Source organism: Psychrobacter sp. UBA6766 (genome assembly GCF_002453355.1).
GTDB lineage: Bacteria > Pseudomonadota > Gammaproteobacteria > Pseudomonadales > Moraxellaceae > Psychrobacter.
On record NZ_DKGQ01000047.1, the window covers coordinates 1 to 45,861 of the forward strand.

Annotated in this window: 37 protein-coding genes and 1 pseudogene; 21 read left to right on the top strand and 17 right to left on the bottom strand. The window is 42.8% G+C overall.

The window, feature by feature from the left end:
* Positions 1–109 precede the first annotated feature (109 nt).
* The 7 genes from dinB (at position 110) to infA (ending at position 8,841) form a co-directional block, all read left to right on the top strand.
* Positions 110–1,195, top strand: coding sequence for a DNA polymerase IV (gene dinB / locus B4K26_RS10580; protein WP_296245422.1), 1,086 nt, complete (start codon positions 110–112; stop codon positions 1,193–1,195).
* Between the two features lie 162 nt (positions 1,196–1,357).
* Positions 1,358–2,647, top strand: coding sequence for a tRNA preQ1(34) S-adenosylmethionine ribosyltransferase-isomerase QueA (gene queA, locus B4K26_RS10585; RefSeq protein ID WP_296245423.1), 1,290 nt, complete (start codon positions 1,358–1,360; stop codon positions 2,645–2,647).
* A gap of 100 nt (positions 2,648–2,747) precedes the next feature.
* The gene (locus tag B4K26_RS10590; protein ID WP_296245424.1) at positions 2,748–4,565 is read left to right on the top strand and encodes a type IV pilus assembly protein FimV; all 1,818 of its coding nucleotides are present in this window, start codon (positions 2,748–2,750) and stop codon (positions 4,563–4,565) included.
* A gap of 57 nt (positions 4,566–4,622) precedes the next feature.
* Positions 4,623–6,302 (top strand): FimV/HubP family polar landmark protein, encoded by a 1,680-nt coding sequence (locus tag B4K26_RS10595; protein WP_296245427.1) that lies wholly within the window; start codon positions 4,623–4,625, stop codon positions 6,300–6,302.
* Between the two features lie 164 nt (positions 6,303–6,466).
* Positions 6,467–7,552, top strand: coding sequence for an asparaginase (locus B4K26_RS10600; RefSeq protein ID WP_313631445.1), 1,086 nt, complete (start codon positions 6,467–6,469; stop codon positions 7,550–7,552).
* Positions 7,553–7,602: 50 nt separating this feature from the next.
* Positions 7,603–8,475 (top strand): tRNA pseudouridine(38-40) synthase TruA, encoded by an 873-nt coding sequence (gene truA / locus B4K26_RS10605; RefSeq protein ID WP_296245429.1) that lies wholly within the window; start codon positions 7,603–7,605, stop codon positions 8,473–8,475.
* A gap of 144 nt (positions 8,476–8,619) precedes the next feature.
* Positions 8,620–8,841 carry a translation initiation factor IF-1 gene (gene infA, locus B4K26_RS10610; RefSeq protein WP_021814850.1) on the top strand — a complete coding sequence of 74 codons (222 nt, stop codon included), beginning with the start codon at positions 8,620–8,622 and terminating at the stop codon, positions 8,839–8,841.
* Positions 8,842–9,083: 242 nt separating this feature from the next.
* On the opposite strand, the gene B4K26_RS10615 is transcribed toward infA, so the two are convergent.
* The 5 genes from B4K26_RS10615 to leuC form a co-directional block, all read right to left on the bottom strand.
* Complete coding sequence (locus B4K26_RS10615) at positions 9,084–10,277, bottom strand: L,D-transpeptidase family protein (protein WP_296245430.1); 1,194 nt, start codon at positions 10,275–10,277, stop codon at positions 9,084–9,086.
* Positions 10,278–10,718: 441 nt separating this feature from the next.
* Positions 10,719–11,822, bottom strand: a complete 1,104-nt coding sequence (gene leuB / locus B4K26_RS10620; RefSeq protein ID WP_296245432.1) for a 3-isopropylmalate dehydrogenase — start codon at positions 11,820–11,822, stop codon at positions 10,719–10,721.
* Between the two features lie 171 nt (positions 11,823–11,993).
* Positions 11,994–12,758, bottom strand: coding sequence for a hypothetical protein (locus B4K26_RS10625; protein WP_296245433.1), 765 nt, complete (start codon positions 12,756–12,758; stop codon positions 11,994–11,996).
* 199 nt (positions 12,759–12,957) lie between these two features.
* The gene (leuD, locus tag B4K26_RS10630; RefSeq protein WP_296245435.1) at positions 12,958–13,608 is read right to left on the bottom strand and encodes a 3-isopropylmalate dehydratase small subunit; all 651 of its coding nucleotides are present in this window, start codon (positions 13,606–13,608) and stop codon (positions 12,958–12,960) included.
* Between the two features lie 54 nt (positions 13,609–13,662).
* Positions 13,663–15,081, bottom strand: a complete 1,419-nt coding sequence (gene leuC, locus B4K26_RS10635) for a 3-isopropylmalate dehydratase large subunit (RefSeq protein ID WP_296245436.1) — start codon at positions 15,079–15,081, stop codon at positions 13,663–13,665.
* 450 nt (positions 15,082–15,531) lie between these two features.
* On the opposite strand from leuC, the gene B4K26_RS10640 reads away from it, so the two are divergent.
* Both B4K26_RS10640 and putP read left to right on the top strand, forming a co-directional pair.
* On the top strand, positions 15,532–16,404 hold the full coding sequence (locus B4K26_RS10640) for a LysR family transcriptional regulator (protein ID WP_296245438.1): 873 nt from the start codon (positions 15,532–15,534) through the stop codon (positions 16,402–16,404).
* 519 nt (positions 16,405–16,923) lie between these two features.
* The gene (gene putP, locus B4K26_RS10645; protein ID WP_296245439.1) at positions 16,924–18,423 is read left to right on the top strand and encodes a sodium/proline symporter PutP; all 1,500 of its coding nucleotides are present in this window, start codon (positions 16,924–16,926) and stop codon (positions 18,421–18,423) included.
* A gap of 82 nt (positions 18,424–18,505) precedes the next feature.
* Here the strand turns inward: putP and B4K26_RS10650 are convergent.
* The 4 genes and pseudogenes from B4K26_RS10650 to B4K26_RS10665 all read right to left on the bottom strand — a co-directional run.
* Positions 18,506–18,673, bottom strand: a pseudogene (locus B4K26_RS10650) (surface lipoprotein assembly modifier); the annotation flags it as partial.
* A 121-nt stretch (positions 18,674–18,794) separates the two neighbouring features.
* A complete protein-coding gene (locus B4K26_RS10655; RefSeq protein WP_296245440.1) occupies positions 18,795–20,198 on the bottom strand; it encodes an OmpP1/FadL family transporter in 1,404 nt (467 codons plus the stop codon).
* 409 nt (positions 20,199–20,607) lie between these two features.
* Positions 20,608–22,008 carry an outer membrane protein transport protein gene (locus B4K26_RS10660; RefSeq protein WP_296245441.1) on the bottom strand — a complete coding sequence of 467 codons (1,401 nt, stop codon included), beginning with the start codon at positions 22,006–22,008 and terminating at the stop codon, positions 20,608–20,610.
* A gap of 233 nt (positions 22,009–22,241) precedes the next feature.
* The gene (locus B4K26_RS10665) at positions 22,242–22,523 is read right to left on the bottom strand and encodes a SlyX family protein (protein ID WP_296245442.1); all 282 of its coding nucleotides are present in this window, start codon (positions 22,521–22,523) and stop codon (positions 22,242–22,244) included.
* 202 nt (positions 22,524–22,725) lie between these two features.
* On the opposite strand from B4K26_RS10665, the gene B4K26_RS10670 reads away from it, so the two are divergent.
* The 6 genes from B4K26_RS10670 to B4K26_RS10695 all read left to right on the top strand — a co-directional run bounded on the left by B4K26_RS10670 (position 22,726) and on the right by B4K26_RS10695 (position 29,046).
* Complete coding sequence (locus B4K26_RS10670) at positions 22,726–24,669, top strand: ATP-binding cassette domain-containing protein (protein ID WP_296245443.1); 1,944 nt, start codon at positions 22,726–22,728, stop codon at positions 24,667–24,669.
* A 430-nt stretch (positions 24,670–25,099) separates the two neighbouring features.
* Positions 25,100–25,684 carry a ubiquinol-cytochrome c reductase iron-sulfur subunit gene (petA, locus tag B4K26_RS10675; protein ID WP_296245444.1) on the top strand — a complete coding sequence of 195 codons (585 nt, stop codon included), beginning with the start codon at positions 25,100–25,102 and terminating at the stop codon, positions 25,682–25,684.
* A gap of 7 nt (positions 25,685–25,691) precedes the next feature.
* Positions 25,692–26,912, top strand: a complete 1,221-nt coding sequence (locus B4K26_RS10680) for a cytochrome b (protein ID WP_409521395.1) — start codon at positions 25,692–25,694, stop codon at positions 26,910–26,912.
* Entirely contained in the window at positions 26,912–27,622 is a 711-nt protein-coding gene (locus tag B4K26_RS10685) for a cytochrome c1 (RefSeq protein WP_296245445.1), read from the top strand. The genes B4K26_RS10680 and B4K26_RS10685 overlap by 1 nt, the downstream gene beginning before the upstream one ends.
* A gap of 213 nt (positions 27,623–27,835) precedes the next feature.
* A complete protein-coding gene (locus tag B4K26_RS10690; RefSeq protein ID WP_296245447.1) occupies positions 27,836–28,450 on the top strand; it encodes a glutathione S-transferase N-terminal domain-containing protein in 615 nt (204 codons plus the stop codon).
* A 158-nt stretch (positions 28,451–28,608) separates the two neighbouring features.
* Complete coding sequence (locus B4K26_RS10695) at positions 28,609–29,046, top strand: ClpXP protease specificity-enhancing factor (RefSeq protein ID WP_296245448.1); 438 nt, start codon at positions 28,609–28,611, stop codon at positions 29,044–29,046.
* A gap of 110 nt (positions 29,047–29,156) precedes the next feature.
* Here B4K26_RS10695 and dcd read toward each other — a convergent pair whose 3' ends face one another.
* The 8 genes from dcd to B4K26_RS10735 all read right to left on the bottom strand — a co-directional run bounded on the left by dcd (position 29,157) and on the right by B4K26_RS10735 (position 36,826).
* Complete coding sequence (gene dcd, locus B4K26_RS10700) at positions 29,157–29,732, bottom strand: dCTP deaminase (RefSeq protein WP_296245449.1); 576 nt, start codon at positions 29,730–29,732, stop codon at positions 29,157–29,159.
* 149 nt (positions 29,733–29,881) lie between these two features.
* Positions 29,882–30,985 (bottom strand): DUF2804 domain-containing protein, encoded by a 1,104-nt coding sequence (locus tag B4K26_RS10705; protein WP_296245451.1) that lies wholly within the window; start codon positions 30,983–30,985, stop codon positions 29,882–29,884.
* A gap of 34 nt (positions 30,986–31,019) precedes the next feature.
* Positions 31,020–31,451 carry a hypothetical protein gene (locus B4K26_RS10710; protein ID WP_296245452.1) on the bottom strand — a complete coding sequence of 144 codons (432 nt, stop codon included), beginning with the start codon at positions 31,449–31,451 and terminating at the stop codon, positions 31,020–31,022.
* A 91-nt stretch (positions 31,452–31,542) separates the two neighbouring features.
* Positions 31,543–32,766, bottom strand: coding sequence for an iron-sulfur cluster carrier protein ApbC (gene apbC / locus B4K26_RS10715; protein ID WP_296245453.1), 1,224 nt, complete (start codon positions 32,764–32,766; stop codon positions 31,543–31,545).
* Positions 32,767–33,044: 278 nt separating this feature from the next.
* Entirely contained in the window at positions 33,045–34,397 is a 1,353-nt protein-coding gene (gene mgtE / locus B4K26_RS10720; protein WP_296245454.1) for a magnesium transporter, read from the bottom strand.
* 174 nt (positions 34,398–34,571) lie between these two features.
* The gene (locus B4K26_RS10725) at positions 34,572–35,372 is read right to left on the bottom strand and encodes a 3-hydroxybutyrate dehydrogenase (protein ID WP_296245456.1); all 801 of its coding nucleotides are present in this window, start codon (positions 35,370–35,372) and stop codon (positions 34,572–34,574) included.
* Positions 35,373–35,430: 58 nt separating this feature from the next.
* Entirely contained in the window at positions 35,431–36,060 is a 630-nt protein-coding gene (locus tag B4K26_RS10730) for a CoA transferase subunit B (RefSeq protein ID WP_296245457.1), read from the bottom strand.
* Between the two features lie 52 nt (positions 36,061–36,112).
* On the bottom strand, positions 36,113–36,826 hold the full coding sequence (locus B4K26_RS10735) for a CoA transferase subunit A (protein WP_296245458.1): 714 nt from the start codon (positions 36,824–36,826) through the stop codon (positions 36,113–36,115).
* 370 nt (positions 36,827–37,196) lie between these two features.
* Between B4K26_RS10735 and B4K26_RS10740 the strand changes: the two genes are divergently transcribed.
* The 6 genes from B4K26_RS10740 to B4K26_RS10765 all read left to right on the top strand — a co-directional run bounded on the left by B4K26_RS10740 (position 37,197) and on the right by B4K26_RS10765 (position 45,818).
* On the top strand, positions 37,197–38,612 hold the full coding sequence (locus tag B4K26_RS10740; RefSeq protein ID WP_296245459.1) for a GntP family permease: 1,416 nt from the start codon (positions 37,197–37,199) through the stop codon (positions 38,610–38,612).
* Between the two features lie 450 nt (positions 38,613–39,062).
* A complete protein-coding gene (gene metG / locus B4K26_RS10745) occupies positions 39,063–41,171 on the top strand; it encodes a methionine--tRNA ligase (protein ID WP_296245461.1) in 2,109 nt (702 codons plus the stop codon).
* 307 nt (positions 41,172–41,478) lie between these two features.
* Complete coding sequence (locus B4K26_RS10750) at positions 41,479–42,525, top strand: ABC transporter substrate-binding protein (RefSeq protein ID WP_296245466.1); 1,047 nt, start codon at positions 41,479–41,481, stop codon at positions 42,523–42,525.
* Positions 42,526–42,691: 166 nt separating this feature from the next.
* Positions 42,692–43,720 carry an ABC transporter substrate-binding protein gene (locus B4K26_RS10755; protein WP_296245462.1) on the top strand — a complete coding sequence of 343 codons (1,029 nt, stop codon included), beginning with the start codon at positions 42,692–42,694 and terminating at the stop codon, positions 43,718–43,720.
* Between the two features lie 372 nt (positions 43,721–44,092).
* Positions 44,093–44,992: an ABC transporter permease gene (locus tag B4K26_RS10760; RefSeq protein ID WP_296245463.1), complete on the top strand. Its 900-nt coding sequence runs from the start codon at positions 44,093–44,095 to the stop codon at positions 44,990–44,992.
* 31 nt (positions 44,993–45,023) lie between these two features.
* Positions 45,024–45,818, top strand: coding sequence for an ABC transporter ATP-binding protein (locus tag B4K26_RS10765; protein ID WP_296245464.1), 795 nt, complete (start codon positions 45,024–45,026; stop codon positions 45,816–45,818).
* The last annotated feature ends 43 nt before the right edge of the window (positions 45,819–45,861 follow it).

Below are 45,861 nucleotides of genomic sequence, written 5' to 3' on the forward strand. Positions count from 1 at the left end.
TTTTTAGGTGGGCTTGACTATAGTGAGCCTAAAATAAAGCTAAGTTTTTCATAATTTCTATTAGCAATAGATACTAAAACTCATAATAAAATCAGGTAAAATAGTGGTTATGATCGCTCCTATTCAAATTCCCCCTCGTAAGATTATTCACATCGACATGGACGCTTTTTATGCCAGTGTGGAACAGCGCGACTTCCCTGAGCTACGCGGTAAACCCTTAGTGGTGGGCGGAGATCCAAATGGTCGCGGAGTGGTTGCGGCGGCAAGTTATGAAGTGCGTAAATTTGGCGTGCGCTCTGCCATGTCTTGTTATGAAGCTCGCAAACGTTGTCCAGAAGTCATATTTGTACAGCCGCGCTTTGATGTCTACCGCGCTATCAGTAGTGATATTCGCCGCATTATGCACAATTTGACACCGCTCGTTGAACCATTATCGTTAGATGAAGCTTACCTTGATGTGACAGGATTGAAGGTGCATCAAGGCTCAGCCACGCTAATGGCGAATTGGTTACGAGCGCAAATTTTGACACAAACTGGACTGAATGCCTCGGCGGGCGTTTCCTTTAACAAAATGCTGGCTAAAATCGCTTCTGACATTAACAAACCTAACGGCACTGCTGTTATCACGCCAGCGGACGCCGACGCGTTTATTAGCACGCTGCCTATTGAGCGTTTTCATGGGATTGGTAAGGCGACCGCCAGGCGAATGCATGCAATGGGCATTAGTAACGGTGCTGACCTACGACGCATGCCCGCTGCCGTACTGATTAATGAGTTTGGCAAGCGCGGTCAGTTTTATCATGATATTGCTCATGGTCGAGACGAACGCCCTGTTAAGTCTCAGCGCATACATAAGTCTGTTGGCTCTGAGACCACTTTTAAAGACAATTTGAGTGATGATAGTGAGCTGCGAATTCAAATCTATGAGCAAAATAGCGATGCTTTTAATCAGTTACTTAAAAAACAGCTCATCGCCTATACCATTACCCTTAAAATCAAATACGCTGACTTTACCCAAGTCACACGCTCACACACCCTATCTACGGCGTTTGATAGCGCCGAATCTGCCCACTATTGGCTTAATAAGCTATTTTTAGATATCCCACGCTTACTTCCTATTCGTCTTGTGGGTGTGACTTTTTCTTCGTTGATGCCTGCTACTCAAGTACTGCCGCAGTTAGACTTGTTCGAATAGTGGAAGGGTTGAGAAAGGTGACTTTAAACTTTGGGAGTTTATAATTTATTGCTTAGGCTATTTTATAATTCTTATGAACGGTAACTGCTAAGGAAAGCGTTCTTTCATATTGGCATTTCTGCTACAATTACCTCAAAACTTCTATCCATTGAAAGATTGACTATGACTGACTCTCAACCTATAAACTTAAATACTACTCGCACTAATACGGCCGATAAGATCCTCGATAAAAATGGCATTAAAAACATTCATAAGACCACTAATAAAGACGACGGTTTAGAATATCTAAGTGTTGATGATTATGATTATGAGCTGCCAGACAGCTTGATTGCCCGTTACCCGCTGGCGCAGCGCTCGGCGTCTAGATTGCTATACTTAGCTACCAACCAGCATTTAGCCGCAAACCAGAAAAAAAGTGATGGCAGTCAAATTATAGACAAACAGTTTTCTGAATTGCCTGACCTGCTAAATACAGGCGATTTAATAGTCTTTAATGACACCAAAGTCATGAAAGCACGCTTGTTTGGGCAAAAAGACACAGGCGGTAAAATTGAAGTGCTTATTGAGCGTTTGGTTGATGTCTCAGATTTAGATGGCGCAACCTTACAGTTAGAGACGACAGACGGAGAAACCGTTAACCAAGAGCATATCGCCCTCTGTCATGTCAAAGCCAGTAAAGCGCCCAAACTTGGACAGCGGTTAGAGATTGCCGACGATCATATGCATGCTGTGATGATTGGTCGTCAGGACAATTTATTTATCTTAGCTTTTGAAGCGCCTATTTTGCCGGATTTAGAGCGTTATGGTGAGCTTCCTATTCCGCCCTACTTTGAGCGTCATGCTGATGCGACGGACAATTCCCGTTATCAGACGGTTTTTCACGACCCAGCCAAGCTTGCGAGCGTCGCAGCACCGACAGCCAGCTTACACTTTGATGAGCTCGTATTAGATAAGCTTGCCGCTAAAGGCATTAACACCGCTTTTGTGACGCTGCATGTAGGTGCAGGCACTTTCGCGCCCGTAAAAACAGACAATTTACTCAATCACACCATGCATAGCGAATATGCTCATCTGCCTCAAACTACTGCCGACCTCATTAACCAAACGCACGCCAATGGTAAGCAGGTAATTGCTATTGGGACAACAGTAACGCGAGTCCTTGAAACCGCTTATCAAAAAACAGCCGTTAATGGAAAAGCACTTTCTAGTTGGGCGGGAGATACGGATATTTTCATCTATCCAGGATTTACGTTTGGTGTGATAGATAAATTGCTCACTAACTTCCATTTACCAAAGTCGACTTTATTGATGTTAGTGTCGGCCTTTGCAGGGAACGCAGCCATTGAACAAGCGTATCAACACGCCATTGACACAAAGTATCGCTTTTTTAGCTATGGCGATGCAATGCTAATTGATAAAAAAAATAAACTTGTGAGCGTGAACATTAAGTAAACAATTAATATATTGTTTTTAACAGCCATGAAATAAACTGGTAAACTATAGACTATTTTGTTATAACAGCATAGATAACTTTTAATTTAAAGGGCTGCACATGTCTTGTCAATTATCCCATCGCTTGACGACGGTACATCGCTCAGTATCGAAGGCATTGCTTTATTCAGTAGGCTATGCAGCCCTTGTGTCTAACGCTCAAGCGGCTACTATTGGTAGGACAGTCATTACCTCGGCTCAGCACGAACCTCTAACCGCTAGCATTGTGGTTACTGATATCAAAACCGCTGATTTTTCGGCACGTTTGGCGGACTCTACTCTTTATCAGCAGATGGGTTTGACCCCGACTGACTCAATGACTGTGCGTTTTCAACCTACTTCAGCGACCAGTGGACAGGTCTTTATCACAACGACAAAACCTATCTCCCAGCCCTTTACAGATGTAGTTTTAGCCATTAGTGATGGGGCTCAGCGTAGCGTCATTCCTAAAACATTACTCATGCCTCTTGAAGACAGCTTGCCGATTAACACTCATAGGAATAATATTTCAGCAGCGAATAAACTCAATTTACCTACGGTTTCTACCACCAACGCGCAACCGTTAACATTAAGAAAAGGTGCGCCGCCGCCCTTATTATCGACACCTAAATCATCAGCTTCTAATTTAGTCGCTTCCAAACTCACCGCGACAAGGCTACCTGTTGCTGGTGTTCAAGCAACTAATGTTCAGACAGCTAATACTCAAACCATTAAGATACCATCAAGCTTATCAGCAGCAAACACAAAATTAGCGCCGAGCAATGCGACGGTCTATACTGCTTCTGATCATTTGAATGCTGCTAATTATTTAGATAATGGTCGTTCGAATACTGACGCTGATACGAATAAAAATGTTCCTATAGCGAGCGCAAACCATGCTATTGTGAGTCCAGTTATTGCTTTTGACAGTACTAAAGATGTTGCCCCAATTAATGATCCACAGTTTGACATTTTAAACATAAAAATCACTCGCCAGATACAGCTTAACAATAATAAAAATAATGCAATTCATAACAACGGCGGCATTATAGTAACGGCGCCTATCGCAGCACCGTCTTATGGGAATATCTCAACAGCTAACAGTAATTCTGATAATGTAACTATCCCTAGCGCTCCTTCGAGTGAAGCATCATCATCGTCTAGCGAAATTCCTTATAGCAACCCTGCATCTAATCAAATTGCCTCACAACCGATCGTATCACCAACTGTACCTTCTACACAAACAAACCCTTCAGACGTAGTAAATACAACAGCCAATAATATTAACAGTGCCAAGGTCAACTATACGGTACAACGCAACGATAACTTATGGCTCATTGCCCAGCAAATCGCAGAAAAAAATAATCTTGATGTTCAAACCGTCATGAGCGAGATTCAGGCACAAAACCCCAACGCTTTCATTAATAAAAATGCCGATCAACTAAAAGCCGATGCCTTATTAAGCCTTCCTAATTATGGTGTGATGCCAACGCAAAAAAAGTTGAAAGAAGCCATCAATGTGCAAAGGCAATATAATAATAAAGCAAATACAGCTATTACCAAAAAGCCTAACGCGCTACATCCTGATTCTAAAACCTCATCTGAGAAACCGGTGACTACGAAGACACAAATATTGCCAACCGCGCAGTTCTCTGTCCTCGCTCCTGGCCAAGATGGTAGCGTCAATGGTACTAAAACTAAAGCAGGTATAACCGCAGGCAATGGGCTTAGCCCCGATGTGTTAGACATTCTCAAGTCGTCAAGACAAAGTACAGCGGCCCAAGCTCAGCGTTTAACCAAGACAAATAGCACACTTGATAGCTATACTAAAAAACTGCAATTACAAAACCAAAAACTGGCGGAGCTACAAGCTCATCTCGAAAAACTACGCAATCAATAATTGCCTAACCGATCAATGCCGTATACTGCAACAGTGATCGTAGGCGTGGGAGTAACTATGGACTATATGCTATATATTATCGCTGGTTTGGTATTTATTATACTAATAGCGGTATTGGTCATGCGCAAAAATAAAGCGCAAAGACCATCAGATCAGCCACCTATAAAAGCAGACAGAACTGCGCCTTTATCGACACATAATGCAGTTAAAGAGCCAACTACTCAAGCCAGTGTCAATAATGACAAAAAGTTTGTTCTTACTGAGATAGCACAGCGTTTTATGGATCAACAGCGCTATGACAAAGCCATTGAAACACTCAATCGCGGTCTCGCTGAAAAGCCAAATGATAGCCAGTTAACTCTTAAGCTACTAGCGGTGTACGCCACGATAGATCAATATGATGACTTTAATAGAGTCTATGATTCTATTAAACTGTATGGTGATGCAAAAAGCATCGCTCAAGCCGATGATCTAAAGGCATTATTGACTGAAGAACAAAATCAAGCAGCCGCACGGGCGATGCCATCTGATAACGGTCAAGATGCTGGCTTTGAAAGTATTGATTTTGACTTACCTTCGAAAAAATTTGAAAATCAAAAATCAAGCTTTGATGCGAGTCTTAGTAAAGAAGTGATTAACCATGCTGAATATAGAAGTGATTTGCCTGATAGCTCAGACAGCGCCTTAGCAAATTCTAATAATTTCGATGATATCGAGCAAGACTTTGACCTTAGTCTAAATGACTTAGAAGAAGACATTGATGAGCCAGCGGCTACGAGTGTCAGCCCTGTTATCGAATTAGATAGCGCTGATGAAGAAAACTTATCCACTTCGGTTACTAATGATGCAAGTGACAATAACAGTGAAGGCGACCTCGCTTTTGACTTTGATTTAGATTTAGATTCTGACTTGCCTGAGCAAAATAATATTGCTACCGAGACCGCTATCACTACTCTATCTAACGACGGCCTAAGCGATGCCTCTAACGACACGGCGTTAGATGATGAAGAGTTCGTGTTAGATTTAGCAGATTTAGAGATTGATTCGGACGATGACAATCTTAGTGTTAATAATGCAGTTGCTATAGAAGCGAGTCAGATAGAGGAAGATGAGCTTGCTTTATCTCTCGACAGTATAGATAGCAGTCATACTACCGCCACATCGCCTAAAGTAGAACGGTCATCAGATGACACTGACGTCATTATGGAAGATAGCCTTGCCAACTTCGATGACTTTGATAACTTTACGCTTGAAGATGACGCCTTTGAAAAAAACAATACATTAGAAAATAATAGTGTTGAAGAGCTTGGTTTCGAAGATGCAAATATTGCTGATACTGAAACAGTAGCGTCTAGTACGGCGCCAACTACTAGTACGTTCGATGACAACACTTTAATTGATGATAATTTTGACTTTGAATCTTTGTCAGGTGCGCCAACCGCGACGACACCTGTTGAGGTTGAAGGCAGCTATAACGTCAGTAACATTGATGATCTCAATAGTGATACTACTGCTGAGAGTAAGGTTGAAACTATAGAGGACTTCTCAGCGCGCTTTGCTGCAGACTTTGATTTTGTAAAATCCTTAGATAACAATCAAGTCACTTTAGACTTAGCAAGCCAATACGTGCAGTTGGGTGAGTATGATAGTGCTAAGCGTTTACTTAGTGAAGTCATAAGCCAAGGCAATAGTGAACAACAGAGCCAAGCGCAGGCTCTACTAGATCGTACTGCCTAAAGAGTGGCATCTTTTCTTATCAGCGAGTATTCTATGATTATAAGAATGCTTGCTGATTTTTTTTTGCATTTAACTTTTATACTACTTAACATGGTAAATTATGCGTATCACCATGACTCTTTCTCATACTCCTTTATTGTGCCAATACTATGCCTTCTTCTGCTATGACAAAAACATTTTCGACACCCATTCAACTCATTTACGCGGGTGGCACCTTCGGCAGTTATGGACGTCCATTGGCGCCTTTATCAGCAGACGTTTTTTTGCCAACGTTGCAGCAATTACTGACTGAACAAAACTCTACTGCCAACCTAGCCCCAGTCTCTTGGCTGGAGAATAGTCTGATTAAAGACAGTAGCCAGCTTACCCCTAACGATTTTATTTATTTTTATCAGCTGTTATTATCTGCTTATGCGCAGGGCAATAAACGCTTTGTATTAATTACTGGTACAGATACCTTAAGTTATTTAGGCGCTTTTTTAGCTGAAGCTTTTGCCGCTAGTGATATTTGCGTTGTCGTTACAGGCAGTATGCGCCCTCTACTCGATAGTGAGGTGCTGCATTCCTACACTATCGACGCACAGAGCGACGCATGGGATAACCTCACCGATTCATTAAAACTGGCGGCAGCTGGTGAGTCAGGCGTGAAGATTAGTTTTGGCGGAGAATCATGGCCTGCACAAACGGTGCAAAAAATTCATAGCCATGATTTTATGGCTTTTACCGGTCATTCCCGAGCCGCATATCCGGCTAATAGTTATATCAAAAACTTATCAGATACGCGTCGCCAGCATTGGCTAGATGATCAGCAAGAATTGGTCAGCGCTATCAAATCTCGGGCGGAGCAAGCACGCGTTCACGCTTTATATTGTTTGCCAAATGATACGGACGTTTTAAACAATCAGCTTCGCGCCTTATTATCACAGCCGCCTTGTGGCATTATTTTATTAGGTTTTGGCGCCGGTAACGTGCCTTATTCGCCAGCTTTAGCAGAAACATTGCAACTGGCTTATGAAAAAGGTCACATGGTGATATGTGCCAGTCAATGTCCGTTTGGCGGTGTTAGTGATACCTATGCTGCTGGCAGTTGGCAATATGAACATCATGTGATTGCCGGCGGACGTTTAACGATTGCCGCGGTTTATGCGCGCTTGCTCTGGCTGTTAGTTCGTTATGATACGCCAGCAAGACGTCGCCAACGTTGGTTAAACACTATCAATCAGGCGAGTACAACCATCAGAAAACGCTAGCAAAAAACGTTAAATAATTATTCACCGTTTATTACTCTATAAGCTTTAACATGACAATATCCAAGACTAAAAACATCAAAAATGAGAACAGTAAAACCGAAATCACAACTGAAGATCTACCAACCTTTACGTTGGCCATTGCTATTGAGTTTTTAGGAACACATTACCACGGCTGGCAGCGGCAACGAGAAGTGTTGGGCGTCCAAGAAGCGTTAGAAACGGCCATCAGTAAAGTCGCCAATGAGCCCGTAGAAGTAGTGGCAGCAGGACGTACGGATTCGAGCGTCCATGCCAGTAATATGATTGCGCATTTTGTCACTCACGCTTATCGCCCTACTCATAATTGGCTTCGCGGTGTCAACAGTTTGCTTCCTGATGATATTGCCCTGCGCTGGATTCAACCGATGCCAGCTGACTTTCATGCGCGTTTCGGCGCTATTGCTCGGCGCTATCGCTACATCACACTCAATCAAGCGCAGCGTCCTGCTATTTTAAATCATCAGGTTACTCATATCTATGAGCCGCTTGATTTAGTAGCGATGCAATTGGCGGCAGCTGATATTGCAGGTACTCATGACTTTAGTAGCTACCGCGCCGCCGCCTGTCAGTCCAATCAACCTGTCCGTCATGTCAGTCACGCCAGACTATTTACGCATGGGCAGTTTATCGTTTTTGATATTCAGGCGGATGGATTTTTACACCACATGGTGCGTAATTTGATGGGCACTCTCTACGCTATTGGGAAACACGAGTTACAACCGTCTGATTTTTTGAATATTTTAGCTAAAAAAGATCGAACCATAGCACCGCCTACTGCTTCTGGCGATGGATTGTACTTTATTAATGCTTATTATCCTGAACGCTTTCAACAATTATTACCAAATGCGCCTTTAACACCGATTTGGCTTAACTTGCCCGAATAAATGAAGTTGAGCTGCATAGTTAATATAAGCCGACATACATATCACTTATAACCTGTCAAGTAATAATCAGGTTTTGTATTGCTTTAATCCCCTAACTTGCGTATAATATGGGCTTATTTTTAATTGATTGATAGATAAAAAATTATGGCAAAAGACGATATCATTGAATTCGAAGGCGAAGTCATTGACACCCTTCCAAATACGTTGTTCAAAGTTCGTTTAGAAAACGGACACGAAATCATTGCGCACATCTCAGGTAAGATGCGTAAGCATTACATTCGCATTTTAACGGGCGACAAAGTTAAGGTTGAAATGACACCTTATGACTTATCAAAAGGTCGCATTACTTACCGTGGTAAAAACTAAATTCTTATTCACTAAAATGGTTATAACAGCATCTTTATAAATGCTTGAGTGGTTTAACTGATAATAATAATGATACTGCTAACCTACTCATTATTGCCTATCGAATTTTAGTGTTCTAATATTAGTTTTTTGCTTTTATCATAAAAAATACCGCTATTTTCAGCGGTATTTTTTTGTCTACATTTTAGAGCATACTCATATTCAAATCACGATTTTTAAAAATGAATTGTAAATATGATAGCTTACTTAAACTCAACGGTTGCTCCATCTTGGATTACCCCTAACAGAGCCAATGCATCCCAATTGGTTAGACGAATGCAGCCTGCCGATGCTTGACGACTGATACGAGCAGGATCTGGCGAGCCGTGGATACCGTAAGAGGGCTTACTGAGTCCTATCCATACTAGCCCTACTGGATTATTAGGACCGGGCGGAATGATAGCTTTACTACCATCGTCAGCCGTGTAAGTATAATTAGGCTCATGCACTTTGACTTCTACTGTATGTGTCCCAGTTGGTGATGGCGTTGCGGTGCTACCCACAGTCGTTGGATAGCTGGCAATTAAGTTATCTTTATCATCATAAACGTATAACGTTTTGGTGGCTTTATCAGCGACGACACGGCTGACGGGCTTCGTATTTGGATTGCCTGGGTTATAAACGGTAATGGTTTCACCAGCGACAAATTTAGCATTGGGATTAAGCGTTTTAAGATATTTTTCACTCATATGAAATTTTTCTGCCAAACCCTCTGTTACGCTTTCATAATACATACCATCGAGCTTGGCTTTGGCTTCCGCACTGGCTGGAATATTTGTGGTTTTAATATTGACGTCATCTTCGCTAAGTTGATAACGAACCAATACTGGCTGCGTCATCAGCTTTTCGTTTTTGGTTAACGCCTGCCAAGTCTCATTATTTAAACTATCAGTTACCGTTAGACTATTGGCCTTTTGAAACGCTTGCATGGCTTTGAGAGTATTTGCACCCCAGTAACCATCTACAAGGCCTACTCCATGTTGACTCCAGTTTAATAACGCTTGTAATTTAGTGCCAAGGTTACGATCAATATTGTTACCTTCTTTCCAAGTCGCCGTATTTATCTTTTGCGCTACGGTTGGTAGATTGTCTGTCGTATATTTAATCGTCGGTAAAAACTTATTTAATGACGCGGCCGCTTTACTATTACCGGTAACTTTTTGACTGACGCCGTTGGTCACTGGACTTATATCTTTAGTATTGTCAGTGGTCGCTTTATTAATGTTATTGTTCTTATTGGTTGTGACATGGCTATTTGTGACATTATTATTTATGAAATTACTATTTGCGGTCTGGTCACTGCTGACATCTGTCGCAGCAAAGCTTGGACTCATCAATAAAATAGTTGATAAGCCAAGGGCGGCTAATGTGCTACTAAGTTTCGTTAGCTGATACATGTAAAGCTCCTAGAATTATTATTAATATTGCTTTTTATTAGAAATTTAATGAGAGAAATTTATTGTTAAGACCCTTTATTTTTAAAGGTTTTATTCACGGCTTAGCAGACTTTTAAGTTATTATATTTTTATAGAAAAAACAGTGCCTATAAGCAGACACTATTTTACTGTCCTAATAAGCTAGCTATGGTGACAGATTAACCTGTGAGCATATAACGGCTTTGTGTTAATTAAACCCTTCTCCTGCAGTTTCTATGTTAAAAAAAGGCTTTTTTTGCTATTAAATGAGTGCATGTGTTACGGTGTACTATTTTTTCAAATAGACATAAAAACAAACATAAAAAAACCCATAACTTGCTCAGCAAATTATGGGAATATCACTCTTATGATTTAGAACTAACTAGGATGTAGAAATATCAGCTTCTATTAAAGCTGTATTCATTAGGCCAATTTTGCCAGAACCGCTTGCCCCATCTCTTTACAGCCTACTTGTTTAAGGCCTGTCTCGCTGCGATCGAGGATATCAATAGTACGTAAGCCATCGTCAAGCACTTCACTGACCGCTTGCTCTATCGCTTGCGCCGCTGCCTCTTGTTTAAAGGTATAACGCAGCATCATCGCCACAGATAAAATAGTCGCCAATGGATTGGCTTTATCTTGACCGGCGATATCAGGCGCTGAACCATGGCAAGGCTCATACATACCTTTTCCTGCCTCATCAAGGCTCGCTGATGGTAGCATGCCGATAGAGCCGGTCAGCATCGCTGCTTCATCAGATAAGATATCACCAAACATGTTGCCAGTGACCATGACATCAAACTGCTTAGGGTCTTTAATCAGCTGCATACAAGCATTGTCAGCATACATGTGCGATAACACCACATCGCTATAATCCGCTTGCTGCATCTCAATCATGGTTTGTTTCCAAAGTTCAGTGACTTCTAAAACGTTGGCTTTATCGATTGAGCAGACTTTTGCTGGCGTCCCGGCGGCTTGGGCGCGCGTTTTTGCCAAATCAAAAGCAACTTTACCGATGCGCTGAATCTCACTGGTGCTATAGACCATAGTGTTATAGCCTTGCTGCTCACCATTTTCTAGGATACGAATACCGCGCGGCTCACCAAAATAAATACCGCCGGTCAGCTCGCGAACGATGAGTAAGTCCAACCCTGAGATAATTTCAGATTTAATGCTTGAGGCATTCGCAAGCTGCGGATAAAGCTTTGCCACCCGCAAATTGGCAAATAACCCAAGCTCACTACGAATTTTAAGTAAACCACGCTCAGGACGTTTGCTACGCTCAATCCCATCCCACTTTGGACCACCAACAGCACCTAATAACACCGCATCTGCTGCGCGTGCACGTTGCAGCGTTTCTTCTGGCAGCGGTTCGCCCGTTGCATCAACGGCCACACCGCCGATTAATCCAGATTCAAGCGTTAATCCCAAATCAAACTTATTATTAACGGCGTCAAGCACATCAATGGCTTGAGTCATGATTTCAGGGCCGATACCGTCGCCTGCTAATGTTAAAATCGTTGCCATACTAATCCTTGTGGGTAAATAGGTAAGTAAGTTATCGTTTAGGGTATTGCTAGTTATAGTATTGCTAGCAGGCTTATACAGCCTGTTAAAAAACGACTTCTTGGGCAAGGAGCTGCACAAGAAGTCGTGGTCTATAGTCGATAGTTAATAACGCTTTCTATTCAATTTTATCTATCCAGCTTTGGTTTTTACTTTATTTTTCGCTGGTGATGGCGTTTGAGCAGGTGCAGCCTTAACAACACGAGTTTCTACAAACTCTCCTTGATGCTCAGTTCCCATCTGTTTGCAAAAACGGCGCTGAACGCTATTACCTTGATAAAGATCAACACATAAAGGCTCTGGTGAAGCCGTTTCTAACAAACTGCCTGAGCTTATGTTCGACTTTTTTTGGTAAGCACGCAGCTGATACGTACCTTCTTCCATAAAATCGTGAATCATAGCAAAACGTTCAACGTAGCCCAAGTTGTTTTCTGGATAAAAATTCACTTGTACTTCGCGCTTGGCAGGCTTTACCCGCGCATAATAATTGGTGAGCCCCGGCATACCAGACACTGACAAGGGAACAATTTTTATCGCGTTTTTATGAGCAAGTGGGGTCATATCCATAGCCATTGGCGCAGATATATGCTTATTACCAGTGCGGCTTTTGTCGCTTGCTTTAACGTCTTGCATCTCGACCAGCATGGCAGGATTGATAGGTTTATGAGTATCACTGCCTATAATGCGCGTTTTATCAATGCGAGCAATTTCACAATGATAAGTCCCTACGCAGGCAATATTTACCTCGCCAGCAATAGGATTGATCTTACCCGCCCATGCTTTGGCGTTCTCTGCCGAGTCTATTTGATGATACCCCGTCAATACCTGACAGCCAGATAATAATAAGCTTGCGGCAATAGCCGTGCTTGTCCATACAGCAAAACGTGTTTTATTCATAATGGCGTCTACTATTTATAAGGAGGAAAATACAATAATATAGAAAATAGATTACCATTCATTTTAGCCACTTAATGGCTATAACTCAACGCTGTATTAGCGCTGAGCACTTTTTTATGCCGATTAAATTTTTATATCAACAGCTTTTTGTTAAACCTCTTATTAACAGCCTGATGCTTAAAAGCTTTATTCACCAAAGCTATGCTCTGACATCATTGAATATCCAAGGCGTTTTTTGCATCATTTTATGCTCATATTCTTTAATGGCATCGCTTTGCTGCAAAGTGAGCCCAATATCATCAAGGCCATTTAATAAGCAGTGCTTACGAAACTCATCGATCTCAAAAGCATACTCTTCACCTGACGGCGTAATGACCACTTGACGCTCGAGGTCGGCGGTCAACTCATAGCCTTCATTAGCGAAGGTGGCCTTCATTAAGGTATCAACAATTTCCTCGTCCAATACAATAGGCAGCATGCCGTTTTTAAAGCAGTTATTATAAAAAATATCTGCAAAACTTGGGGCGATTACCGTTCGAAAGCCGTATTCAGACAACGCCCAAGGTGCATGCTCACGACTAGAGCCACAGCCAAAGTTGCGACGCGCCAGCAAGATAGTCGCACCTTGATAACGTGGCTGATTCAAAATAAAATCAGGGTTGATAGGACGATTGCTGTTGTTTTGGCCCGGATAACCTTCATCAAGATAGCGCCAATCATCAAATAAATTGACACCAAAGCCAGTACGTTTAATGGATTTCAAAAACTGCTTGGCAATAATTTGATCGGTATCGACGTTTGCGCGATCAAGCGGGCAAACGATACCCGTTTCAGTGTTATAAGCTTGCATAAGGTTTCCTATCAAATATGTTTACCATTGAAGAATAAAGCATATGGTCAAAAATTAAAACGTGCGAACATCCACAAAACGACCGGCCAACGCTGCTGCGGCTGCCATCGCTGGACTAACCAAATGCGTGCGACCGCCGTTACCTTGACGACCCTCAAAGTTACGGTTGGACGTAGAAGCACAGTGCTCTTGTGGTTCAAGCTTATCAGCATTCATCGCAAGACACATCGAGCAACCCGGTTCTCGCCACTCAAAACCCGCCTCCGTAAACAAAGTATCTAAGCCTTCTGCTTCTGCCTGCAATTTTACTTGACCAGAACCAGCGACAACGATGGCTTCTTTAATATTGTTAGCAACTTTCCTGCCTTTAATCACCGCTGCGGCGTCACGTAAATCTTCGATACGCGAATTGGTGCACGAACCAATAAAAATACGATCAAGCTGGATATCGGTAATTTTTTGCCCAGCTTCTAAACCCATATATGTATAAGCGCGTAACCAACCTTCTTCTTGCGCTTCATCAGCAGCTTGGTCAGGCGTTGGCACCGACTGAGTAATATCCACGACCATCTCAGGCGACGTGCCCCAAGAAACTTGCGGCGCAATCTCGCTACCATCAATCTCAATCACACTATCAAATACTGCGTCATCATCTGAATATAGGGTGCGCCAATAAGCCTCTGCTTGCTCCCACTGCTCCTCGGTTGGCGCATAAGGACGACCTTTGACATACTCAATCGTCGTATCATCGACCGCTACCATGCCAACACGCGCGCCCGCTTCAATCGCCATGTTACAGACGGTCATACGACCTTCCATGCTCATGTCTTCAAATACTTGTCCTGCAAACTCAATCGCATGCCCTGTGCCGCCAGCAGTGCCAATTTTAGCAATAATAGCAAGTACCACATCTTTTGGCGTCACGCCAGCGCCGAGCTTGCCGGTGACACGGATTTGCATATTTTTTGACTTCTTTTGAATCAAACACTGCGTTGCCAAGACATGCTCAACTTCTGAAGTACCGATACCGTGTGCCAAGCAGCCAAGTGCGCCATGAGTGGCGGTATGCGAATCGCCACAAACAACGGTCATGCCAGGTAAGACCAAACCTTGCTCAGGGCCGACCACATGCAAAATACCTTGACGCGCATCATTAATGGTAAATTCAGCGATATCGAATTTGCTACAATTTTCATCTAACGTCAGTACTTGTAAGCGCGATACTTTATCTTTAATACCAGTCACGCCCTCTGAGCGCTCTTTAGTAACCGTTGGTACGTTATGGTCGGGGCTTGCAATATTAGCTGATAGACGCCACGGCGCTCGATTGGAAAGCTCCAAGCCTTCAAACGCCTGCGGGCTTGTCACTTCGTGTAGCAGATGGCGGTCGATATAAATCAGGCTCGAACCGTCATCACGCTTGGTGACTTCGTGAGCATTCCAAAGTTTGTCGTATAACGTTTGACCGGCCATATTGCTATCCTTTTATATAATTATGACTGAATGGCTTGTTACTTTACTGATGAGTGTAGGACTCAATCTACTTGCGTATTTGCGTATTTGCGTATTTACGTATTTACGTATTTACGTATTTACGTATTTACGTATTTACGTATTTACGTATTTTAAGTTAATACCTGAATTTCATATTTAGTTGAATAAAAACTTTATAAGAACACATATTTTATAATGGCGACTATTTATGACCTTAACGCCTTAGCAAAATAGGCCATATACCGCCAAATAGCGACGTTAACAGAATAAATATGTCACAATACGTCTTGATGTCTTGTGATTATAGCAGGCTAATTCTATAATAATAATTGATGATTTTTACATAGTCACAAACTTTTATTTCTAATTCATTATGATTAGGTTAGCCAACTTTTATTTATAGCTTCCTACAGAGCTAAGGACATCGGTGTGAATACCACAAACTTGACGACTTTTGTCACTGTTATGCAAACAGGCAGCATTTCAGGAGCAGCAGAAAAGCTGTTTATTACTCAGCCTGCAGTCAGTAAACGCATTAAAAACTTAGAAGATGAATTCAACATCACTTTATTTGATACGGTCGGTCGCGGCATTGTACCGACACAAGCGGCCAGTGAGATGTTGCCTCATGCCAAACGCTGGCTTGAGGATTATGAAAATTTCAAAATTAATTTGCAACATTCGCAGCATATTGTATCTGGAAAGCTCGTTATCGGTACCAGCCATCATATCGGCCTCCATCACCTAGCGCCAGTATTGAAGCATTTTATCCAAGCCTATCCTGCCGTACAACTCGAAGTGCATTTTGTTGATTCAGAAACGGCTCATAAAGCGGTGCTTGATGGCGATTTATCACTGGCATTTTTGACGCTGCCGCCTGTCTATGATAAGCGCTTAACCTATCACACCTTATGGTCAGATCCGCTTTATTTTATGACCGGCACTTTATCGCCTTTAGCGACAAAATCTAATGTGACACTAGAACAGTTAGCACGCTATCCTGCTATTTTACCGTCTGCTAACACCTTTACCAGTCAGATTACCTTAGCAGAATTTGCCAAACATAATTTAAAACCTTACGCCACCATGAGCACCAATCCACTTGAATCTATTCGGATGTTGGTTTCTGTTGGACTTGGCTGGTCGGTACTGCCGCAAACCATGATCAGTCAAGATTTAGAACGTATCGATATGGCCGATAATATTGAATTACAGCGCTACTTGGGTGTGGTTATCAATCCAAAACTCACGCAATCAAGTAGCGTAACGGCACTATTAGACTTACTTGCTCCTATTGAGTAAAGAGGAACGAGGTCTCTAAAACTATTCGCCAAGAGCGCTTGCTGATTGAGACAAGAGCACTTTTTTATTAAAAAAAGTAGCGGTTCGCATTTGTGATGCTCATACGTTATAATACGTCTGACGTTGTTTAGATAACATAATTTTACCTTAACCTTACTGATAGTCATATATTGAACACTTGTAGTAATATATGATAGTAAGCAGTAGGTTTGATGGTTTTAAATGATTGGTTATATAAGCGTCTGATCCTTAACGTGTGATAAGCAAATGAAAATATAAAATTGACATATAAATTTGCCGTTTACGTTTGTTCACAGCTTTGTCGGTATCAGCCCTAGAACATCAATCATATAAAACTAATAGAAGATTTTGAATAAAAGCCATTATGTCCTACTTAATGGCTTTTTTCGTCTTTAGTTTTTTTAATCTTAAATATTGTTTTCGGGCAGCGTCTTATAAGACTAAATTTTTCTCGCTAAAAATAATGACAGCCAACAATGTTGGTTAAGGACAGTTTATATGAACGGAGTTTCTAGTGGCGTGCTGATATCACTCGGCGCCTATTTCTTGGTGATGATTGGGATTGGGATTTATGCTTATTTTAAGCAAGCCAATGATACTGAAGGTTATATGCTGGGTGGTCGTAGTCTAGGTCCCGCAGTCACTGCCTTATCGGCAGGTGCATCCGACATGTCAGGTTGGTTGCTCCTTGGATTACCAGGAGCGATGTATGCTGACGGTATCGTCAGCGCTTGGATTGCAATTGGGTTGACCTTAGGTGCCTTTTTAAACTATATCATCGTGGCACCGCGCCTTCGTGTTTATACCGAAGTTGCTGATAACGCCATTACATTACCCGATTATTTCGCCAACCGCTTTGAAGATAAATCGCATATGCTGCGGGTTATCTCTGCCTTGGTTATCATTTTATTCTTTACCGTCTATACCGCTGCAAGTTTAGTTGGCGGCGGTAAGCTTTTTGAAAGCTCACTCAACCTTCCTTATAGCACAGGACTGTGGGTTACTGCTGGCGTCGTTGTTGCTTACACGCTATTCGGTGGTTTCTTAGCGGTATCGATGACCGACTTTGTTCAAGGTATCATCATGCTATTTGCTATGGTGATTGTTCCTATCGTCGCTTTGACTGACCTTGGTGGCGTTTCAGCCACGACCAATGCTATTAGAGCCATTGACCCTAGTATGCTCGATATCACGAGTGGCATGACATCTTTAGGTATTATATCCTTGCTCGCTTGGGGGCTTGGCTATTTTGGTCAGCCACATATTATCGTGCGTTTTATGGCAATTCGCTCAGTAAAAGATATTCCCACTGCGCGTAATATCGGTATGAGCTGGATGATTATCAGCCTTATCGGCGCCTGTGTAACAGGTATTGCTGGTCGCGCTTATGTACAAAAAACGGCGATGACGTTAGATGATCCTGAAACTATTTTTTTGGTATTTACGCAGTTTTTATTTCATCCACTCGTATCAGGCTTCTTATTAGCGGCCATTTTAGCCGCGATTATGAGTACCATTTCTTCGCAGCTACTAGTTGTATCAAGCTCACTGACGAAAGACGTTTACAAGCTTTTCTTTGATAGAGATGCACCAGAAGCACGCCAAGTATTGGTCGGTCGTATCTCGGTCATAGTAGTCGCTGTAGTTGCCATTTTATTGGCTTCCAATCCAGAAAGCTCTGTATTGAACTTAGTTTCTAACGCTTGGGCAGGATTTGGCGCAGCATTTGGACCTTTGGTTATTTTCAGTCTGACATGGCGCGGTATGAACCGCAATGGCGCTGTCGCTGGTATGGTCGTTGGGGCGTTGACCGTTATTTTGTGGGTCTACGGTCCATTCGAGATGAATGGCGTGGCATTAAACAGCTGGTTATACGCTATCGTGCCAGGCTTTATCCTAAGTACTATCGCTATCTTTGCCGTGAGCACCATGACTGGTGGTCCAAGACCTTCCGTATCTGCTAAGTACAAAGAGATGGAAATGAACTTAGATAAATAAGCACTTTTTATCCATTATTGTATTACCAAAAAAACCTCGCTAAGTAAACTCAGCGAGGTTTTTATTTTGCTAAAAATAGCGTTTAAAAGGTTTTCGTTAATAATACCGTCGCTGACTTTTCATCGCGGTCGTCATAATAGGCAAAGTTACTAGAAGTGGTATCGTAATCAGATACCAATCTTGGTGTTAATCCAAGCACAGTAAAATCGCGCTTCCATACTTGCAGACCTAGAGAAGTTGCTTTGTCTCTTCTTCTATTATTCTATTCATAGTCTTTATAGTTATTACAATCCCCTATTTATTAATAAACATAAAAAAGCGACCCTTAAAGATCGCTCTTTTTATATGACAACTACACTTATAGCAATAACTTATTTACCTTGATAAGACAGTTTCACACCGAGGATATAACCATCATTGTCTTGGAAATCACCAACCAATTTTTGAGTTGGCAACTGACCCTTAGCATCACCGAACCATAGATATTTACCACCTGCTGATACCGCCCACTCAGGAGTCACGTTGTATTTAGCACCAAGACCTACACTGTAGTAGCCATCGATAGGGCCTAAAGAAGTAGTTGGATCGCCAGCGCCGCTATCCCAACCAACGGTACCACTTACGGCTAAAGCTGGAGCTAAACGTTTAGCAAGACCGAGCTCTACTTGCCACTGGTCATCTTCATACTCAACCAAGTTTAAACCGTCAGGACCGTAGCTTTCTTTACTGACTTCATTATATAAAGGCGGCGTAATTTTAAAATCACCCCACGGTACCCAACGTACTTTTGCAGTGGCTAACATCGTTGGGTTAATACCGGTTTGGAAATCAAGGTTTACTGATTTAGGAGTAGTCAGTTCCATTGTATTAGTTTGGACTGGATTAATACCTAATGCTCCAGCTACTGGATAAGTTTCGTTAATATCCATTTTATGATCAATTTCAGATCGGTATGTCAAAGCAGCCTTCAAAGCAATTTCTGGCTTACTATAAGAAACACCTGCTAACCAACCATAATCTTGATCTGGGCTAATGTGTGAGGTATAACCTGTGGCTGGACCATAGGCAAGACCACGCAGCTTAACATCTGCTTGCACACGCTGGGCTACTGGTCCTCCATAGATCTGGAATTCTTTATTAGTACCAAATTTGGCACCTAAAATCGCGGTAATACTTTCGCTACGTACTTCAACATTGGTACCTTCGCCTGCGTTTCCTGCTTCGGCTCGTGCTATGCCTACTGCAGTTGAAAGTTTCTTTGCACCTTCAGCTGCTGCTTCTCTTACTTCTTGTGGTAATGCTGTGTTAGCGGCTGCTTGGCTTAATCTAGTAATTTCATCGCCAATAGTCGCGCCAGTAAATGCTCCACCAGTTAACTGAGTAATAGATGCATTAACGTCTCCTTTTGATACAAAGTTATTGTCACCACTATAATTTGCGGCCGCACCAAATGGCTCATCATATAGAATACCCACACTAAATGTATCATTGATATCCGTTTTTACGCCATAGCGAAAGAAATCATAAGACTCAGCGATATCCCCTGTTGCATTACCGCGCTGATAATCATTAATATTTGGGTTGTTATTAGCGCTATCATAGCCACTGACATCAGCGTCGATATAGGTATATACGGCTTCAGCATAGGTACCATCTTGTAAAAAGGCCGTGATATCTTGACCAGAACGGTCTAGTCCAGCTGCTTGACTCAAGCTGGCTATAGAAAGAGTAGCTACTGCTACGGAAAGGGCTTTTAAGTGAAAAGTAGCGCGCATTGTGTATCTCCAAACATCCTCGTTGTTTAATCGTTGCAATAAGTTATATTCGACTTTGTTACGCGAAATATAAGCTTATGTAAACGATGTCCTAAAATGAATAGTAATGACTTTTTAGCACTAAAACAACAGCTAAAATACTTTATTTCACAAATATGACTGAACAGTACATTAATTAATGGGGAATTATGAGTAATAATGTTTTATTTTGAATAACTTCATTAGGTGTCTATCTTGTAATCATCAATAGTATGTCACCAATAACCTTCTACTCCTATAAGGAACCCTATCTCGAATATTATTTATATTTAAGATAAAGAAGAACGGCAAAACATAAAAAAACGACCCATTTGAGGTCGTTTTTTTATCTATAAAATATAACTTATATCAATATTAGTAGTTTGTAGTTTTACTTAGCTTGATAAGATAGTTTCACACCAAGAGCAAAACCATCATTGTCTTCAAAATTACTAACGACAGCTTTAGTTGGAATTTGACCTTTAGCATCACCGAACCATAAGTATTTACCGCCGGCAGAAATTGCCCAGTTTTCAGTCAAGTTATACTTTGCACCTAGGCCAGCACTGTAATAACCGTCAATAGGACCTAGAGAAGTGACTGGATTGCCAGCGCCACTGTCCCAACCAATATTACCAGTTACTGCTAATGCTGGGGTTAAGCGTTTAGCCAAGCCTAGTTCTACTAACCACTGGTCTTTATCGTAGCTCACTAAAGACAAACCTTCAGGATACTGAGCTTTACTCACTTCTGTATAAACAGGAGGTACGATTGCAAAATCACTCCATGGTACCCAGCGCACTTTTGCTGTCGCTAAAGTTGTTGGATTAATACCTGTTTGAAAATCAAAGTTTACAGATTTTGGCGTAGTAATATCTATTTCACCAGCTTTTTCAGTACTAGCGGCAGGATAGCTTTCAAATATAGGAAGAGTATGATCAATTTCTGAGCGATACGTTAAGGCAGCCTGCAGTGCGATTTCAGGCTTACTATAAGATATCCCTGCTAGCCAGCCGTAATCCTGATCGGAGCTAATATGAGCGGTATAACCAGTCGCAGCGCTGTATGCCAGTCCACGCAGTTTTACGTCTGCTTGTACTTGTTGAGCAACTGGACCGCCATAAACTTGGAAATTTTTATTTTCGCCAAACTTCATACCAAGAATTGCAGTGATATTTTCAGTACGTACTTCAACGTTGGTTCCTTCACCTTTAGTAAACTCTTCTGCATCAGCGGCTTTTTTCGCAGTAAGAACGCCTACATAATTTGCTTGGGCTTCCTTAAGCTCTGCAGCTGTCAAGTTCTGAGGGTTGCCTGGCGCAAGTTGCGCTTTTAGCGTAGGTATTACAACACTATCAACTACTGCTTCGCTATATGCTGGGTTTCCAGTTACGTTTTTGATAACGGCATCACGATCACCTTGAGCTACAAAATTATTGTCGCCACTATAATCAGCAGCAGCACCAAAAGGCTCATCGTACAAAACACCAACGCTAAATGTGTCATTGATATCAGCTTTTACGCCATAGCGGAAAAAGTCATAAGACTCTGCAATATCACCAATTTTATTACCTTGCTGATAAGCGTTTTTATCTTTACCAACATAAGCATTATCATAGCCACTAACGTCAGCATCTAGATAAGTATAAACTGCTTCAGCGTACACACCATCTTGTAAAAAAGCAGTTATATCTTGACCTGAACGATCAAGACCCGCCGCACTTGCCAGGCTCGCTGTAGAAAGAGCAGCTAAAGCTACCGTAAGAGTCTTTAGAGTGAAATTTGCGCCCATTGTGTATCTCCAAACATCCCCATTGTTTCACCGCTACACCGAACTTTGTTAGGTAGACAGTATCTAAGGTGAAGAATACTAATGTGTTTTTTACATGAAAACAACCAAAAAACACATTATTTCTCTAATATGACTCAATAGTCAGCGAACCGTATATTTATGCAAAAATGCGCATATAAATTTATAAAAAATATTACCTCCGGTATTCTAAGACTTAGTGATTGGTTGCCTAATTAATAATGTGGTGGTCTATCCGCCATAACATCAAACGGCGCTATACCGCCTTCTCCATATTGGCTTTGCACTTGTTTGTAGATAAACTGCAACTGGCGCTGTAAGGTTTGAATGTCTTTGTCTTGCCGCGTAATGACCTCATCAAGCCGCTCCACGGTAACTTCAAGGTGAGAGAGGTTCGTTTGCAACTCAATGACCTGTGCTTGTAAATCTGTTTGGCTGTCTGACAGCTGAGCTTGTTGATTAGAAGCGTCTTTTTCTATCGAATTTGGTTGGTTCATGTTTTTCTCAATAGTAGTTCTCAATAATAGATAGTATGGTTATTTTCTTTGTTAAATCTCGGACCTAACCATTTAAAATAGACTTGATAAAATAGTATTTATAAAGGCATTTACGCATACTACAGTTAGGTGGCAGCATGTTATACTGCTAGGAATTTTGCAACAACCCCTACCTCACTATTATATAAGCTTAAGATATTCTATGGCATTGATACATTTAAAAGATATTCACTTAGCCTTTGGCGTGGCTCCTATTCTCGATGGTATTGATTTTTCAATCAATGCAGGCGAGCGCGTTTGTTTAATCGGCCGCAATGGCGAAGGCAAATCTACCTTATTTAAACTGATAAATGGCTCATTGCAGCCTGACAGCGGCGAGATTATCAAAAATAGCAGCATGCGTGTCGCTATGCTAGAGCAAGACGTTCCTGAAACCAGCGGACGTATTTTGGACATCGTGATGGGCGGTAGCCGACGTACCGCTGACTTGCTGATCAATTACAATAAACAAGTCGATATGTGTGCCAATGGCGATATGGATGCTTGCGAGCATATGGCAACGCTACAGCATGATATTGATGCAGTACATGGCTGGGATTTAGAACGTGATGCCACGCGCCTGATTACAACGATGGGACTCGATCCTGAAGATGATTTGTCCTCTCTCTCAGGAGGTCGTAAGCGCCGTGTGCTACTTGCTCGTTCGCTAGTCACCAAGCCTGATGTGCTATTACTCGACGAGCCAACCAACCATTTAGACGTTGAAAGCATTGAGTGGCTAGAGCGTTTCTTATTAGATTGGCAAGGCTTAACCTTGCTGTTCGTGACTCACGATAGAGCATTTGTTAATAAACTTGCAACTCGTATCGTTGAGCTGGATCGCGGTCAGTTAACCAGCTATGACGTGACCCAAGGCGCAAAAGGCTACGCGCGTTATCAAGAATTAAAAGAACAACAGCTACTCGCTGAAGAAAAGAACAATGCCAACTTTGATAAGAAACTGGCGCAAGAAGAAGTTTGGATTCGCCAAGGTATCAAAGCGCGCCGTACCCGTAACGAAGGTCGTGTCCGTGAACTAAAAGCCCTGCGTGAAGAACGCAAAGGCCGCCGTGAGCAAGTCGGTAACGTCAATATAACCATGGGCGAAGGCGAAAAAAGCGGCAAATTGGTTTGTAAAGTCAAAAACCTCCATCTTGAATATGATGGCAATGTCTTGGTCGATAACTTTAGCACCATGATTATGCGCGGTGATAAAATCGGTATCGTCGGACCTAATGGCGCGGGTAAAACCACGCTGATTAAAGCTCTGCTTGATATGTCTGATAATGATGTGACCAAAACAGGAACGGTTGAACTGGGCACCAATTTACAAATCGCCTTCTTCGATCAGCTGCGTGACCAGTTAGATCTAGAAGCCAGTGTGGCGCAAAACGTCTCTGAAGGTTCAGACTTCGTTGAAGTTGGTGGTCGTAAGACGCATATCATGAGTTACTTACAAGACTTCTTGTTTGCGCCAGAGCGTGCACGAACACCTGTTAAAGCCTTATCAGGGGGTGAGCGTAACCGCGTTCTACTTGCCAAGCAATTATTAAAGCCTGCCAATATTCTAGTACTTGATGAGCCAACCAACGACTTGGATATGGCAACCCTTGAGCTTTTAGAAGAATCAGTTGCTAGCTTTAACGGTACGATATTACTGATCAGTCATGACCGCTCATTTATGGATAATGTCGTCACTTCGACTTGGGTATTTGACCAAGACGAAAACGGAAATGGCATCGTTAAAGAATACGTCGGTGGTTATCAGGAATATCTGGTGCAAAAAAATCGTGAAGAAGCAGTCAAAGTGGCCAAGTCAACTAATGCTAGCGCTACAACTAGTAAAGCTGCTACTAAAGCCGCGACAGTAGCAAAATCTAGTCATACTGCCAAAAAGCTCAACTATAATGAACAGCGCGAACTCGATAATCTACCAAAAGAGATTGCTGTACTAGAAGCTGAGCAAACGCAGCTGGAAGAAAAGTTGGCGGATGGTTCATGGTTTACCAAGGATATGGAAGCTGCTACTGCTGCCAGTGAGCGTTTATTGATTATCGAAGATGAGATGATGAATAAGCTTGAGCGTTGGAATAGCCTCGAAAGCTAACATTACCCATAGCCGTTGTCGTTGATATAGAGAAGAGTTATAAATAGCTTACGACTACTTACAAGGGCGTGATGGGCGGAAAGTTAGTGAACATTGTCTTGATTTCAAGTATCATTCCCTATTGCTGAATACCCTTATTAATTATAAGGTCATTATTCATAACAGTCTTGTTAGTATAAAGGCGCACTTTAGAGCAGGTTAAACATTGATAATTAAGCAGTTTTAGACTAATTATCTTGTTTAATGCTTTAGCGCGTCCTATCAAGACTACTTTATTTTTAACACAATAATTTATTTTATGACCGAAATAGCTTAGAATAGCAACAATTAGCAAAATTAGGCACAGCCAACGTGGCTTGATAATTGTCATTTTCTAAGCCACAAACCCAGTGTGGGATAATCCCATTTCATTCACCTGGAGGAAGTATTAATGAGCCATGCCGAAGGCGTTAACGTACAACGTCGTAGAGTTCTTATTGCCTCGACTGCCGTCATTGGTGCAGCTGGGGTAGCTGCTGTGGCGACACCCTTTGTCCGTTCTTGGACCCCAAGCGCTAAAGCTGAGGCTGCAGGCGCGGCAGTAAACCAAGATATTGGTTCTATCGAAGCAGGACAAATGATTGTCGTCAAATATCGTGGCAAACCTATCTATGTAGTAAAGCGCACTGAAGATATGCTAGCAGGATTAGACGACGTCAAGCCACTACTGTCTGATCCTGATTCAGAAGAATCACTACAACCAGAATATTGTAAAAATCCTGAGCGCTCTTTGTCACCAGAGGTACTGGTGGTAGAAGGCGTCTGTACACATTTAGGCTGTGCACCGAACTACCGTCCTGATGTTGGTGCAGCTGATTTAGGCGGTAATGACTGGTACGGTGGATTTTTCTGCCCCTGTCATGGTTCTAAATATGATTTAGCAGGTCGCGTTTTTAATGGTGTTCCTGCGCCGCTTAACTTACCTATCCCAGAGTACAGCATGGATGGTACCATCTTGACGATTGGGGAGGCTTAATATGAGCATGGGTAAAAAGTTAATGCATTGGGTAGACGCGCGCTTTCCTGCGACTGAAACCTATGAATATCATATGTCAAAGTACTATGCTCCAAAGAACTTTAACTTTTGGTATTTCTTTGGCGTGTTATCAATGGTCGTACTGGTCAACCAATTGGTGACTGGTATTTGGCTGACGATGATGTATAACCCAAGTGCCGAAGGGGCATTTGCGTCTGTTGAATACATCATGCGTGATGTCAAAGGTGGTTGGCTCATCCGTTATATGCACTCGACGGGCGCATCTGCGTTCTTCGTCGTCGTATATTTGCATATGTTCCGCGCCTTGCTATACGGCTCATATCAAAAACCGCGTGAGCTTATTTGGCTCATCGGAATGGGTATTTACCTAGCATTGATGGCAGAAGGTTTCTTCGGTTACCTACTTCCTTGGGGCAACATGTCGTTTTGGGGCGCACAGGTTATCTTGAACTTACCTGCCGCACTGCCTGTTATTGGCGATGGTCTTGCTGAATGGGTTCGTGGTGACTATATCATCTCAGGTATTACTCTAAACCGCTTCTTTGCTTTACATGTCGTTGCTATTCCGCTAGTACTTGTAGGCTTAGTATTTATGCATTTAGTGGCATTACATCACGTCGGTTCAAACAACCCTGATGGTATTGACATTAAAAAGCTAAAAGACAAAAACGGTGTGCCATTAGACGGTATCGAATTCCATCCTTATTACACTGTGCATGATATGGTTGGTATTGTTGTCTTCTTTATCCTGTTCTTTGCAGTGGTATTCTTCTTCCCAGAAGGCGGCGGTTTCTTCCTTGAGCCACCAAACTTTGAGACAGCGAACTCACTGAAAACACCTGCACATATTGCGCCAGTATGGTACTACACGCCTTTCTACGCCATCTTACGTGCTGTTCCTAACAAGCTTGGCGGCGTGGTTGCAATGGGTGGTGCGATTGCATTCCTGTTCTTGATCCCATGGTTAGATAGATCACCAGTACGTTCGATACGTTATAAAGGTATCTTATCTAAGATTGCACTTACTATCTTTGCTATCAGCTTTGTGGTATTGGGTTACTTGGGTGCAACACCTGCAACGCCAACATCGACAATTTTAGCGCGTATCTTTACCATTCTGTATTTCTTGTTTTTCTTATTGATGCCGTTCTACACAGCTATTGAGAAGTGTAAACAGCCACCAGAACGCGTTACCGGAGGTCACTAATGAGCACGCTAATTAAATCCCTAGCTGGTCTAGGCTTAGGCGCGGCATTGACCTTGACTGCTGGTAGTGCAATGGCAGAAGGTGGATGCGGAACGTTTACCAATGCCGATGGCGTGGTAGAACACTTAGCTTGTAGCACCGCCCCTATTGATTTCACCAATAAGGGTTCGCTACAAAACGGTGCGAAGATTTTCATGAACTACTGCGCTGGGTGTCACTCAGCAAAGTATGTTCGCCACTCGCGGATTGCAAAAGACTTAGAGATACCGCCAGAGCTGGTTGAAAAGTATCTGATGGTAACCACCGATCAAATCGGTGACCATATCAATGCTGAGATTGACCCTGACGTTCAAGCATCATGGTTTGGCGCTGCACCTCCAGATTTGTCACTTGAAACAAGACTGCGCGGTGATGACTGGGTATATACGTACTTGTTGTCATTTTATGAAGATCCGAGCCGTCCTTGGGGCTCTAACAACTTAGTGCTCGCAAACGCCGCGATGCCGCACGTCTTGCACAATATGCAAGAAGAGCTAAGTGCAGATGAATTCAAATCTGAAGTAGGCGATTTGGTTAACTATATGGCATGGATGGCTGAGCCTATCCGTCATGACCGTAAAGTGATTGGCTTTTTTGTGATTTTATTCTTATTAGTGTTATTAATTCCAGTTTACTTGCTAAATAAAGAGTTCTGGAAAGACGTAAAATAATCGCGAGCTACAGCTTCAGTATCATCTGAATAATAAGTATCGTTATAATAAAAGGCCCTACTTCGGTAGGGCCTTTTTTACGTTTTAACAGACAGTCAGACGTTTAAATGGCTATTAAATAATCAGCTCATACGCTATATTTACGTACGCTACCTTGATAAACAGAGTAACTTTGTTTACGATGACAGGCTTTACCATTAACATTAGGCTTCCATGATTGATGCGAATGACATTCCAAGTAGTCAACTGATTTTATACGCTGATGATGGCTATGACAGCCATGTGGTACGCCTATTACTTGAAGAAAAAAAGCTTGCTTATTATTTGTCGCGTTTGCATTCTGAGCGTCCTGAAGATTTAACCGAACTCAACCCCTATCATACCCTCCCTGTCCTGCAACAGCGTGAGATTGCGCTTTATGAGATTAACGTTATCTTTGAATACTTAGAGGAGCGTTATCATGCCAATAAACTACTTCCTGATACGCCGCAAGAGCGCGCCCAATTCCGCCAGTTGGCATGGCGTATTCAACATGACTGGTTGGTTCTTGGTAAGCGTTTACTGATGCATCCCGACAGTTTCAATAAAGCCCAAGCCGCTTTAGCCAAAAAACAGCTAAGCGATTCACTGATTACGCTATCTCCCCTGTTTTCCCATAAACCCTACTTTATGGCAGACGATTTCGGCTGGTGCGATGTGCTATTAGCACCTTTATTATGGCGATTAGAAGAGATGGGCATTGAGCTGCCACGTGCCATTAGTCGTCCTCTATTTGACTATCAAAAACGAGTCTTTGAGCGGGGCAGCTTTCAAAAAAGCGTGCGTTAATTAGACAACCGCTGACCACTCGCTTAAAATAGATTCTTATATAAAGTAGCCATACAATGAATGGCTTTTCTATAAATGAAAGATTTTTCTAATACCATTATTCTGCCGAAAACAACTCACTGAGTATTATTAATAACCATCAATAAGGAAACCAAGAGATGAGCGAAGAATTCACGTCTATTACCCCTACACGTCCGTATATGGTGCGTGCGTTATATCAGTGGATAGAGGATAATGCGCTCACGCCGTACCTGATGGTAGATGCCACCGCTGACAATGTACAAATTCCTAGAGAGCATGTTCAGGACGGCCGTATCGTGCTCAATATCGCCAGCCGTGCCACGGGTAATATGAGCATGGGAAATGACTATATCCATTTTAGTGCGCGCTTTGGCGGCGTATCACAAGAAATTTGGGTACCACTGCAGGCAGTGATGGGAATCTATGCCAAAGAAAACTCACAAGGAATGTTTTTTGACCCCAATGAATACGATGATTATGTTCCTGAAGAAGATACCGACGCTATTTCTAAAAAAAGCTCTGCCGCTCCTAAACCCAAACGCGATAATAAAGCTGGGCTAAAAGTCTTAAAATAAGATTCATATAAATAATTAAGACTTATATATAAAACATTGCAAAAAAAAAGCTGGTCGTAATGAGTACGTCCAGCTTTTTTTGTTGTCTAACTGACTGCCTTTTTAGAGCATTATGTCCTAGGCAATGTTACACCGCGCTGACCTTGGTATTTACCTCCACGATCTTTATAGCTGGTTTCACAAACATCGTCACTATCGCTTTGGAAAAACAGCATTTGTGCCACGCCTTCACCCGCATAAATACGCGCTGGTAAATTGGTGGTATTACTAAATTCTAAGGTTACGTGCCCTTCCCACTCAGGCTCAAGAGGCGTCACGTTGACAATGATACCGCAGCGCGCATAAGTCGATTTACCAAGGCAAATCGTCAAGACGTCACGTGGAATACGAAAATATTCCATGGTTCGCGCGAGTGCAAATGAGTTTGGCGGAATGATACACTCATCACCAACGATATCGATAAAGCTTTTTTCATCAAAGTTTTTGGGATCGACGACGACTGAATGCACGTTAGTAAAAACTTTAAACTCAGGCGCGCAGCGTACGTCATAGCCATAGCTTGATGTACCATAACTCACCAGACGCTCGCCTGCATCATTAAAACGTACTTGACCTGGCTCGTATGGCTCAATCATGCCGTGTTCTTCAGCCATTTTACGAATCCAGCGGTCAGACTTAATAGACATTATTGTTCCTTAGCAGATATAGAATAGGGATTATAATTTGAATGATTTTTTGATAGCGACGATTATACGGAATTGATGACGTGATTTATAGGCTTGGCTGATTTTAAATTACATCTACTATTTGTAAACACGCAATGAGCACACTGCTGCTACCATTTTGCAAAATGATCTTCTGCCAATCCCATTACCTTATCAAAGCTAATCACTTCATCTTTGATTCGTATTTCGCCGCTATATAGACCCATCCATTGCTCAAAAATACTTGCAACGATACCAAAATTATCGGTCTTTTTATAGACGGTAATTGGTGTAAAGGTTAAATCAATATCGACATTGCTCCAGCTAAGGTTTTGGTGATGAATACGCCAAGTATGTTGTGCGGCTGCATCCATATCTTGACGTATAAACATCACAGGCGGTAAATACACTATCTGCCCCTCAAGCCAGCACGCATTCTCACTAGCACCGGTTTCATTGACGCCCATCGATAAGTTCAATGTGAAATGACGCCCATCTGACAAATAGCTATTGATACACGTCCAAAACCAATTGGTCTCACGACGCATATAGCCAAGTGTCCAATCTAGATTGGCAAGAGTGGTGTCGTTAAAGTCTATTTGCTTAGCTTGAACCTTGGAAGTATTTATGTGAAATTTTGAATTGGCTTTAATAAGTAAATGACCAGATACAGCGGTCAACGACTCTTTTTGGGTAAAGGTCCAACCTCGCCTACCTGTCGGTGTACAGATAGCTAGTGGCTGTGATTGTCTTGCTAAGGTTGCATTGAGTGCAAGGTTTTGACTATCTAGCACAACGTCAATCTGGGAAGGCGTAAAACCCAATGTTACGGTCAGCTTATTATGGGTAAACGCCATTTGACCTTGATAGCAATCGCCTTCTAATAAGGTCTGCCAAGTCAAAGGTTGCAAGGCTTCGCAAACTTCTAGCTCATTAGTTTCATCATGATAAAGATAAACGAAGGCGCTGGTCGCAAGCTTAATCGTCGCTAGTGCTAGGCAAACTCGATAAGGCGGCTCGATAATTTGGATAAAACAAAATTGGTTGGCTTTAAGCGCTTTGCGCCAGTTTGGCAGCGCTTTTTGCGAGATAAGATGGCTATGATAGTCAAGATAGTTGATGCGCTTAACGTTAGCAAAAACGCCAAAGCTAGGTTGACCGTTTTGAATAAGCTGGTCAATCTCAACTGCTCTCAAGTGATTAGCGATAGGTTGGTGATTATTATTTTGCTTCATGGTTAAGGCATCCTAGCCAATTTTTTCTAAGTCACTATTCATTTACAGCTACTGGCTGTCCTTGGTAGCTAACTATGCTGCTGACGATTCTTCTCTTTGCTTGTCCTGAAGCAGCCCAAACGGCTTCCCTAATAGCTTTAATCTCTATCATCGTCAAACCATCTATAAGCTCTTCTGTCACATTGACTACTGCAAAAGAACTTATTCCAAACGGATGCTTAGAAAATTTAAGCAATAAATCAGTCATAGCTTGTACTGCTTGTAAAAAATCAGCAATCACCATTCGGCGATTGCTAAAATCCGCATTAACCTGATAGCGTTTGCTACTGCCATCTTTATAGTAGCAAACGGCGCTTACTTGATTATTCGACAGCTCAATCACGTATATTGGCGGACGAAATAGCTTTAGGAGCTGATATTGCTTGGGGATAGTATCTAAATGACTTTGATAAATGGATAGACTCACGATACTTCCTTTTTAAAATTCAAAGCCATTTAGATTGTAAGACTTTATATGCTTAGGCTATTTTACTAACTTTAGAAGCCATTAAAAACTATTAGAAAATACGCTTATCATCGACTGGTTTGGCAAATTTATTAATGTTGGCTTCTATATTCTTGGCAATACTTAGATAGTAGGATGCAAACTCATCATCCGCTAAGACACTAGGCTCACCTTTATCCACTTGCTCACGAATACCACTGGCGAGTGGTAGTTGTCCTAATAACGGCACATGATACTGTTCAGCGATTTTCTCACCACCACCAGTGCCAAAGATAGCTTCGGTATGGTTACAGTTGCTACACGTATGCAGCGCCATATTTTCAACCACACCAAGTACTGGAATATTGGTCTTATTAAACATCTCGATGCCTTTTTGCGCATCAAGTAAAGCAATATGCTGCGGAGTCGTCACAATCACCGCGCCCGTCACTGGAATGCGCTGCGCCAATGTCAACTGAATATCGCCGGTACCAGGCGGCATATCAATGACTAAATAATCGAGCTGCGGCCAATTGGTTTGGTTATACAGCTGCATCAACGCGCCAGTCGCTTTTGGTCCGCGCCATGCGACGGGCGTATTATCCCCATCGAGCAGGCTACCAATGGATAGCATAGCCAAACCATGCGCTTCGATAGGAACAAATTGCTCGTTTTCTAGCTCGGGTTTGACCTTATCTACGCCCAACATGGTCGGCATACTCGGTCCATAAATATCAGCGTCCAGCACGCCAACTCGATTGCCTAACTTCTGTAATGCTAAAGCGATATTAACGGTAGTGGTTGATTTGCCCACGCCGCCTTTGCCCGAAGCGACGACGATAATATGGCGGATACGCGGATGCGCCGTCAAGGACGCTTGCGTCGGAGCCGCTTTCGTAATCGGCGGTTCAGCCTGATTACTGCTATCAGTAGTTACCGATGGCTTAGTCTGCTTTTCCATCGCATTGGTGGTTTTTGGCATGGCTTTTGGTAGGCTTGAGCCCGCACCTTTTGCTGACGCAGGCAGGCGAACATTCATATGAATCACTCTGATACCGTGCGGATGCAATAGACTGCCTAGCTCTTGTTGAATAACCTCAGGGTCGCTATCTTGCGGTAGGCGCAAGTCTAAGGTCAGCTGATCGCCGTCGCGCTCAAGGCCCGTTACCATAGTCGCGATACTGCTCTTGCCCACATGATAACCTAATAGCACTTTATCAACAGCGCTATCAAGTGCGGCTTGTTGCTCTGGGGTTTCGGATTTCGAAGATGCTCTTTTTTTTATAAAATTAAACATAGCTACCTCTACTACCTATATCGATGGTTATATTTGGCAAAATTAAATAATCGCTTATTAAAGATCTGTTTTTTGAGCCATCACTTTTAACTAAGATATGCCCTAATAACTTTTTGAATAAAATCTTAGCTAAAACGTTGCCACAAAAAGCTTTTACTAAATGGTTTTATATCGCTAGTGTAGCTCAATGCGCGCTATAAAAAAACCACACTGTCAGTAGGTGTGAGAGCCAAAGGATGCTACTGAATTTTTATCTCAATAGTTTATTGTTAAATAGACTAACCAATCGGCAAAAACTTGGAAGCGATAAATAAATAAATAAGTACACCTGAAGCATCACTTATCGATGTTATCAGAGGCGCACTGGCAGTCGCAGGGTCAAAGCCCAGTTTATTAAGTATAAAGGGTAGACTCATTCCAATCACACTACCAATCATAACCACGCAAACCATACTTAATGCAAGTACTAGAGAGACGGTTGCATCACCGCGAACATAACCAATTAGGGCAATAGCCACTGCCATTGTGGCACCTAACAATAAAGCAACCAATGCTTCTCGGCCCAGTAGTGAGAACCAATCGCGCATCACTACATCACCTGTCGCTAGTGCACGTACCATCAAAGTAGCCGACTGCGATCCGGCGTTACCGCCACTGTCAACCAATAAAGGTAAGAAAAATACTAGTACTAAGTTAGCTGCAATGACATCTTCAAAGTTGGCAATACTTAATCCTGAGAGCAAGTTACCGAATACTAAAAACACTAGCCAAAAGACGCGTTTGCGATAGAGAACGGTGATACTGACATCTTTTAGACGACCGACCATGGTCGAGACACCGCCTGACTTATGAAAGTCATCGGTAGCTTCATCGCTTGCTACGTCCATCGCATCATCATGGGTGACGATACCGACCAATGCCCCATTCGCATCAGTAATGGGTAAGGATATCAAATCATAACGGGCGACCATTTTAGCGACGTCTTCTTGATCGTCATTGACATCACAAGATATGACCGAGCTGACCATAATGTCATGAATCATCTGCTCAGGTGATGACAAAATAAGCACTCTTAATGACACCACACCCAATAACTTACGCGCGTCATCAATCACATAAGCATGATAAATGGTTTCGGCATCGGGCGCTTCTAATCGTAGCGCGTCCAAGGCTTCAGCGACGTTCATCTCAGCGCCTAAGGTGGCATAATCAGAGCTCATCAAGGCACCAGCCGTGCCTTCTTCATAAGCCGATAATCTGCGAATATCCTCACGCTTCGCTTGCGCTAATGCCGGTAATAACACGTCGCGTTGGTCTTGACTAAGGCGCTTATACAAATCAGTACGCTCATCAGATGGCATCTCCCCGACTATCTTAGCTAAAATAGCCCGGGGAAACACATAAGCAAGCGCCACTTGACTATCGGCGTCTAAATAAGCAAATATCGTCGAGCGATTGGGTAAATGTGCGAGTAGCTGCCAAGCCAGTTTGGGTTCAATCAGTGCCAACACATCGGCTATATCAATGGGTCGCAGTTCCTGAACCTCTTCAATCGCTTGCTCATACTGTTGTTGCTCGATAGCACGGCTCAGTTTTTCGGCATAGGTCAACGCTAAGTCTTTATTTTTCATTGCTTTTACTCCGTGCAGCGCGAACTGGTACAACAGACGCTCATAAAAAAGAGCCAATATTATTGGCTCAAATTAATATAAAACTAGATGCTAGTGTATTGCTGTTTTATTAGCAAGTTAATCGCTCACAAATACAGAAAACAGCCAAAAAATTGCTAATTTATAAATCGACTGCTAATTCATAAACCAACCATGACTGGCAACGATAGATTGACCAGTAAAAACATTACTTGGGAAAGCCGCTAAAAATAGCGCCAATTGAGCGATATCGTCAACCGTAGTAAATTCTTTATCAACGGTATTGACTAGCATGATATCCTTCACTACTGACTCTTCACTGATGCCTTTTTCGGCTGCCTGCTCAGGGATTTGTTTTTCGACCAAAGGTGTTTTGACAAATCCTGGACAAATCACATGCGCACGCACATTATGCTCAGCGCCTTCTTTTGCCAGCACTCGGCACAAACCTAATAAACCGTGTTTAGCCGTGACATAAGGCGCTTTATATAGTGATGCTTCATGCGAATGTACTGAGCCCATATAAATGATCGTCCCACCTTTATTGTCTTTATACATGTGCTGCACCGCCGCTTTGGTGGTTAAAAATGCCCCATCTAGATGAATAGCAAGCATTTTTTTCCAATCCTCAAACGCCATCTTATCAATTGGATTAATAATTTGAATACCGGCGTTGGAGACGAGAATATCAATGCCGCCAAAGGTATCAACCAGCTGCTGCACACCATCGTTGACCGCAGACTCAGACGTCACATCCATCGCTATCGCCATTGCCTTGCCACCAGTCGCTTCGATAGCTTCGACTGTTTTTTGAGCGGCTTCACGGTTAATATCTGCGATACCAACGGCTGCCCCTGCTTTGGCATACGTCTCAGCGATATCACGCCCGATGCCACTTGCCGAGCCTGTTACTAAAGCGACCTTGCCTGTCAAATCCTGTTGTAATTGAGTCGCCATATTTTATAGTCCATTATTAAATAGGTCGTTGAATAGTTTATGTTTGAGCCAAATGCGCTTATTGAGCAATAGTCACGGGCGTTTTTTCTTGCAACTCATCAAAGCTCACACCTTCTGCCAACTCGACCAGCTTTAGACCGCTATCCGTAACGTCTAATACCGCAAGCTCAGTGATAATACGGTCAACCACGCCTTTTCCTGTCAATGGCAACTCGCAATTAGCAAGGATTTTTGGGTCGCCATGTTTATTGACTTGCTCCATCAGTACAATCACGCGCTGCACGCCAGCGACCAAATCCATCGCTCCGCCCATACCTTTGACCATCTTTTTGGGAATCATCCAGTTGGCCAAATCGCCATTTTCTGACACTTCCATCGCCCCCAATATCGCCAAATTCACATGACCACCGCGAATCATGGCAAACGACTCTGAGCTGCTAAAATAACTGGCGCCCGTCTCGGCAGTGACGGTTTGCTTGCCTGCGTTAATTAAATCCGCATCGACGTTTTTTGCCGTTGGAAACTCGCCAATTCCTAATAAGCCGTTTTCTGACTGCAACCAAACATCGACATCTTTAGGAATGTGGTTGGCTACCAATGTCGGCAAACCTATCCCTAAGTTGACATAATAGCCGTCTTGTAGCTCTTTTGCAGCACGCTGTGCCATCTGATCTCTTGTCCATGCCATGATAATTTCCTTATTTTTACGATATTCTATTTTTATTCATCTTGTTGTTGAATTAAGCGCCTTCGACTGTTTTGGTCGTGGTTTTTTCGATACGCTTTTCAGGACTGTTATTTAATACAATGCGCTGCACAAAGATTCCTGGCAAATGAATCTCATCAGGATCGAGTGTGCCAGTCTCGACGATTTCTTCGACCTCGACGATGGTAATCTTGCCCGCCATCGCGCAGTCTGGGTTAAAGTTTCGCGCCGTTTTATTAAAAATCAAGTTACCAGCTTTGTCTGCTTTTTGTGCTTTGATCAATGACACATCAGCACGTAACGTGTGCTCAAGCACATAAGTACGACCGTCAAAATCGCGCGTTTCTTTGCCTTCGGCGACGAGTGTGCCCACGCCAGTTGCGGTATAAAACGCAGGAATCCCCGCGCCGCCCGAGCGTAGTTTTTCGGCCAATGTCCCTTGCGGCGTTAGCTCAACTTCTAACTCACCTGCCAAGTATTGACGTTCAAACTCTTTATTTTCACCAACGTACGATGAGATCATTTTTTTGATTTGGCGCGTTTGCAATAGCAATCCTAAACCAAAATCATCGACACCCGCGTTATTACTGATGCAGGTCAAGTCTTTGACGCCACTATCGCGTAATGCTTCGATCAGCGCTTCTGGAATACCGCACAACCCAAACCCACCGATAGCAAGCGTTTGCCCCTCACTGACCACCCCTTTTAGCGCCTCTTCGGCACTGCTGTATACTTTTGATTGACTCATGCTTATCTCCTTGCAAGTCATATTTTTGTTATTGAAGTAAATCATTACTGATTGTTAGCTGCCTATATCAGCCCTTATTTTTCACCACTATTTCCAATAATTTTGCTATTTTATAACAATACATTCCTTATCGATATATCATATAAAACTTACTTATGCTAACTTAACATATTATTCTCGCAGCGCCTAGAGGATAACATTAAGAGCACACCAACCAGCGCAGTAGCTGAGCATATAAAGGGTCTATAAAGCAACATTACAGACTTATATTTGATTAAATATAAAACATACTCTGTTTTGATTTATTTTATTGACTCATATGATCATGCACGGCATACTCGCGGCCTTAATTTTGCCAAGGAGGGCGATTATGTTTAGCACGTTTGCTATTGTCATTACGTTATTACTATTGATGTTCTTTGCTTATCGCGGTTATTCGGTATTGATTTTAGCCCCAATTATGGCCGCTTTAGCCGTTCTGCTTTCGGGTGATTTCTTAAGTACCATCCCTGCTTATACCGATGTATTTATGGGAGCGTTAAGTGGATTTTTGCTTAAGTTTTTCCCTATTTTTTTATTGGGAGCCTTATTTGGTCGTTTGATGGCAGACTCTGGAGCAGCGACAGCCATTGCTAAAACTGTGGTCGAAAAACTCGGTGCCAGCAAAGCTATTTTGGCAGTCATTTTAGTTTGTGCTATTTTGACCTACGGCGGTGTGTCGTTATTTGTCGTGGCGTTCGCTATTTACCCTATCGCCAAAGACTTGTTCAAAGCTGCTGATATTCCTAAGCGTTTGATTCCAGCAGCGATCGCTCTGGGCTCATTTACCTTTACCATGACCGCGTTACCAGGAACGCCTGCGATTCAGAACGCCATTCCGATTCCTTATTATAATACTAACGTTTTTGCCGCGCCTATTTTGGGTATCATTGGTGGCCTTATCATGTTCTTTTGTGGTTGGTTGTGGTTACAATCAAGAGCTAGAAAAGCCAATGCCGCAGGCGAAGGCTATGGTCAACATGACGAAAGTGACGTAGGCGGTATTGGAGGCACTACTGCAGACACTCATTTGCTCAGCACCCATCACACTTCCTTTACCGTCGCCATGATTCCACTGGTATTGGTAATTGGCTTAAACGCTCTATTAACTTATTTTATCTTCCCATCAATGGACTTTAGTGGCTTACAATCGCAATTTCCCGATTTAAATATCGCAGGCTCGCTAGGATTATGGTCGATCATCATCTCATTGGTCGTGGCTTGCGTGGTATTAATCGTACTACGGATCGGTCATTGGAACAATCTACAAAAAACCATTAACCGCGGAACTTATGACTCGATGTTACCGATTTTTAATACGGCATCAGAAGTCGGGTATGGCGCGGTGATCGCTTCACTGGCAGGGTTTTTGCTTATTCGTGACAGTATCCTAAACCTAACGCCAGGCAATCCGCTAATCTCAGAAGCGGTGGCGATGACCACATTGGCTGGTATTACGGGCTCGTCCTCTGGTGGTTTGAGTATCGCCCTATCAACCTTAGGTGAAGACTATCTAAGAATGGCGGTCGCCGCTGGTATTGATCCTGAGCTGATGCACCGAGTGGCGGTGATGGCAGCAGGTGGTCTCGATACCCTGCCGCACAGTGGCGCGGTCATTACTTTGCTTGCGATTTGTGGTTTGACGCATAAGCAGTCCTATCTAAACGTGGCAATGGTCACAATGGCCATTCCACTTGTCGCTGTGGTGGCCGTTATTATTTTAGGAACAATGTTTGGGTCATTTTAAAGATATTAAAATGCTAAAAGCAGACTTTAAATAGCATCTTTAAATACCATAGAAATTTACTTTTTTATAAAACCCACTGATCAATTGATTGGTGGGTTTTTATTATGCTGCCATTTGATAAGTATTGATTTCTATAGTTAAAATATTTTAAAAACGCTACGATACTGCTTGTATAGTTTTTTCTTGCTTGCTGTGCCTACGCAGACAGAGGCTGCAAAAAAACTATACAAGCAGTATGTGGTGTATCGATATTACTTTTCATTGACTATATTAACCTCTATATAAGTTATCGCTCGCCATACCGTGCAGGTTTAGGGTTGTTATATGATGAATGAGCATATTAATTACTGAGGTAATATCACAAATTTGGCTGAATTACGGTATCATAGGCACACTTTTTCAATTTCTATTGATAACCAATCCGTTTATATAAAAATATAGGTGACAAAAGTGCGTGAGATTCTAGTAACCAGTGCCCTGCCCTACGCCAATGGTGATATCCATTTGGGGCATCTTGTAGAGTATATTCAAACCGACATTTGGGTGCGGGCGATGAAAGCGCAAGGCCATCAAGTCACTTACGTCTGCGCTGATGATGCGCACGGTACAGCAATCATGCTAAAAGCCGAAGAAAATGGCGTGACCCCAGAAGAACAAATCGCCTCAGTAAAAGCCTCACATGAAGCAGATTTTGATAAATTTTTGATCAATTTTGACAATTATCACAGCACACATTCCGAAGAAAATAAGCATTTTTCTGAACTGATTTATCGTCGTTTAAATAGCACCGGTCATATCAGTACAAAGGACGTCAAGCAGCTTTTTGACCCAGAAAAACAACTATTTCTAGCCGATCGTTTTGTTAAAGGCACTTGTCCTGAATGCGGCGCACCTGACCAATACGGCGACAACTGTGAAGTTTGCGGTACCACCTACGATGCGACCGACCTTATCGATCCGCACTCAACATTGTCAAATGCCACACCTGTTTTAAAAACTTCAAAGCACTATTTCTTTGATTTGCCGGAGTTTGAGCAGTTCTTAAAGGATTGGACGCGCAGCGAAAATCGCCTGCAAGTGTCGGTCGCTAACAAACTGCAAGAATGGTTTGATGCTGGGCTAACCAGTTGGGATATCTCGCGTGATGCGCCCTACTTTGGCTTTCAAATTCCAGATACGCCAAGCGACGAGCCAGACAAGTACTTTTATGTTTGGCTTGATGCACCAGTTGGCTATATGGCAAGCTTCAAAAACCTATGTGATAAACGCGAAGGCACTGACCAAGCGCTTGATTTTGACCGTTATTGGATGCAAGAAAACGAGCATAAAACCGAGGTGTATCACTTTATCGGTAAAGACATCGTTTATTTCCATGCGCTATTTTGGCCAGCAATGCTTGCGGGTAGCGAATTCCGTACGCCAACGGGCGTATTTGCGCATGGATTTCTAACTGTCAATGGCGCAAAAATGAGTAAGTCGCGCGGCACCTTTATTAAAGCCGAAACGTACGCTAAGCACTTGCATCCTGAATACTTACGTTATTATTTTGCGAGCAAATTGTCTGACAAAGTCGAGGACATTAACCTTGATTTAGAAGATTTTATGCAAAAGGTCAACTCTGACTTGGTCGGCAAAGTGGTCAATATTGCCAGTCGCAGCGCTGGTTTTATCGTGAAGAAATACGACGGTATGCTCTCTGAGGTTTGTACTGAGCCTAAGTTATTAGAAGACATTACTAAAACTGGCGATGAAATTGCCGCCGCTTATGAGAACCGTGAATTCTCGCGTGCCATGCGCTTAATCATGCAATGTGCGGATAAAGCCAATGAGTATATCGATGAGAAAAAACCTTGGTCGCTTGCTAAGATCGAGGGCACTGAACAAGAAGTTCAAGACGTCTGCTCGGTGGCGATTAATATTTTCCGTCAATTGATGGTATATCTCGCCCCTGTATTGCCTGAGCTGACGGCCGATGCTAAAGAATTTTTAAATATTGATGACTTAAGCTTTGCTAGCCGTAATGAGTGGTTGCTGGGTCATAAAATCAATAAGTTTAAACCGTTAATGCAGCGTATCGAAGAAAAAGATATTGCCGCAATGGTTGAAGATTCGAAAGCTTCGTTGACGCAAGCTGATTCCCCGACCGTTAGCACCGATAGTAAATCAGATGATAAAACAGCAGCGACAAACGCAGAGCCAGCAAAAGCTGATCATGAAACTGAGCAAGTTGACTATATTGGTATCGAAGACTTTGCCAAAGTTGAGATGAAAGTGGCTCACGTCTTAGCCTGCAACTATGTCGAAGGCGCGGATAAGCTTTTACAATTTACCTTAGACGTTGGCGAAGACAAACCACGAAATGTTTTTAGTGGTATTCGTAAGTTTTATGAGCCTGAGCAATTACTGGATAAAAAGGTGATTTGCGTCACCAATCTTGCGCCACGTAAGATGAAATTTGGCATCTCAGAAGGTATGGTGCTCTCGACAGGTAATCCAAAAACACAGCTAACGGTAGTGACTCTACCGGATAACTGCGTGATTGGTGATTTGCTGGCTTAAATGATGCCACGCTTACAAATAAAAAAAAGATGTCCTCGTGGCATCTTTTTTATTTTAAATTTATCAAATATTAACCATAAAAAGTATCGACTTAAAGTTAGTTGATAAACAAAAATCTACTTCAATTGAATTTTATAAAATCAATGACAAATGCGTTTTATTTTCTTATTGCCATAAGTTACATTACTGTCATAATATGGACGTAACGATCAAGGGATTGATTACCTTAATGTTCGCCCGTTATCTCAGCATGCCCATAATATTGACTCGGGTAACCTGCACCTTTTAACCTATGAGCCAAAATAAAATGACCTTTGCCACGACTTTACGCTTTAGCTTGTTCGGCGCTGCTATTAGCGCTGCACTTGGATTAACTGCTTGCTCTAATGCTACAGATACTGCGACCGCCACTGATGACAGCACAACTAACGATAAGCCTGCCAAAACCTTGGCCATCACGCAGATTGTCGAGCATCCTTCTTTAGATGAGATGCGCCGCGGCATTATTGATGAGCTATCTGAAAATGGCTACGTAAAAGGTCAAAATCTGAAAGTTAATTTCCAAAGTGCGCAAGGTAATACCGCAACTGCAGGACAAATTGCTAAGCAGTTCGCTGGCGACAATCCAGATGCTATCGTCGCCATTTCAACCCCTTCTGCGCAATCAGTCGTTGCTTCGACCAAAACCGTTCCGGTCATTTATACTGCCATCTCAGACCCGGTGGCAGCGAAGCTTATCGATGAAAATGACGTACCTATCCAAACCAATGTGACTGGTCTATCAAGCGAGTTGCCTATCGAGCCGCAATTAGACAATATTCAAAAAATTGTTCCGAATGTAAAAACCATTGGTTATGTTTATAGCCCAGGCGAAGCCAACTCTGTGGTGGTACTTAAACAACTTGAAAAAGCGGCTCCAGCGCGCGGGCTTAAAATACTGGGCGTAACCGCTAATCGCCCTACTGACGTTGCGATGGCAACTCGTAGTCTTGCAGGAAAAGTAGAAGTCATTTATACCTCACTGGATAACAACGTGGTTTCTGCCTTTGAAGCGATGGCAAATGCGGCTAATGAGCTTGATATTCCAGTCATTGCCTCTGACGAGTTTAGTGTCAGACGCGGTGCAACGGCCGCGCTTGGTGTCAATGACTATGACTTTGGTCGTACCACAGGCAAAATGGTTTATCGTGTGTTAAACGGTGAAGCAACAAAAGATATCGCACCGCAAGTGATGAACACCTTAACGCTGTATGTCAGCCCAAAACACGCCGCTGAACAAGGTACTAGCTTATCAGCAGATTTACTTAAAAACGCCATCAATGTCGATAAAGAAGCACAAAAAACCAGTAAATAGCCATTAATAAATAGTTGCTATTCAATAGTAATGAATAAACTGACAGTAATTAACAATCAGCTATACAACGGATTATAAAATCAGCTAGGATGAAGGCTGGCAGCGCTACCCTTTTTTATCTTTTATATAATGTACGGACACATTATTATTTTCAGGAGTCAGACCCATGTTGTATCAAAATCGTTTCGCCAAAGCTTTATTATGGGGCGGTGTTTGCACCGCTATCTTGACCGGCTGTAATCAGTCAGCTCAAGATGCTAATACCACTGACGGCGCTGCAACGGGTGGCGATGCCAAAGCTGCCATGAAAACGGTCGCTATTACCGCTATCGTTGAGCATCCAGCCCTCGATGACGTACGTAAAGGCGTTATCGATGAGTTGAATGACGCCGGCTTTAAAGAAGGCGAAAATTTAACCATTAACTTCCAAAGCGCCCAAGGTAATACCGCGACTGCCGGCCAGATTGCCAAGCAATTCGTCGCTGATGCACCAGACGTTATTGTTGCGATTGCAACGCCGTCAGCACAATCTGTTGCGGCCTCTACCAGTACTATTCCTATGGTATTCTCAGCTGTGACTGACCCTGTAGCGGCTAAATTGGTGCCTAAGCTTGATGGTTCTGGAACAAACGTTACGGGTGCATCCGATGCCCTCCCTTATGCACCGCAAATCGATTTGATGCGTCAAATTATCCCAAGTCTAAAAAACGTCGGTTATGTCTATAGCCCAGGCGAAGTGAACTCAACCATCGTTTTAAAAGCGCTAAAAGAGAACCTGACTCCACTTGGTATTAATGTCCACGAGGCGCCTGCTCAGCGTAGTAATGACATCGCGATGGCCGCCCGTAGTCTTGAAGGTAAAGTTGATATGATTTATACCTCAACGGATAATAACGTGGTTTCAGCTTATGAATCACTGTACCAAATCGCTAAAGAAAGCAAAATCCCATTGATTGCCTCTGATACCAGTTCAGTTGAGCGCGGTGCAGTTGCTGCGTTAGGGGTAAACTATTACGATTTAGGTCGTGAAACCGGAAAGATCGTCACGCGCATCTTAAACGGCGAAAAAGCGGGTGAGATTCCTGTTTATACGCCGCAATCACTCGATTTATATGTCAGCCCAAAAAATGCGAAAGCCGAAGGCATTACTTTGCCACAAGCCGTTATCGACAAAGCAAAAGAAGTGGTAGAATAACTGCCGCTTCTCGTATCTCATCCATAGACGGTAACGAACATGCAGGGTAGTTAATAGGCAGCGTGTCAGTGCTATTTTTAACGCCCATTATCGTCTTGGTTAACCTGGAACTGCTATATATGTAACGCCAACAAACCCCGCTATCAGTCAGTAGGCTGGGCTTGTTTCTTAAAGGCATTAATTGAGTAAAAATTACACTCAAGCATATATAGTGATAGGTTTTGCTTTACCTTAACTGCAGATAACCCAATCTGTTAAATTCACCACTTAGTCGTTTAATTAAAATTGGTTGATCGATAGTGGGATATTTCGCCTATCTCACTTGTCATGCCAAAATTGATGAAACGCTGGGTTATGACTTACTGATCTCTTATGTCTTTAATTGCTTTTTTTGGTGCGCTTGAAAGTGGTCTGATTTACGGCCTAGTGGCGCTTGGCGTCCTTATCTCATTTCGTACCCTCGACTTTCCGGATTTGACCGCCGACGGTAGTTTCCCGCTAGGTGGCGCCGTTGCTGGTATTTCTATCATCGCTGGTATCAACCCTTGGCTTGCTTGTGCCTTTGGTATGTTAGCAGGATCAGTTGCTGGTATCGTCACGGCGTGGTTACACGTTAAACTTGGCATCCTGCAGTTACTTGCCAGTATTTTAGTGATGGTCGCACTCTACTCTGTTAACTTGAGAATCATGGGTGCACCAAACTTACCATTGCTAGGTGAAACAACAGTATTTAGCACCCTAGTCAGTGATGGCAATGGTTACTGGATGCGTTGCCTGATTATTGGTGTTGTCGTACTGTTTGCTATGTTATTTTTAAACTGGTTTTATAGTACGGAGACGGGTTTATCGATGCGAGCGACTGGCTCAAACCTACGGATGGCACAGGCGCAAGGTATCAATACTTCATGGATGACCATCATTGGTATGGCGATCTCTAACGGTTTAATTGCGTTAGCAGGCGCGCTGTTTGTACAGACGCAAGGCGGCGCGGATATCTCGATCGGTATCGGGACCATTGTTATTGGTCTGGCAGCGGTTATCATCGGTGAGACCATTATTCCGGCCAAGCGGATTTGGCTGATTACCTTTGCGGTGGTCATCGGTGCGGTATTGTACAAGTTGTTTATTCAGGTAGCGCTGTCAAGCAGCACACTGCGTAGTATTGGTTTTGGTCCGCAGGATTTAAACTTGATTACCGCGCTACTCGTGGTCTTGGCCTTGGTATTGCCCAAAGCTAAAAATAAATTTTTAAGTCGCAAAGTTCGGGCTTAGTGTCAAGGTGCAAACATAAGGAATAATTATTATGATGCAAGCTACAGATTTGCGGTTGACCTTTAATCCTGGAACGCCCATTGAGAACCCTGCCCTTCGCGGCATTGACCTCAATATCGCCGATGGTGAATTTGTCACCGTCATTGGTACCAATGGCGCGGGAAAATCGACCTTTTTAAATGCGGTCAGTGGCACCACGCGCGTCGATAGCGGCTCAATCTTACTAAATGGCATCGATGTCACCAAAAAGACGGCGCACCAACGCGCCCACTGGGTCGCTCGTGTCTTCCAAGACCCAATGGCGGGAACTTGTGAGGCGCTCACCATTGAAGAAAACATGGCGCTTGCTTATAAGCGCGGCGGCAAACGTGGTTTAAACTTTGCGCTTAACCAAAATAACCGTGACTTGTTTCGCGAGAAATTATCCGTTTTAAAGTTAGGTCTAGAAAATCGCCTGACTGACCGGATGGGTCTGTTATCTGGTGGTCAGCGTCAAGCAGTCAGCCTGCTAATGGCATCACTGCAGCCATCTAAGATTTTGCTGCTCGATGAGCATACGGCCGCCCTTGATCCTAAAACTGCGGCGTTTGTTTTAGAATTAACTGATAAAATCGTCACGGACAATCAGCTTACAACGATGATGGTCACGCACTCGATGCAGCAGGCATTAGCCCATGGCACGCGTACCGTGATGCTCCATCAAGGGCAAGTGGTTTTAGATGTCGCGGGTAATGACCGTCAAGGCATGACCGTGCATGACTTACTGGATATGTTTGAGCAAACCCGCGGTGAAAAAGTCGAAGATGATAGTTTGATATTAAGCTAACTCATTTAGCCAAATGTTTGAATTCTTAGATTAACACACCAAG

What these genes read in the sequence shown, in the direction of transcription:
- dinB (WP_296245422.1), top strand. Translation starts at nt 110, where the DNA reads ATGATCGCTCCTATTCAAATTCCCCCTCGTAAGATTATTCACATCGAC.
- queA (WP_296245423.1), top strand. Translation starts at nt 1,358, where the DNA reads ATGACTGACTCTCAACCTATAAACTTAAATACTACTCGCACTAATACG.
- B4K26_RS10590 (WP_296245424.1), top strand. Translation starts at nt 2,748, where the DNA reads ATGTCTTGTCAATTATCCCATCGCTTGACGACGGTACATCGCTCAGTA.
- B4K26_RS10595 (WP_296245427.1), top strand. Translation starts at nt 4,623, where the DNA reads ATGGACTATATGCTATATATTATCGCTGGTTTGGTATTTATTATACTA.
- B4K26_RS10600 (WP_313631445.1), top strand. Translation starts at nt 6,467, where the DNA reads ATGACAAAAACATTTTCGACACCCATTCAACTCATTTACGCGGGTGGC.
- truA (WP_296245429.1), top strand. Translation starts at nt 7,603, where the DNA reads ATGACAATATCCAAGACTAAAAACATCAAAAATGAGAACAGTAAAACC.
- infA (WP_021814850.1), top strand. Translation starts at nt 8,620, where the DNA reads ATGGCAAAAGACGATATCATTGAATTCGAAGGCGAAGTCATTGACACC.
- B4K26_RS10615 (WP_296245430.1), bottom strand. Translation starts at nt 10,277, where the DNA reads ATGTATCAGCTAACGAAACTTAGTAGCACATTAGCCGCCCTTGGCTTA.
- leuB (WP_296245432.1), bottom strand. Translation starts at nt 11,822, where the DNA reads ATGGCAACGATTTTAACATTAGCAGGCGACGGTATCGGCCCTGAAATC.
- B4K26_RS10625 (WP_296245433.1), bottom strand. Translation starts at nt 12,758, where the DNA reads ATGAATAAAACACGTTTTGCTGTATGGACAAGCACGGCTATTGCCGCA.
- leuD (WP_296245435.1), bottom strand. Translation starts at nt 13,608, where the DNA reads ATGCAAGCTTATAACACTGAAACGGGTATCGTTTGCCCGCTTGATCGC.
- leuC (WP_296245436.1), bottom strand. Translation starts at nt 15,081, where the DNA reads ATGGCCGGTCAAACGTTATACGACAAACTTTGGAATGCTCACGAAGTC.
- putP (WP_296245439.1), top strand. Translation starts at nt 16,924, where the DNA reads ATGAACGGAGTTTCTAGTGGCGTGCTGATATCACTCGGCGCCTATTTC.
- B4K26_RS10655 (WP_296245440.1), bottom strand. Translation starts at nt 20,198, where the DNA reads ATGCGCGCTACTTTTCACTTAAAAGCCCTTTCCGTAGCAGTAGCTACT.
- B4K26_RS10660 (WP_296245441.1), bottom strand. Translation starts at nt 22,008, where the DNA reads ATGGGCGCAAATTTCACTCTAAAGACTCTTACGGTAGCTTTAGCTGCT.
- B4K26_RS10665 (WP_296245442.1), bottom strand. Translation starts at nt 22,523, where the DNA reads ATGAACCAACCAAATTCGATAGAAAAAGACGCTTCTAATCAACAAGCT.
- B4K26_RS10670 (WP_296245443.1), top strand. Translation starts at nt 22,726, where the DNA reads ATGGCATTGATACATTTAAAAGATATTCACTTAGCCTTTGGCGTGGCT.
- petA (WP_296245444.1), top strand. Translation starts at nt 25,100, where the DNA reads ATGAGCCATGCCGAAGGCGTTAACGTACAACGTCGTAGAGTTCTTATT.
- B4K26_RS10680 (WP_409521395.1), top strand. Translation starts at nt 25,692, where the DNA reads ATGGGTAAAAAGTTAATGCATTGGGTAGACGCGCGCTTTCCTGCGACT.
- B4K26_RS10685 (WP_296245445.1), top strand. Translation starts at nt 26,912, where the DNA reads ATGAGCACGCTAATTAAATCCCTAGCTGGTCTAGGCTTAGGCGCGGCA.
- B4K26_RS10690 (WP_296245447.1), top strand. Translation starts at nt 27,836, where the DNA reads ATGATTGATGCGAATGACATTCCAAGTAGTCAACTGATTTTATACGCT.
- B4K26_RS10695 (WP_296245448.1), top strand. Translation starts at nt 28,609, where the DNA reads ATGAGCGAAGAATTCACGTCTATTACCCCTACACGTCCGTATATGGTG.
- dcd (WP_296245449.1), bottom strand. Translation starts at nt 29,732, where the DNA reads ATGTCTATTAAGTCTGACCGCTGGATTCGTAAAATGGCTGAAGAACAC.
- B4K26_RS10705 (WP_296245451.1), bottom strand. Translation starts at nt 30,985, where the DNA reads ATGAAGCAAAATAATAATCACCAACCTATCGCTAATCACTTGAGAGCA.
- apbC (WP_296245453.1), bottom strand. Translation starts at nt 32,766, where the DNA reads ATGTTTAATTTTATAAAAAAAAGAGCATCTTCGAAATCCGAAACCCCA.
- mgtE (WP_296245454.1), bottom strand. Translation starts at nt 34,397, where the DNA reads ATGAAAAATAAAGACTTAGCGTTGACCTATGCCGAAAAACTGAGCCGT.
- B4K26_RS10725 (WP_296245456.1), bottom strand. Translation starts at nt 35,372, where the DNA reads ATGGCGACTCAATTACAACAGGATTTGACAGGCAAGGTCGCTTTAGTA.
- B4K26_RS10730 (WP_296245457.1), bottom strand. Translation starts at nt 36,060, where the DNA reads ATGGCATGGACAAGAGATCAGATGGCACAGCGTGCTGCAAAAGAGCTA.
- B4K26_RS10735 (WP_296245458.1), bottom strand. Translation starts at nt 36,826, where the DNA reads ATGAGTCAATCAAAAGTATACAGCAGTGCCGAAGAGGCGCTAAAAGGG.
- B4K26_RS10740 (WP_296245459.1), top strand. Translation starts at nt 37,197, where the DNA reads ATGTTTAGCACGTTTGCTATTGTCATTACGTTATTACTATTGATGTTC.
- B4K26_RS10750 (WP_296245466.1), top strand. Translation starts at nt 41,479, where the DNA reads ATGACCTTTGCCACGACTTTACGCTTTAGCTTGTTCGGCGCTGCTATT.
- B4K26_RS10755 (WP_296245462.1), top strand. Translation starts at nt 42,692, where the DNA reads ATGTTGTATCAAAATCGTTTCGCCAAAGCTTTATTATGGGGCGGTGTT.
- B4K26_RS10760 (WP_296245463.1), top strand. Translation starts at nt 44,093, where the DNA reads ATGTCTTTAATTGCTTTTTTTGGTGCGCTTGAAAGTGGTCTGATTTAC.
- B4K26_RS10765 (WP_296245464.1), top strand. Translation starts at nt 45,024, where the DNA reads ATGATGCAAGCTACAGATTTGCGGTTGACCTTTAATCCTGGAACGCCC.